Origin of the sequence: Magnetospirillum fulvum (assembly GCF_900108475.1) — a bacterium.
Lineage (GTDB): Bacteria > Pseudomonadota > Alphaproteobacteria > Rhodospirillales > Magnetospirillaceae > Phaeospirillum > Phaeospirillum fulvum_A.
Genome location: NZ_FNWO01000013.1, coordinates 57672 through 109229 on the forward strand (window position 1 = coordinate 57672; position 51558 = coordinate 109229).

Genomic DNA, 51558 nt, shown 5'->3' on the forward strand with positions numbered 1-51558 from the left:
CGGCGAGGTCACCGCCGCCCGCAGCGGCGGGGCGGGCAGATGACAGCCGCCGGTGCTGCGTTCGGCGGCGCGCCAATCGGCCTCGGGTTCGCCCGAACCGTCGCGCAAGGTCGCCGAGGTGATCACCACCCCATGGGCCGGGGCCATCACCGCGCGGGCGAAGGGAAAGGATGGGTCGAGCCAGTGGCGGTGCAGCCCGACGTCAATCTCGCGCCCCTCGATCCGCTCGACCGCCAGCCAATCGACATAGCGGTCGGGATAAACCGGGACGGCCTCCCCGTCTTCTCCCGCTGGCGCGCTGGGCGGGGAGGCGTCGGCTATGGCCGGATCGGTCGCAATCGTCGCCAGCATGTTCTTCCATCCCGTCAGCGGCATCACCACCCGGCGCTGGATACCCCGGCAAATCCCCTCGATCCGCGACCGGGTCGAACTGTCGAGTTCCGCCGCCTCGTCGTCGAGCAGCGCCGCCAGCGCCTTGGCCAGCACCTGCAACGGCTGCTCCAGTCCGACCAGCGCCGTCGCCAGATCAATCGCCGCCGCCGCCAGCCCCTCGACCGGCGGCCGGGTCGGCGTTTCCAGGCTGTAGGGAGAATCGGGAGACTCGGACCGGGCCATCACCTGACGGCGGACCTGGGCGAGGAATCTCTCGGCTGGACCTTGGGGTTCCTCGACCGCCAGCCGCTGCACCCAGCCCGGTCCGGGCAAATGCCGCGCGGCGGCCAGAGCCTGATCGAGCGCCAGCGCCGCCTCTTCCGATCCGCCGACCAGATCCTCGGCGCGGCGGTAAAGACCACGCGCCCGCGACCGGCCGCCATCGCCTTCCGGCCCCAGCAGCCAGCGCCGCATCTCGGCCCCTTCCTGCCCGGTCAAATGCAGCGAGAAAGCCGAATCGGCGACATCGAAAACGTGGTGGCCTTCGTCGAACACCAGCCGGGTCGGCACCGCGCCATCGTCCAGCCCGCCCAGCGCCGCCTGGATCATCACCAGGGCATGGTTGGCGACGACGATGTCGGCCTTGCGGGCACGGCGCACCGCCCGCTCGATGAAGCATTTGCGGTAATGGAAGCAGGCCGAGAACACGCACTCGCCGCGCCGGTCGGTCAACCCCAGCGTCGGGCCGCGCCCCAGCAGATCGACCAGCCAGCCGGGAAAGTCGCCGCCGACCATGTCGCCGTCGCGGGTCGCGCCGACCCAGCGCGCCACCAGCCCGACCGCGATTGCGGCGCGGGCATTGTCGCGCAAGGCGAATTCCTCGTAATTCAGCAGGCAGACGTAATTCTCGCGTCCCTTGCGGATCACCACCTTGCGGGCTTTTTCCGCCGGATCGGGATAGAGCCGGTCCAGTTCGACATCAAGCTGGCGTTGCAAGTTGCGGGTGTGGGTCGAAATCCACACCGGCGCGCCGTTGCGTTCGGCCCACAGGCTGGCCGGAGCGATATAGCCCAGGGTCTTGCCGGTGCCGGTCCCGGCCTCGGCCAGCACCAGATGCGGCTCGCCCGCCTCGTCGCGGGGCAGGAACGCCTGCGACACTGCCGAAGCATAATCGGCCTGCCCCGAGCGCTGCTCTGCCCCCTCGCCCAGCATCGACGCCAGCCGCGCCCGCGCCTCGGCCGGGGCGACCGGCAGACTTCCGGCCGGAGGCTCGGGCGCGGATTCGTTCCATTCCGGCAGTCGCTCCCACACCCGGATTGCGGCAACGCCCCGTCCGCCCTCGCCTTCAACTCCCAGCGCCGCCAGCACCGGAGCGCCCCAGCTCCAGCCGCCCCGCGCCATCATCCAGGCCAGCCCGCGCACTTCGGCGACCCGCCGCACCGAAGCAACCGCCAGACCGGCCGATAAATCTTCCAGCAAGCGACGACAGGCCACCCGCAGCGTCTCGGCCTCGTCCTCGGGGTCAAGCGGGGCGACCAGCCCCAGCGCCTCGGCCACCCCGCGCGGCGTCGGCAGGCAGAACCGCGCCGGACGGACAAAGGCGAACAATTCCAAGATGTCGTAGCGTTCGAACGACTCGATCCGAAGCCGCGCCGCCACCGATGGGCCGTGACAGACCAGCGGCATGTCGCCCCGCGCCCGCTGCGCCGCCTGGGCAGGCGACAGGCGCAGACACTCGCCATCGGGTTCAAGCAGGACGGAGCCGCGCAGCCCGGCGACCAGCACCGGAACCTGGGGCATGAGGATGCGGGGAGAAGGTGTCATCCCCCGACACTACCCGGATGTTCCCGGTTTGTCACCGTGGTTACCGGGGTGACATGCCCCTCAAGCGCCGGGCGCGACCTCCGGTCGCTTGGCTTTCGCTCGCATGGGCTCGCGGGCGCTCAATGCGCCAGTCGCTCCGCTCCGGTCGATTGACTCTCGCGGGGCACGTCCCATATCCGAAGCACGTCCGTCCCGTTTCGAAAGCACCCTCCCCGCCATGACCGAGACTACCCCAGCCGACCAGCCGCTTGTCGTTGCGGAGAAGGTTACTCTCAGCCTCAACGGTGCCGCGGGCCAAGTCGATATTTTACGCGGAATCGACCTTACCGTCGCCGCCGGGGAAAGCCTGGGCATCGTCGGCCCCTCGGGATCGGGCAAATCGACCCTGTTGATGATCCTAGCCGGGCTGGAACGGCCCAGTTCGGGCCGGGTCGCCGTCGCCGGACAGGAGTTCGCCACCCTGGACGAAGACGGGCTGGCCCGGCTGCGCCGCGATCATATCGGCATCGTTTTCCAGGCCTTTCACCTGATCCCGACGATGACCGCGCTGGAAAATGTCGCGGTGCCGCTCGAACTGGCCGGACGCAATGATGCGTTCGATGCCGCCGCCGCCGCGCTCGACCTCGTCGGGCTGGCCACCCGCCAGGGTCACTATCCCGGCCAGATGTCGGGCGGCGAGCAACAGCGAGTGGCGCTGGCCCGCGCCATCGTCGCCCGTCCCCGCCTGTTGCTGGCCGACGAACCGACCGGCAATCTCGACGGCGCGACCGGACGCTCGATCATCGAATTGATGTTCGACCTCAACACCCGTCTCGGCACCACCTTGATTCTGGTCACCCACGATGACGGACTGGCGGCGCGCTGCCATCGCACCGTCCGGGTCGAAGACGGTCGGATCGGCGCATGAGCACGTTGCGCCTCGCCTTGCTGTTTGCCCGGCGCGAAGTGCGCGGCGGCCTGAAAGGCTTTCGCCTGCTGGTCGCCTGTCTGGCCCTGGGGGTTGCCGCAATCGCCGCCGCAGGCAGTCTGCGCGCCGCGTTCGAAACCGCCTTGTCCGAACAATCACGCACCCTGATCGGCGGCGATCTCGCCTTTGCCCAACCGGCCCAGCCGCCGACACCCGAACAGGTCGCGCTGTTGTCCTCGGTCGGCGCGGTGACCGCCGGACTCGAGATGCGGGGCATGGCGACCCTGGATGACAATCGCGACCGTACCCTGGTCGAGGTCAAGGGAGTCGATAAAGCCTATCCCCTGGTCGGTCAGGTCGAACTGTCGCCCGTCCAACCGCTGGCCGAGGCGCTGGCGTTGCGCGACGGCCATTGGGGCGCGGTCGCCGACCCCAATCTGCTGACCCGGCTGGGACTGTCGCCCGGTGACCGCCTTCATCTCGGCGATGCCGAGCTTGAGGTCCGCGCCATCCTGGTGCGCGAGCCCGACCGCATTGCCAATGCGATGGGGTTCGGCCCCCGCCTGATGGTCGCCGACGAAGCCCTGGCCGAAACCGGGCTGGTCCGGCCCGGCAGCCTGATCCGCCATACGCTGCGGGTCGCGCTGTTCCCCGGCACCGATCCCGCCGACCTGCGCCGCCGCTTGGCCGAGCGCTTTCCCGACGCCCCCTGGCAAATTCGCGACACCGCCGAACCCGCCCCCGGTCTGGGTCGTTTTCTCGACACCGTCGCCGCCTTCATGACCCTGGTCGGGCTGACCGCGCTGCTGGTCGGCGGGATCGGCATCGCCAATGCCGTCCGCGCCTATCTCGACAGCCGCACCGACACCATCGCCACCCTGAAATGCCTGGGGGCGCCCGTCCGGCTGATCCTGCTCACCTATCTGCTGCTGGTCGGGCTGATGGCCCTGATCGGCATCGTGATCGGACTGGCCGCCGGAGCCGCGCTGGTGCCGCTGGCGATCGCCTTTGCCGGAGAGTCCCTCCCCCTCCCCGCCACGGCTGGGCTGTTCCCGGTTCCGCTGATCGTCGCCGCCGGTTTTGGCGTGCTGTCGGCGCTGGTGTTCACCCTGGCTCCGCTCGGTCGCGCCCGCCGCGTCCCCGCCGCGCTGCTGTTTCGCCAGCGGATCGAGCCCGACGGCGCAGACACCTCATTGTGGTCCGACCGCCCCACCCTGCTGGGGTTGGGACTGGCCTCGGTCGGGCTGGCGGCGCTGACGGTGCTGTCGTCGGGCAGCAAGCCGCTGGCCGCCGGGTTCGTCGTCGTCGCCATCGCCGTCCTCGCCCTGTTCCGCACCTTGGCCTGGGCACTGTCGCACGTCGCGGCAAAACTGACCCAGCACCATGGCCGTCTGATCGGGCCGGGCTGGCGGATGGCGCTCGCCAACCTGCACCGGCCCGGTTCGACGGTGGTGGGGATGGTACTGTCGCTCGGGCTGGGGCTGTCGGTGCTGGTGACGATTGCCCTGGTCGAAGGCAATCTGGCCGACCAGTTCGGCCGTCGCCTGCCCCGCGTTGCCCCCAGCTATTTCTTTATCGACGTCCAGCCCGATCAGGTCGAACCGCTGCGCCAGACCGTCGCCGCCGCCGATCCCACCGCGACGCTGGAGACCGCGCCGATGGTGCGGGGACGGCTGACCGCGATCAAGGGCATCCCGGTCGAGGCGGCCCATATCGCCCCCGACGTCGCCTGGGCGGCCCGGGGCGACCGTGGCCTGTCCACCGCGATCGTGCCGCCGCCCGGAACCCGGCTGGTCGAAGGAACATGGTGGCCGACCGATTATAATGGCCCGCCGCTGGTCTCGGTCGACCGCGCCGTCGCCAAGGGTTTTGGCCTGTCGGTGGGCGACCGGGTCGGGCTCAACGTGCTGGGGCGCGAGATCGACGCCGAAGTCGCCTCGCTGCGCGACATCGACTGGAGCAGCCTGTCGATGAACTTCGCCTTCCTGGTCTCGCCGGGGGCGCTGACCGGCGCCCCTTATACCGTGATCGCGACCTTGCGCGGCGGTGGCGGCGACGGGTTGGCCGTTGAGAAAGCGGTCACCGACCGGCTGCCCAACATCTCGGCGATCCGGGTCAAGGAAGCGTTGGACACCGCCCGCGGCGTGATTGATCAGGCCGATCTGGCCGTCCGCGCCGCAGCGGCGGTGACGCTGGCGGCCGGAGCGATGGTGCTGGCCGGGGCAGTGATGGCCGGTCATCGCCGCCGGGTATGGGAATCGGTGGTGCTGAAGGTGCTGGGAGCCAGCCGCGCCCAGATCCGCCGCGCCTATCTGATCGAGTTCGGTCTGATCGGGCTGGGAACCGGGCTGGCGGCGGCGTTGGTGGCGCAAGCGGCCTCGTGGGCGCTGCTGACTCAGGTGATGAAAATGGGGTGGGTGTTCCTGCCCAGCCTCACCCTCGTCACCCTCGCCGGATGTCTGGTCGCCGCCCTGATCGCCGGGTATGTTGGAACCTGGCAGGCGCTCCGGGTCAAAGCCGCGCCGCTGCTGCGCGAGGAATAGTGAAGCGGGTGTATGCGTTTACCGTAACTTGATTCGTTTGGAGACTCGCCCATATTGTGGGCAGGATCAACCTCACCCGTCAAAGGAACGACAATGTCCTTCGGAACAGACCGCAGATATATGACCACCGCCCAGGCCCAGGCGGCCCAGATCGATGTGGGCCTGCGGCAATACATGCTCCGGGTCTACAATTACATGGCCTCGGGGCTGGCCCTGACCGGTATCGTCGCCCTTCTGGTGGCCTCGACGCCTGTTTTGACCCAGGCGATTTTTGGCACCCCGCTGAAGTGGGTGGTGATGCTGGCCCCGATCGGCTTCGTGTTCTTCCTCAGCGCGCGGATCGAGCATATTCGCGGCGCCACCGCGTCGGCCCTGTTCTGGGTCTTCGCCGCGCTGATGGGTGCCTCGCTGTCGTCGGTGTTCCTGATCTACACCGGCGCGTCGGTGGCGCGGACCTTCTTCATCACCGCCGCCGCCTTCGCCGCGCTTAGCCTCTATGGCTACACCACCAAGAAGGACCTGTCGGGCTTCGGCAGCTTCCTGTTCATGGGCGTGATCGGCCTGCTGATCGCCGGCATCGTCAACATCTTCCTCCAGAGCTCGATGATGCAGTTCGTGATCTCGGCCGCGGGCGTGCTGATCTTCGCCGGCCTGACCGCGTTCGACACCCAGCGCATCAAGGAAATGTACTGGGAAGGCGCCAATTACGGCGACACCGCCACCAAGACGGCGGTGATGGGTGCCCTGTCGCTGTACATGGACTTCATCAACATGTTCACCTTCCTGCTCCAATTCCTCGGCGACCGCCGCGAGTAGGATCGGGACCGGGCAACCGGACATGACGAAGGCCCCTCCCGGACGGGAGGGGCCTTTTTCTTGTCCCGATCAGATTGCTGATTAATCCACTTCGAAGGCGTCGAACGGCGCCCCGGCGCTGGCCTCGGTAAAGCCGAACAGCTCGAACCCGGTCTTGAAATGGGTGGGAAGCGGGGCGATCACCTCCAGCCGCTTGCCGGTGCGGGGATGGGGCAGCCGTAGGGCGCGGGCGTGGAGGTGCAGCTTGCGCGACAGGCCAAAGCCCTCGATCATCGCGTCCTTGCCGCCATATTTGCCGTCGCCCAGGATCGGCGTGCCGAGCAGCAGGCAATGCGCCCGCAATTGGTGGGTCCGGCCGGTGCGCGGTTCCATCTCCAGCCATGCGGCCCGTTTCAGCGCCGAATCGACGATCCGGTAATAGGTGATGGCGTGGCGGCCGTCTTCCTCATCGACGCCCATCTTCTCGATGCCCTTGCCGCCCAGCTTCGACAGCGGCGCGTCGATCCGACCCTGGCGCAGCTTGGGCACGCCCGCGACCAGCGCCCAATAACATTTCTGAGCCGAGCGGCTTTTGAACAGAGCGGCCAGCTTGGCGGTGGCTCCGGCCGAGCGGCCGAGCAGCAGCACCCCCGACGTATCCTTGTCGAGACGATGGACCAGACGGGGCCGGTCCGGCGCGTCGAAGCGCAGCACGTCCAGCATCGCGTCGAGATGGTTGTCGGCCATGCCGGTGCCGCCCTGGACCGCCAGCCCCGGCGGCTTGTTCAAGACGATCACGTCGTCGTCGAGATACAGCACCGCATCCTGCAAGGCGCGGGCGGTGCGCTCATCGACCGCCGGACGCGGGGCCTGGATTACCGGAGCCGGTCCGGTCGGCAGCGGAGGCACCCGCACCGCCTGACCGGCACTCAGGCGCTGGCTGGCCTTGACCCGGCCGCCATCAACCCGCACCTGCCCGGTGCGCAGCCATTTTTCCAGCAGCCCGTGGCTGACGGTGGGGAAATGGCGTTTGAACCAACGATCGACGCGGATATCCGCGTCGTCGGGTGAAACCGTGAGAATGCTAACGTCGCTCATGGCTGGAGCTATATCAGGCGGCGGCGGCAACGCCAAGGAATCGCCGCCGCCGTTTCCGGGCCAGCCATTGATTTTCCAGCTAACCGGAAACATATGCAGAGCGCACAATAAGGTTTCCGCTTGATCCCCCGTCGAGCAAGCCCCACCCAAAACCCACCCAACGATACGACGGAAGGTTCTTTCCGATGCGCGACAATGGCCCGGTGACGAATCGAGAGATCGAGTTGGACGAGAACGTGCTTCTCGTCTCCAAAACCGATCCCGGCGGTCGGATCACCTTCGTCAACAAGGCCTTCGCCGATATCAGCGGCTTTACCGAAGACGAATTGATCGGCTCGCCCCACAATCTGGTGCGCCACCCCCACATGCCGAAGGAAGCCTTCGCCGACATGTGGACGACGATCAAGGGCGGGCGTCCATGGGAGAGCTTCGTCAAGAACCGGACCAAGAGCGGCGATTTCTATTGGGTCCGCGCCAACGTCACCCCGATCGTCGAAAAGGGTCAGATCGCGGGCTTCATCTCGATCCGTTCGAAGCCGTCGCGTCAGCAGATCGCCCAAGCCGAACGCGCTTACGAACTGTTCCGCCAGGGCCGCGCCGCCGGACTGGCGATCGAGGACGGGCGGGTGGTGTCGCGCCGTCTGGCCGGTCGGATCGACCGTCTGCGCCACAGCATCGCCGGACGCCTGGGCGCAGGGCTGGGATTGCTGGGGCTGCTAATGCTGCTGATCGGGAGCGTCGGCATCCTGGGCATGCGGAGCAACCAATTCGATCTCGGGAAAATCTATCACGGCAGCACCGAATCCGCGATCGACCTGGCCGACGTCTCCAACCAGTTGCAAGACAGCCATGTCCAATTGACCCTGGCGACGATCGAGATGTTGAGCGGCCGCCCCGACGCCCCGGTCGGGGTCCGTCTGGCCCGCATTCAAGCCAATATCGAGAACACCACCCGTCGCCTCAACCACATCGCCGCCAACCCGCTGTCGTCGCCCGAGGAAAAGCGTTTGTTCGCCAAATTCCTCGAGGCGCGCGAGGATCTGCGGCGCGAGGCGGTCACCCCCGCTTTGGATCTGGCCACCAAGGGCGACAGCGCCGCCCTGGCCCAGGTGATGATCTCGAGTCTGGTGCCCCGCTTCAACCACACCCGCGACATCCTGACCGAACTGATTGATCTTCAGAAGAGCAGCGCCGCCACCGCCTATGCCGATTCCGACCAACGCTCGGATCGGCTCGATCTGGCGCTCGTGCTGGCGATGGGTCTTTCGATCATCCTGTCCGTCGTGCTTGGGACTTGGCTGGTCCGCACCGTGCGGCGACCGATGAGCGAAATGGAACGCCATTTCGACGCCATCGCCGGGGGCAATCTTACCCACGATATCCCTCCGGCCAGCGTCGAGGAATTCAACCAGTTAAGCTCGCTGCTGCGGGCGTTGAAAGCGAAGCTGGGCTACAATTTGCTGGAAAAGGCCGAGTTGGATCGCCAATCCGAGGAAAGCCGCCGCGCCGAATTGAACCGCGTCGCCGGATCGCTGGAAGATCGGGTCAAGGGCGTCGTCGATCTGATCGAAATCTCGTCGGGCTCGCTGCTGGGCAACGCGCAGACCCTGTCGCACAATGCCGAACAGACGATGGTCCAATCCGAAACCGTCACCGTGATGACCGGGCAAGTCACCTCGAACGTCCAGGCGGTCTCGGCCGCGACCCACGAATTGTCCAGTTCGGTGGGCGAGATTTCCCGTCAGGTCTCCCACGCCGCCACGATCGCGGGCGACGCCGTCCGTCAGGCGGGCGAGACCGACCGGATGGTGCTGGGTCTGGCCGACGCCGCCCAGAAAATCGGCGAGGTGGTCAAGCTGATCAACGATATTGCGGCCCAGACCAACCTGCTGGCGCTGAACGCCACCATCGAGGCGGCCAGGGCCGGTGACGCTGGCAAGGGCTTTGCCGTCGTTGCCAACGAAGTCAAGCACCTCGCCAACCAAACCGCGCGCGCGACCGAGGATATCGGGCTTCAGGTCACCGCGATCCAGAACGAGACCAACGCGGCGGTGTCGGCGATCCGCTCGATCTCGGGCACGATCGAGACGATCAGCGAACTGACCTCGGCGATTGCCGCCGCTGTCGAGGAACAAGGGGCCGCCACCAGCGAAATCGCCCGCTCGGTCCAGCAGGCCGCCCAGGGCACTGCCGCCGCCGCCGAGAATGTCGAGCATGTCGCCGCCGCCGCCGAGGAAACCAAGCTGATGTCCGATCAGGTGTTCGGAGCCGCCACCGGGCTGCAACAGGCCTCGGACCAGCTTGCCCGCGAGGTCGCCGGTTTCATCTCGGACATCCGTTCGGCCTAACCTGGGGGCAGGCGAGCCAGACTGTCGCGCAGCACGTCAAGCTGGGCTTCGACCGAAGCCGCCTGTTCGCCCAATCCCAGGGCGGACAGGATCGCCGCCAGACTTTCCAGGGTCAGCACCAGCGACGGCACCGCCGCCAGCGGATTGTCCGGCACCAGGGTATGGAGCAGATCGACCGATTCCAGCGCCGAATCCAAACCGTCTCCAGACCGGCCGACACGGTGCAGACACCCGGCAAGAGTGCCGAGCGACTGGGCCAGCAACAGGCGGAAGCCGCCGGGCTCCGTCCGCGACAGCAGGCGGGCCAGTCCCACCGCCTCTTCGGCCAGGACCAGGGCCATCGCCGCCTCGTCGCGGATGGCCGCCGCGTTGGAAGCCTGAACCAGGGTCAGGGCCAGGATCTGCACCGCCGGAGCGGGCGGGGCTTCGCCGAACAAATCGAGGGTCAACCGGCGCATCCGCACCGCCAGATCCCACAATCCGACCTCGGAAAAGGCCAGCGACGCGCGGTGCAGCGCCTCGATCATCGGGCCGAGATAGGGCTGTCCGGCCTCTCCGCCCTGACGGAAGATAGCGGTGGCCTCGGCCAGACCCTCCGCCGCCAGGACCGCGTCGCCCTGACGCAGGCGCCCCCCGGCCCGGTTGATCTGGGCCGACACCAGGACATAGCGGGCGGAGTCGGGCGACAGCTCCATCGCCCGAGCCGCGGCCTCGACCGCTTCGTCGGAGACGCCCAGCGCCTCTTCGACCCGGTCGAGCGCATAAAGCCGCCCGGCCAGATCGTTCAGCACCGAAGCAAGCGCCTTGGGCGCGGCGGTCGGATCGGCGCGGCAGGTGGCGACGGCGTTCCGCAGAAACTCGATATCCGCCTCGGCGGATTCGTCGGGAGAAGAGACCACCGGACAGGCTCCTTGAATTTCGGGCGATGTCAGCAATGCGGGCGCGGTAGCGGCTCGATCGATTCCAGTTGGCCGCGCAGGCTGAAGGTCCGGAAGATCTGTTCGATATCCTGGGCCACCCCGTTGGCGTGATAGGTCAGCGACATTTCGAATTCCGGCAAGGGATCGGTGCTGCCAGCGGGGAAGAACGCCATCCGCATCGGCCAGGCCGGGCTATTCAGCAACGGACTGGACAAGGTTGCCGGTTGGGCCGCAGGCGCGGCCACCACCCGTCCGATCCGGGCGCTGGTTTCAAACGGCCCCTCGTTGCCCTGACCGTCGAACAGCGGCCGGGTCAGCGACATCCCGCCCCGCTCGGCCAAGGCCAGCAGGTTCAACGTATGGGCGGTGGGAAACAAGGTGCCTTTGGGCAGCCGGACGACATGGGGTTCGGGCCGGGTGAAGCGGGCGATTCCGCCCTGGCCACGCCCGTTCAGCTTGGCGGTGCCCTCGATCTCCTCGACGATCTGGCCGTCGCGGACCTGCCGGACTCGGAAGCGATAGCGCAGCCCATCCTTCGACTCCCATCCCAGGAAGTCGGTGGCGGTTTCGACCTGCCCACCCTCGGAATAGGAATAGGTGATCGCCAGCCTGAATTCGGTCAGCCAGCCATCGCAGGTATTGTTGAACTGATAGGTCCAGATCCCCCCGGCATTGGCCATCCCGCTGCCAGAGCGAGCGGTCGACAATCCCATCCGATAGGTGGCGCGGTGCGATTCCAATTCGGCCGGAAACGCCTGCGCCAACGAGGCAAACGGCACCACCCCGGCGACCATACCCGCCAAGACCCATCCACGATACCGTCTCATCCGTCCCTCCGGGGGGAAAACAGACTTCAGTATACACGGCCCACCTCCGGGGGCCAGAAGGTCGCTCCGTCATTGCGCGCAATCCTGCCGAGTGTGGCAGAATTGCGCGATTGCCCGATTAATCCTCTTCGTAATCACCGCGCTCGGCCCGTTTATGGCAGGCCGGGCAGTTGGATTTCGTCTTCACTTCGGCCCGTGCCCACTCCCGCGCCGGGAAATCGTGCTTGCGCAGGAAGGCCGGATTCTCGGTGATCCGCTGCGGCGTTCCGCCCGGCGCAACCCAGCGCAGGAAGCGGTCGGCGACCTTGCCGCCGACGCGGTCGGCAGCGCCCTCTTCCAGCACCCGGCGGATATGGGCGACCTTGTCGGGGGCCATCGCGGCGGATTCGCCGAAATGGTTGTCCAGACTGTCCATCATCCGCGCCCACGACCGGGCGGGGAGAAAATCGGGCTGAAACGCCATATGGCACTCGCCGCACGCTTTCAGGGTCACCGGGTCGGTCAAGGGCGCGACTCGGTCGGCCCAGGCCGGGGCAGTCAGCGACAGCAATAATCCGGCCCCCATCGCAATCGATCTCATCGGAGCAAATCCTTATTTCGAGGACAGAAAGGCGATGAAGTCGCCCCGGTCGCGGGCCGAGCACTCGCGGCCCAGCACCGTCTTGCAATCGCGGTTGAAGCGTTCCTCGACCTTCTCGGCATCGGTAAAGCGCTTCGGATTGGCCGACACCGCCGCCGGAGCGATCTCGCGCCCGGTCTTGGCGTGACGGCCGGGCTGGGTCGGGTCGTCGGTGTGGCAGGTGGCGCAGGAGGGATAATCGGCGTTGACGGTGTTGCGGGCGCGGTAGATCGATTCGCCCCGCGCCGCCGAAAAGCCGCCAAAGCCGGGATCGGCCGCCTTTGCCGCCTTGGCGTATCCGGCCAGGATCGCATCGCGGGCCGGATCGGCCGCCTGGGCCGGGACGGCCAGGACCAATCCCGCCAGCAGCAACATCGGCACGGCCGAGACGCGGGCGGCTCCGATCACCTTGTCGCGCAGCCGCTTGCCCTGGAACACCCAGGCGACCAGCGCGGCATGGGCCGGGATCAGCCACAGGGCGGCATTGGACAGACCTTCGTGCACATCCTCGAACGCGCTTTTGCCATCGGCGATCACGCCGCTCAGCGCGGCAACTCCCACCATCGTCATCAGAACTCCCCCCATCCAGATCATCAGACGCGACCGACCCGGCCGCGTCAGCGCCAGCGGCCCCTGCCGTGTTCCGACCGTCGCCAGTCCCAGCCGCAACGCCACCGCGATCAGCACCCAGTACCCGGCGAAGACATGCATCCGGTAGGTGTCCTCGTCGGCGGTCAGCCAGGCGACCAGAAAGCCCCCGGCCAGCGCGGCGTGCCACAGCCTGAGCGCGGGCAGTTCCCAGCGGCCGGGAACGGCGCGGGCCGCGCCGCTCATCTCCGTCCGTCCCGATCGCCCGAATCACGGCGATCGTGGTGGCGCGAGCGGCGGTCGTCATCGTCATCGTCATCGTGATGCGAGCGACGGGACTTGGTCTGATCAGAGGCCCGGCTGGCGCGGTCGGCCGGAAGATAGCCGTTGTCGGCCGGAGCCGCCGGGCGGACGATCGGGGTAGCGTCGGAGGGCGTGGTCTGGGCCGAAGCGGAATAAACCGTCGCAGCGGTGGCGACAATCGCCGCGGCACCCAATCCCTGAAGAATCATTTTGCCAAGCATTGCGGTTCTCCTTGTCCGCGGAATGAACTGGAGAGACCATAGGCCGCGACGGCTGAACCATCGGTGACGGACCGGTTCATCCCCGGTTCATCGCAAAGAGCTTAAGGGTTGGCCCATGAAAGCAATGCTTGCCCTTTTGCTGACGTTTCTTTTCCTGAGCGCCATTCCGGCCCGCGCCGACGATTACGGTCGCGGCCATGGCCATGACGACGAACACGAATGGGTGCGCCGTTCGGTCCTGGCGGGCGAGATCATGCCGCTGACCAAGATTCTCGACCGCGTCGAGCGCGATTTCGGCGGCGAACTGATCGAGACAGAGTTGGACGAGATGCACGGTCGCCCGGTCTACGAGATCAAGCTGATCGGCCGCGACGGCCGGATGCGCAAGCTGATCTATGACGCCGCCGACGGCACCCTGCTGAAAAACAAGGAGCGGCGATGAGAGTCCTGGTTGTCGAGGACGAACCGCAACTGACGCTGCGGCTGGAACAGGCGCTGGAAGCCGCCGGTCTGGTCGTCGATACCGCCTATGACGGCGAAGAGGGCTGGTTCCTCGGCGATACCGAGCCCTACGACGCCGCCGTGCTCGACCTCGGCCTGCCCAAGCTCGACGGTGTCAGCGTGCTGGGCCGCTGGCGCGCCGCCGGACGGACCCTGCCGGTGCTGGTGCTGACCGCCCGCAACCGCTGGGCCGAAAAGGCGGCGGCCTTCGCCGCCGGGGCCGACGATTACGTCACCAAGCCGTTCGAGATGGAAGAGGTGGTCGCCCGCATCCGCGCCCTGATCCGCCGCGCCGCCGGTCATGCCTCGCCCGAGATCGTCTGCGGGCCGCTCAGGCTCGACACAATGGGCGGACGGGTCAGCCTCGACGGCATGCCGGTTCCCCTCACCGCGCAGGAATTCCGCATCCTGTCCTACCTCGCCCATCACCAGGGAAGGGTGGTCGGGCGCACCGAATTGTCCGAACATGTCTACGACCGCGACGCCGACCCCGAATCCAACGTCCTCGATGTGCTGGTGGCCCGCATCCGGCGCAAATTGGGAATCGGACTGATCCACACCCTGCGCGGCCAGGGCTGGCGGCTGGAGCCCCCCTCCGATGCCGGATAAGACTGGCCCACGGTCGCTCCGCTCACGCCTGATTCTGGGCGCCGCGCTCTGGCTGGTGCTGGCGATGGCGCTGGGCGGCTGGGTGCTGGGCAATGCCTTTCGCACCGCCGTCGAAAACAGCTTCCACGAACGGCTGCGCGCCCATCTGCGCGCCTTGGCGGCGGTGGTCGAAATCGGCCCCACCGGCACCATCGGGGTTGGCCGCCCGGTCGGCGAGCCCCGCTTCGACCAGCCCTATTCCGGCTGGTATTGGCAGGTTTCAGACGGCGAGACGGTGCGGGCGCGCTCGCGCTCGCTGTGGGATTTCGCCCTGCCGGTCTCGTCTTCCGTCGGCGAGGGCGCGGTGCTGTTTCGCCGCGACACCGGCCCGCGCGGCGAGGCGTTGGAAACCGCCGAGCGCGATCTGGTCCTGCCCGACAGCGATCATCTGCTTCACCTTGCCGTCTCGGCCAGTCGTCGCGACATCGACGGCGAGGTCCGCGACTTCAACCTGCTGCTGACCCTGGCTTTGGGCGGTCTCGGTCTCGGACTGATTGCCGCCGTCGCCGTCCAGGTCGGCTATGGCCTGCGACCGCTCGGGCAATTGGCCCTGGCGCTCGACCGCCTCCGCCAGCAGGGCGGGCGGCTGCACGGCGATTACCCGCGCGAAGTCGCCCCGCTGGTCGCGGCGATGAACGAGGTGCTCGACCACGACGAACGGATGATCGCGCGCGCCCGCACCCATGTCGGCAACCTTGCCCACGGGTTAAAGACCCCGCTGGCGGTGATCGAGGCCGAACTGGGCTCGCCTCGGCCCGACCGCGCCGTGCTGTCCGGTCAGATCGCCCGGGCCAACCGGCTGATCGACGTCCATCTGTCGAGGGCCCGCGCCGAGGCCGCCCCGTCGGGCAGTCTCGCCGCTCGCGTCGCCGTGGCCGAGGTCGCAGGCGAGATCAAGGCCGCCCTGGTGCGGATTCACGCCGGACGCACGCTTGTGATCGAGATCGACTGCACCGCCGACGCGCAAGCGCCGCTCGCCCGCGACGATCTCGCCGAAATCCTCGGCAATCTGATGGACAATGCCTGCAAATGGGCCAAGAGCCGGGTCCGGGTCGCCGCCACCGCGACTGTGCTGATCGTCGAGGATGACGGGCGCGGCCTGTCGCCCGAGGAAACCGAGGTCGCGACGCAGCGCGGATCCCGACTTGACGAATCGGCCCCCGGTTCGGGGCTGGGGCTGGCGATTGTCGCCGATCTGGCCGCGCTGTCCGGTCTGGATCTGACGTTCGGCCGGTCGGATTGGGGCGGTCTGAAGGTCACCCTCAGTTGGCAGAACCGCTTGGCCTCCCCCGCCGCGTCGGGGTGATCGCCACCAAGCGATAGGAGACAGGGGTGATGGCCGGGTCAAGCCCGGCCAAGACGGCTAACGATTTCATTGGGCGCGCCGCACTGGCGGCTGGTCATGTGGCTTTGGCCTCATGACCCGGTCCCCTCCGGCACGACCGCCCTTCCCCAGGGCGTCGCGCCGGAACGGAGTCATTCATATTCCCTTGCCGGGCGCGGGCATCCGCCCGCTTGGCCGCCGCCGCAATGGCGGCTGGTCATGTGGCTTTGGCCTCATGACCCGGTCCCCTCCGGCACGACCGCCCTTCCCCAGGGCGTCGCGCCGGAACGGACCTTACGGGACTACTTGCGCTCGGAGCTGTCCTTGGCGACCTTGGCCTGAACATTGGCCAGGGTGCCCTTCAGCGACTCGATCGCGGGCGGCAGGGCGTCAACCGCCTTCTGGCCCAGTTCGACCGCCTTCAACGTGCCCGCGTTCAGAGCCTCTTTGACCGCCGGGGCCTTCTTCGACAGTTCATCCGCCGCTTTCTGACCCAGCGCCTGAAGTTCGCCTGCGGCTTTGATTGCCCGCTCCTTGTACTCCGGATGCTCGGCCAACGCCTGGTTCAGGGTGTCGGACGCCTTCTTTTTGAGATCCGAAAACAGACCCATCTGATTCCCCTCTTGATGAACCCAAATCCCCGATGTGCGGAAAACCCGCACATCTCCAGCGTCACCATAACGCCAGCGCGCGTCGTCAGGCAATGGGTGCCACACATGATCGGCGGGGTTCTGTCAAGACGGCGACCGCAGTAATTATCGGCGCGCCCCCTGCATCTGCATGAGCAGGCAGTCCGCGCCAAAATTCGTTACAAGATCAAAACAATTACGACAAGGCCGTGGTTTTTCATTCCTGGGGCGAAATAAGTCTACCCTTAGCCCCCCGGCGGCGGGGGTGGCGGCGGATTGCCTTCGAACCCAGGCGGGGGCGGGGGCGGATTACCACCGAACCCAGGCGGGGGCGGGGGCGGACGCCAGCGGGCGAGCGCGGCACGGCCTTCGGGCGACATCCGGGTCGCCGCCTCGATCACCAACCCGGCCAGGGCCTCGTCCATCCGCTGATGGGAGGCGGCAAATTCGGCGAAGAGGGGACGCAGCGCGTTGGGGTCGAACTCCTCTTTTCCCAGCTCGGCGCGGACCCGGTCGGGCACCGAGCGCGCGACATGATTGCTGAGATCAATCTCGGGGGCACGGAGGGCGACGATCTCGCGCAAGATCGCGGCATCGGCGGCGGGCAGAGTCTCGGCGATCCGTTCGGCGATCCGGGCGACATCGGGCAGCGGCGGACGGTGGGGGCTATAGACGACCACCAGCACGGTGGCGAGAAAGACATTGAGCGCCAGCGACGCCGTCAGAACCCATTTCGTCGAAATCGTGATCCTCATCATAACCCTGTCATATCAGTCGAGGCGACGGTCAGCATCTCGGCAAAACGAAGCGGCGTCTGCGCGGCAAGAAGATCGTGCCCGACGATGATCCCCAGCACCGCCGCCGCCGCCATCGGCACGGCAAGACGGGTGAACGGGGCCAGTATCGACAGACAGAGGGCGGGAAAAGACCGACGCGGCGGAGCCTGACGCGGCAAACGGGCGAGCACGGCGGCGGCGACGAGATCGGCACGGGCGGCCGAGGCTTGGAACCGCGCGGAATCGGCATACATCAAGCTGTCGATGTCGTGGTCGTTCATGTCACGTCTCCGATCCCGGTAATACCGCGCCGGGCCAAGGCCAACCGCAAGGCCCGCTTGCCCCGAACCAGCAGGGATTCCACCGCAGGCACCGTCAATTCCATGATGAGCGCGGCCTGGGGAGCGCTCATTTCGGCATAGTAATGAAGCGACAGGGCGGCACGCTGACGGCTGGGAATGTCGTCCAATGCCTGGGCGACCAGTCGGTCGCGCTGATGAGCGACGGCAAGGTCAAGCCCACCCGGATTGGCGTCAACCGGATCCCCGGCATCTTCGAGCGGGGCATAGCGCGAACGCCGCCGCACATCGAGGCTGGCGTTCAACACCACCCGATAAAGCCAGGTGGTAAATTTCGCCTCCCGATCGGGTTGCCAGCGCGGCGCCATCTTCCAGACCTTCAGAAACGCGTCCTGTACGATTTCATCGGCTTCGTCCACATTGCGGGTAACGCGGGTGGCCAAGGTCAGCATCGCGCGGGCATGACGCTCCATCAACGCCGCAAACGCCCCCCTGTCCCCCCGGGAAACGGCGCGGAGCAGATCATCGTCGCCGACGGCGTCGATCCCTATCGTCGGGTCCCCGCCGCGATGCTCCAACACATCTCCCTCGACCATACGTTCCACACTGATCTTGTACGGAAGATATAGGGCTTTCCGTGCGGTAAAAATCGCGCGCCCGGCAAAAAAACGCCCACCAGCATCAGCGGTGGGCGTTTTCGGCACACGGACCCAGACAGGATCTGGCGGTCAGACTCCAACAAGCTTGCGGATCGAGGCAAGGTTCCACCCCCGGGCCGCCTCGACCAGTTGCTCGCCCGAGGCGATCCCATCGCCTTCGATCTGCAACAGCACCCGCGTCCCCAGCACCAGAGTGATCTCGCCCGACCGGGTCGTCGCATCCCACCGCAGCAGGGCGTCGTCCTGGCCGAGATGGAGACGGCGGACATTGGTCGGCAGTGCGGCCGCAGGCTGGAACTGGGCGGCGGCGGCGGCAACCGCCGGACTGTCGAGGATCAGCAGGGCGTTGAAGCTGGAATCGTCGCGGGCATAGGCACGGCTGACCGACAGCCCACCCCCGGCACTGAACAGCCCCTGGGTCTCGGGCGGCTCGGCGGTCCAGCCCGACGGAGGCGGCGGCAGACATTCGGCCAGCGCCGCCCCGACCCGGGCGTGAAGATCGACGATCGCCGCTTCCAGTTCGAGGGCGGCGCGGGCCAGATCGCCCCGGGCATGGGCGGCGCGGGCCGCCTCCAGCCGCGTCGGCACGCTATCGCCGACACGCCCGCCATCTCCGGCCAGAGCCGCCACCGAAACCGACACCAGCACCACGAAAAGAAGACCCGGCAAAGCCCGAAACATGGTTCGAACGCCCTTATATGTGAACTCGCTCACAGACCTTAGCGGTCCGGCGGACAGGCGGCAAGGGGAGGGCTTGAGCCCGGTCGGGGGAACCCGTCTATACGCCCCAGTCGCGGCGCAGCCGGTCCTTCTCCAACGCCAGCCATTGCACCGCGACCACCGCCATCGCGTTGTTGATGCGGCCGTCGCGGACCATCGCCAGGGCTTCGTCGGCGGAAACGACATGGGTGCGGATATCCTCGCCCTCGTCCTCCAGCCCGTGCAGACCCGAAATCGTGCTGCTATCGACCCGGGCGCAATAGAGCCGACAGGTCTCGGACGAGCCCCCCGCCGTCATCAGATAATCGCCGACAGGAACCATCGCGCTCGGCTCGCCCCCCGCTTCCTCCAGCGTTTCGCGCCGGGCGACATCGTCGGGATGCTCGCCCTCCTCGATGATTCCGGCAACGCATTCGATCAGCCAGGGATTCCACCCGGCCGCCAGCGCACCCGGCCGGAATTGCTCGATCAGCGCCACGGAATCGCGCTCGGGATCGTACAGCAGCACGACAACGGAGTGGCCGCGCTCGAACACCTCGCGGACCAGCTCGGCCGACCAGCCGCCCCGGAAGGTGCGATGGCGCAGGCGATAGCGATCGACCTGGAAATAGCCCTTGAACACGGTCTCGCGGGCAATGATCTCGACATCGTTGGCGGCGTCCAAAACGACTTCTCCTGTCTGAGGACAATAACGGTCAGGCCAGCCCCAGCCGGGCGGCGATTTCATCGGCCAGGGTCTGCACCTCGCGCGCGGCGACGTGGCGGGGATGGCTTTCCAGCACGCCCTTCCCCTCCATCATCGACCCGGCAAAGGCAACCCGGTTGCCCAGCACCGCATCGGCGACCGGGACGTCGGTTTCGGCGATCTTGCGCCGTACCGCATCGACCAGCTTGCCCTTGGCCGGAGTCCGGTTGAACACGACCAGGGCCGGGGATTTCTCGCGCCGGGCGATCTCCAGCGTCGGCCCGGTCGCCCACAGATCCATCGGCGAGGGCTGCACCGGCACCAGGATCAGATCGGCGGCGCGCACCGCCAGCCTCACCTCGGTTTCGGCGTGGGGCGGGCTGTCGATCAGCACCAGATCGAGATCGCGGCGCAGCCGCTCCAACTCGGTCGCCAGCCGCCAGCCGGCGGCCTGGACAAAGGCGATCGCGCCGCCATCGGTCCCGACCAGGGCGCGGCGGACCTCGAACCACGCCGCCAGCGAGCCTTGCGGGTCGATGTCGAGCAGGCCGACCTTGCGCCCGGCGCGGGCATAGGCAACGGCCAATTGCGCGGCGATGGTGGTCTTTCCGGCGCCCCCCTTCTGTTGGGCGATGGTGAGAATCCGGGCTGGCATGGCGTCCCCTCGCGGCAAACGGGAGGCAAGGCTACCCCCTCGCGCGTATTTTGCAAGCCCCGGACGGCGACTAGAGCCTTTTCCATTCAAATGGAATCGGCTCTAGGATTTTGCCTAAGGCCGCAGCCCCTCCGGGGCTGGCGTGGCTCAAGCGCCGCTCGGGCTTGTCGCGCATTCCACTCTGACTTCGTTTGAGTGGAATGCGCTCTAGCCGCATCAGCCCTCGTCGAGATGATGGAGAAAATGGGCGATGGCGACGAAAGACGCCTCGCCCCAATAGGCACGGGCGGCGGCCGGGTCGGCCTGAAGCCGCCGGGCGAACGCGGAAAACAGCGCCCGCATCAGCACGGAGAAGCCGCTGTGACCCAGCGTCCAATGGGCGTCGGGCGCGGTCGGTGTGACCGGGGCGAGATGCGAATCGATCAGCTCGATCACCCAGGCCCGCCGCCGCTCGAAATCAGCGAAGGTCAGGGCCACCGCCCCCAGCGTGTCGTCAACCAGGGCGATGGTCTCGGGGTCGCTATGCACCGCCTCCCAGTCGCACAGCCCCTCGGTGGAGCTGTGGCGGGCCAGGATGTCGGCGCAGACCCGCTCGCCCCGCTCGCGCCGCATCGGGCCGATCATCTTATCGACCGCCAGGATCAGACCGGGGATCATCCGCCGCGACAAGACTCCGTCGCGCCCCTCGTCGAACAGACGGGGCGGGAACAGGTGGGAAAAGCGCCGCATCAGCACCCGGTCGAACGGACGCTTGCGGGCGTGCTCGAAATCGAGCGCCTCGCGCAGATGGGAACATTCGTCCCAGGCGCGCTGGTAATAGGTGCCAAAGCGGGTCTGCTCGGCCGCGATGAAATGCTGGGCCAGGGCGCGGATTTGCGCCGCGCTCAACGAACCGCCGGACTTGCCCGCCTCGACCTCCAGCCGGGTGACGAAATGACCGATCATCGTCGCCCCCACGTCCCGACAACAAGGAGGATGCGTGTCAGAGGGGGTACGGTCGGTCATCCGCGCTACTCCCAGGCGATAATTGTAACAAGATTACACCGGATCATCGCAAAGCGCCAACGGGGCGACCTCAGGGGACGATCGAGTCGATCCGCTCCTTGGTCCGCTCCGCCTTGCGGCGCATCTCCTCTTCCATCCGCTTGATGCGGCGGTCGAGATCCTCGATCCCAGCCAGCCGTTCGCCACGCTTGCGCGAAGCATGGGCTGCGCCCCACCGACCCAGCCCCCAATCGGCGGCGACGAACAGCAACGCCGCTCCGGCGACCAGCGTCACAATCGCCGCCACGCCCCCATAGGCGCGGTCGATTGCGACCATCGCCCCCCAAAAGCCGATGGTGACCAGCGCGGCGGCGGTGGTCAGCACCAGCCGGTTGATGCTGCGCTCGTGGTTGCGGTGCCGCTTCTCGACCGCCAGAATCGCGTTCAGGATTTCCTCGCGGGCAATCGCCTGCCAGGTGCGAAACGACATCCCCGACACCGTCCGGTTCTCCCGGATGGTCTGTTCCAGCTTGCGGACCAGATACTCGGCCTGTTGTTCCGGGGTCGGTCCTTCGGCGGCCACGCCCTGCCCTCCCGTGATATGTCGAGCGCGAGCTTATCATACCGGCAAGCCAATGAATTGACTTGCCGTATTGTCCCTCGCCGGTGTCATTCCGAACCGGAGCGGCGAAACGGGCCATCGGCACGCTGCTCGGCGATATGGCGCTCGACCATCCCGCGTTCGTGATCAAGAAAGCGGCCGACCGCTTGGCCCAAATCCGGCGCGGCGATCCAATGGGCCGAGCGGGTCGGCACCGGCAAATAGCCCCGGGCGATCTTGTGCTCGCCCTGGGCTCCCGCCTCGACCCGGCCCAGCCGATGCGAGATCGCGAAATCAATGGCGCGGTAATAGCAGGCTTCGAAATGGAGGAACGGCACCTCGACCGCGCCCCCACCCCAATTGCGGCCGAACAGGCAGTCTTCACCCACCATGTTGAACGCCCCGGCCACCGTCTCGCCGTCCTGATCGGCCAGGATCAGCACCGCCTGCTCTCCCACCGCCGAGCCCGACAAGCACTCGAAGAAGGCGCGGTTAAGGTAGGCCTCGCCCCATTTGCGGTCGCAGGTCGCCTGATAGAGACGGAAGAAAGAGTCCCAGTGATGCGGCTTGATATCGTCGCCGACCAGGGTGGAGAGAGCGATTCCGCTGGCGGTGACCGCGTCCCGCTCCTTGCGGATCGCCTTGCGCCGCCGCGACGACAGCGCCGCCAGGAAACCGTCAAAAGTTTCGTACCCGTCATTGCTCCAGTGATATTGCCAGCCCAGCCGCCGCAGGAACCCGACCGCGGCGAGTGCCGCCACATCCTCCTCTTCGGCAAAGGTGACATGGACCGAACTGGCCTCGACCTGCCGACACAAGGCGATCATCGCCTGGGCCAGAGCCCGCCGCGCCACCTCTGGCGCAATCGCGGGACCGACCAACAGGCGCGGGCCGGGAACCGGGGTGAACGGGACCGCCCCTTGCAGCTTGGGGTAATAGCGTCGTCCGGCGCGGTGGCTGGCCTCGGCCCAGGCATGGTCGAAAACGTACTCCCCCATCGAATGGGTCTTCAGATAGAGCGGCGCGACCGCCAGGACCACGCCGCCGCCATCGCGCAGGGCAAGGTGACAGGGCTGCCACCCGGTCGCCGCCCCCACTGTCCCCGCTTGTTCGAGCGCGGCAAGGAAAGCGTGGCTGACGAACGGGTTGGCCGTCCCGGCGCAAGCGTCCCACGCGGCGGGGGCAAGCTCGGCAATCGCGGTGTGGACGGTGACGGATGGCGGGGGGCTGAGCTCTGTCATTTCCAGAAGATGGCGTTGCGGACCTAAATTGTTCAAGAGGGCGACGGTTGGTGCTATGGTCCGCCGCTTCCCCCCACGACAATGCGGCCCGTTTCGCCATGACCACGGCTTCCCTAGACTTTTCCGCCTTGCCCGAGGCCGAGCTCACCGACGACAGCGGCCGTCGCCTCAAGGCCCGGCTGTGCGTCACCGCCGACATCACCCACACCATCGCCGAAGCGGTGCGGCAGAACTGGGCGGTGATGCCCACCGGCGGGTTGACCAGCGCGATCGGTTCTTACGACTATTCCGCCCCATCGGTCGATGATTTTGCCGGAGTAGTGGCGATCCGTCCCCGTGCCGCCGCGATGCCGGACATCGTCGCCGCCGACACGCCGCTGGAGCGTCTCGCCTCGCACCAGATCGCGATCGACAAGGAGTCCGGACTGATTTCGGCCGGAGCCGGGCTGACCTTCGCCCAGGTCAATGCCGCCCTGGCCGAGATCGGGCCGAACCTGCGGGTGCTGATCGACCTGACCAGCGTCGCCTCGGCCTTTGTCGGCGGCGTGATCGCCACCGGGGGCATGGGACCGCTGCGGTTGTTGCCGTCGAAGATCGTCGATGCGGTCGCCCTGGCCGATGGCGGCGACACTCCCCGCCTGATCGAAGGCGACGATCTCGACCGGGTCGAAGGGATGCAGGGCTGGACCGGGATGGTCACCGCCGTCCGCCTGCGCTTTTTCGAAGTGCCGTCCAGTGAGTTCGGGCTGGTGCTGCCGGTCCAAGGCTCGGACACCGATACGATGGCCGGGCTGTTGGTTTATCTGCGCCGCTGGACCCAGATCGCCCTGCCCGCACCGGGGGGACGGATCGCGGGCGAAGCCGACGAGACGGTGCTGAACGGAATCGAACTGGTCAGCCGGGATTCGCTGTCGGCCTTCATCGCTCATGCCGAGGAACCGGCGCGGTCGAAGGCCGAAGGGCTGCTGCAATCGTGCGATTACGCCGGTGCCGACATGCTGGCCTGCCTGACCGGCTGGTCCGAGCAATCAATCGACGACGTGCTGATGAGCCTGCTCGACCCCGAGACCGAAACGATCGGCGGCGTGATGATTGATTTCGGCGTCGGCTTCTCGTCGGGAGCGGAAATGGAAACCTTCCGCGCCATCCGCGAAGGCGCGCCCGATCTGGCCCGCACCCGCGCCCGCGTCGCCCGCCCCGGCAAGTTGAAGCCGTGGAGCAGTTCGACCGACGTCAACATTGCCTTTCCCGCCGACAGTTCCGCCGCCGCCGCGATTCTCGAATCCTATGCCGATTACCGCCAGGCAATCCGCGCCTTGTCGCGCGAACTGGATGGCGCGGTCGAGGTCGAGCTGTCGGCCTATGGCCATCTGTCGCCGGTCGGGATCGACCCGCACCACCGCGTCACCCTGGTCGCCCCCGAAGGGTCACAAGCGGCACTGGCCGCTGCCCGTCTGGCCGTCGCCGCCAACAAGCGGACCCTGATCCACGATCTGTTGTTCGCCGCCCAACGCCACGGCGCCACCATCACCGGTGGCGAGAAGGGCGTTCCCTCGCTGGTCGAAATCGCCCGCGCCGCTGGCGGCGAAGGCCGCCTGCCCAACGATCTCAAGGCGCGGTTGGAACGGGCAAGGCAGGCGGTGATGGCTGCCCCGGTCCAGTTCTCGTTCCGCGCCCCGGCGGAATTGCGGGCGGAACCGGCTTAAGAAAAAACCCATTCGGGGGCCTTGGCCCCCGATCCCCCCATCGGGAGGCTGTGGCCTCCCGAACCCTCCATCTCATTTGGGCGGTGGGCTTTCTATCGGGTTCACTCGCTTTTATCGTCACCCCCGGACTTGATCCGGGGGGCGATTGATTGCCGGGTCAAGCCCGGCAAAGACGAAGGAAATTGACTGGCTCGACTGAACGACCCTGCGCCCTAATCTATTGAAATAAAAAGAAAATGGTGGTTTGGAGGCTGGCCTCCACATGGGTCCGGGCGAGAACCCGGCCGCGCTAACGGAGGTTCCCCCCCTCTCTCCCCGATCAGCCCTGGGACTCGCCCTTCTTGCGGCGATAGGTCACCAGTTCGTGGACAACACCGTGCAGAGTCTGGATTTCCTGCCCGGTCAGGTTGGCACGCTGGAAGATATTGCGGATGTTGCGGATCATTCCCGGACGCTTGTCCGCCACCCGCAGAAAGCCGCATTCGTCCAACTCGCGTTCGAGATGGCCGAAAAAGGTCAGCAGCTTTTCCTTCGCGGCGGGGCCGCAATCGTCGGCCCCCTTGGTCATCGCCGGAAGGGTGGTGGGCGCGGCGCACTGATACCATTCATAGGAAATCAGCAGCACCGCCTGAGCGAGATTGAGCGAGCAATAATCCGGGTTCAACGGCACCGTCATCACCGTGTCGGCAATGGTGACGTCGTCGTTTTCCAGCCCGGTGCGCTCGGGACCGAACAGCACCCCGCAGGCCCCGCCCTCGGCGATCACGCTCCGCATCGCCACCGCCGCCTCGCGCGGGGTATCGACCGGCTTGACCATGTAGCGGTCGCGGCCGGTGGTGGCCCACACCCGATTGAGATCGGCCACCGCCGACGCGGTGTCGTCGAAGACACGGGCCGCCATCAGCACCCGGTCCGCCCCCGACGCGGCGGCGACGGCGCGGTCGGACAGCCATTCCTCACGCGGGCCGACCAGACGCAGATCGGTCAGCCCGCAATTCAGCATCGCGCGGGCCGTGGTGCCGATATTCTCGGACAATTGCGGCCGCACCAGGATGATCGCCGGACCCTGGCTCACGATTGCGTCCCCAGACGGAACAGCATGAAGGTGATGCTGTCCTGCAACGCCTCCAGCGAGGCTTCGAGCACGTTGCTGTGGACGCCGACCGTGGTCCAGCGATTGCCGCGCCCATCCTCGCTTTCGATGGTGACGCGGGTCTTCGCCGAGGTGCCGACCGTCGATTCGGTGATCCGCACCCGGTAATCCTTCAGCTCCAGCGCGGTCAGTTCGGGATAGACCCCGACCAGCACCTTGCGCAGCGCGACGTCGAAGGCATGGACCGGGCCGGTGCCCTCGCCGACTTCCATATAATCGTTGCCATCGACCTCGACCTTGACGGTCGCTTCGGACAGGGTGATCCAGTCGCCACGCGCGTTGCGGCGACGCTCGTCGATGACGCGGTAGCGCTCCAGGGTGAAATAGTCCGGCACCTCGCCCAGCGCCCGACGCACCAGCAATTCAAAGCTGGCGGCGGCCTGATCGTAGGTATAGCCCTCGCCTTCCAGCTTCTTGACCAGATCGACCAGATCGGTGACCGAATGCGGGTCGAAGCCGACCTGCATCTGCCCGACCACGCGGACCAGCGCCTCGCGCTTGACCGCGTCGAGATCGACCCCGATCTCGTTCATCCGCGCCACGATGTTCGAGCGTCCGGCCTGATCGGACACGACGAAATGGCGGACATTGCCGACCAGAGCCGGGTCGATATGTTCGTAACAGCGCGGATCGCGCGCCACCGCCGAAACGTGCAGCCCGCCTTTGTGGGCGAAGGCCGATGCGCCGACATAGGGCTGGCCGCGCTGCGGCACCCGGTCGAGCACGTCGTCGAGCGCCCGCGACACCGTCTTCAACGACGCCAGATCCTCCAGCGAAACGCCGGTGGTAAAGCCCATCTTCAGCATCAGCGCCGGGATCACCGACACCAGATTGGCGTTGCCGCAGCGTTCGCCCAGGCCGTTCAGGGTGCCCTGGACCTGACGCGCTCCGGCGGCGACGGCGGCCAGACTGTTGGCCACCGCCGTCTCGGAATCGTTATGACAGTGGATGCCGATATGGCTGCCGGGGATCCCGGCGGCGATCACCTCGCCGACGATGCGGCTGACCTCGTGCGGCAGGGTGCCGCCGTTGGTGTCGCACAGCACCACCCAGCGCGCCCCCGCCTGATAGGCGGCGCGAACCGCCGACAGGGCATAGTCGGGATTGGCCTTGTAGCCGTCGAAGAAATGCTCGGCATCGAACAGGGCCTCATCGACTTTTGCTGCGGCATGGGCGATCGAATCCGCGATCATCCGCAGATTCTCGTCCAGTTCGATCCCAAGCGCGACCGTGACCTGGAAGTCCCAGCTTTTGCCGACCAGGGTCACCACGCGGGCCGGGGTGACCAGCAGCGCGCCCAAGCCCGGATCGTTGTCGGCCGAGCGCCCGGCCCGCCGCGTCATCCCAAAGGCGGCCAGACGCGACCGGTTTAGCTCGGGCGGATTGGCGAAAAAGGCATCGTCGGTCGCATTGGCCTTGGGCCAGCCGCCTTCAATATAATCAATGCCGATTCGGTCAAGCTCACGAGCAATCCGCGCCTTGTCGGTGGCGGAGAAGTCAACGCCCTGGGTCTGCGCGCCGTCGCGCAGGGTGGTGTCGTAGACATATACTCTTGAGCTATTTTCCATTGTCTTTCATCTCGCTAGACGCACCAACGCGCACTGGCACGGATTGTTCACAGACGTTTCCCGCCGAAATCGACCGCCTTGCCCCACTCTGTACGAATCGGACGCGGTCACCCCAAAGCGGAACAGTAACATATAGATCGGCCCGCCCCCCGCCAACAGAAACGCTTATGCCGACGCGGTCGAAAGGGAGAGGCCGGAGTGGCGGCGGGCCAAGGCTTGCCCGCCCGCAACGCCAGGATAGAGGCCCGCGCCGCCGCCCGGCACAATCTCCGACTGCACAAAGATTCTCTCTGTGCACGAGTGTCGTAAATATGTGACTCCGTTACCGGGTGAATCCTTGCTATGATATGCACCATTAAGAATTTCTTACTTTAGAGAAATATCCGTTAAGCTGTGTTCCGTAAGATTTGAATTAGTTTCAACGCTAATTTTCCGGAAGGCTGATCTTGACACCTCTGCTGCGCACCGCCGGTCTGGCTTTCCTGGACGGACTGATCCGCCCCTCCCTCCTGGCCGTTTCGATCGCGGCCGTGTTGTGCCTGGGCACCATCGGGCTGGCCGCCCTGCTGATCGACGCCACCGCGATGTCGGGCAAAGATTCGGCGCTGTTCGCGCTCGATCCGCTCGACGATTACGCCTTTGCCACCAGCGACGCGCTGCGTCTGCTCCACGTCCCGCCCCAGGGCCGCCATGTCGCCCTGATCGGCACCGCCGCGATGCGCGAGGCGCTGACCGTTGGCGACGACATCGCGGTACGGCTGTCCCATCGGCTCGACCAGACGGTCCCGGTGATCGATTTCATGAGCGGCGGCCAGTCGGGAATCGAGATGGCGGCGCTGGCCGACAGTCTGGGCGACGATTTCGAAGGCGTGCTGGTGCTGGGGATCAGCTTCAGCCGGTTGGCCGCCGACAATGCGGAACTGGCGTCCCTGGTGCGCGAACCCCGTCTTGCCTTTGCCTCCGCAGCGGGCGATGCCGAGATCCGCGCCGCCGGGTTCACCCCGCCGCCCCGTAGCGGGTTGTACCTGCTCGACCATTACAAATTCTTCGTCGCCCGCTATCGCGCCATCGTCTGGCACCTGCTGACCGGCACCCGGCCGGTCCATCAGGGCCGGACCTATCTCGGCCGCGCTCCGGCCAGCCCGGCGCAATGGGCGGCCGATGCCGCGATCCTCTCCGCCCGGCTATCCCATTACCAGGACCGGGCCGACAGCAATCTGGGCGCGCTCGACCGGCTGATTCGCCGCTTTCCAGACCGCGCCAAGGTGCGGATCGTCCTGCTTGAAATCCCACTCAATCCGCTGGCGCGAGACACGGTGATCGGCCCCGCTTTCGTCGAAGCGCACCGGGCGCGGATGGAAGATTTCGCCCGGCGCAACGGCGTCTTTTACTGGGATCTCAACCAGACCGCCGGTCTTGTGCCCGAGGATTTTCAGGATTGGGCGCATGTCAACAGCATCGGCGGCCGCGACCGCTGGACCGCCGATCTGATCGACCGCCTGGGCCTGCTGCTCTCCCCCCCGTCGAGGATGCCGTGATGGAACGAACGCTGCGACGCGCCGGACAGATCGTCCAGGGTCTTGGGCTTGGTGTTCTGCTGTTTTCCGCCATCGTGACGATGGTGCAGATCGAAAGCGGAGCCAGGGTCTTCCGTTACCAGGGATTCTGACATGGTCCAGTCCGCCGTCTATTGGGTGATTCTGTTCGTCGCCGTGGCCGGGCATTGGGCGTTGCCCCCCGCCCGCCGCCCGATCTGGCTGACGCTGGTATCGGTGGCCTATCTGACCTCGCTCGACGCGGCGGGGGTGGCTCCTCTGCTGGGTTGGGTCGGGGCGATCTGGCTGTTGCGGCCCCGGATCGCCGCCAGCGGCGCCTTCGGCCGCTGGCTGGTCGTCGCCCTCATCGTCTCGGTGATCGCGCAACTGGCCTATTTCAAATATCTGCCGCCGCTATGGTCGCTGTTCGAGGACGGCCCCGCCCGCGCCGTGATCGTGCCGCTGGGGATCAGCTTCATCACCTTCCGCCTGATCCATTACGTGCTGGAGGTGCGGCGCGGCACCCTGCCCGACCATGGAATGTGGGATTATCTGTGCTGGGCCAGCCTGTTCACGATCTGGACGGCGGGACCGATCGAGCGGCTCGACCACTTCCTCGCCAACCGAGAAGAGAAACCCAGCCGCGCGATGGTCGCCGAGGGGCTGACCCGGATCATCCTCGGCCTTGCCAAGAAGTTCGTGCTGGGGATGCAGGTGGTGCCGCTGCTGTTTGGCGACGTCTCGAGCGGCGCAGGCTTCCTGGCCGGTCTGACCGACCTATCGACCCTTGAAGCCTGGCGCTTCCTGATCTTGTCCTTCTTCCTGTTCTACCTTGATTTCAGTGCCTATTCCGACATCGCGATCGGGTCGAGCCGCCTGTTCGGGCTGCGGATCATGGAGAATTTCGACTGGCCGATCCTCGCCTCCAATCCGGCGGTCTATTGGAAGCGCTGGCACATGACCCTGTCGGGCTGGTGCCAGTCCTATGTCTACATGCCGGTGATCAGCCTGACCCGTAATCCGTATCTGGCGATCTTCGCGTCCTTCACCTGCATCGGATTGTGGCATTCCGGCAGTTGGACCTGGCTGGCCTGGGGGCTATACCACGCGGCAATCGTCACCTTCTATCAGGTCTGGGTGCGCTACCGGCGCAAGCGGCGCTGGACCGTGTTCGAAGCGGCGTGGTTGCGCTATCCCGGCATCGCGCTGACCCTTTGCTACACCTCGGCGGCACAGGGCTTCACCCTGATCCAGGGATTGGGGCAGCCGTTCGACGGGCTGCGCATCCTGGCCAAACTGGTCTTCATCACGATCTAGCAGGGAGTGCGGCGGATGATCCTTTTCACGGTGCCCGATCTGCTCGACCACGCCCGCCACCACTGGCCGGAGCGTCCGTTCATCCTCTCCAACGACGACACCGTCACCTTTGGCGCGCTGGCCGAGCGGGTCGAGAGCTTTGCCGGTTGGCTGTACCGCCAGGGCATCCGTCCGGGCGACCGCGTCGGGGTGCATCTGCAAAAATCGCCCGAAGAAATCGTCGCGATGCTGGCGGCGGCCCGCATCGGGGCGGTGTGGGTCAATCTCAGCGTCCATTGGAGCCCGCATCAGGTGCGCGATCAGGCCCGCGATTGCGGGATGCGGCTGCTGGTGACCGGGCCGCGCCGGGCGGGCGAATTATTGCGCGAGGAATGGCCCGAGACGCTGGAGCGGCTGGTGGTGTTTGGCGACGACACCGTCGTCGAGGGCGACGATTCTCGCTGGATTGGCTGGGACGAGGCGATCGACACCCTGCCGCCCCAGGCGCGGGCACCGATCGAAACCGATCTGGCCGCGATCTGCTACACCTCGGGCTCGACCGGACGGCCGAAGGGGGTGATGCTCAGTCACCGCAATTTCGTCGCCGCCACCGAGATCGTCGCCGAATATCTCGGCAACAGCGCCGACGACCGCCTGCTATCGGTGCTGCCGTGCTGCTTCAATTACGGGCTGCTGCAAGTGTTGAGCATGCTGCTGGTCGGCGGCTCGATCGTGTTGCAGCGGGTGACGATGGCGGCCGAACTGGCCGGGGCGCTCCACCGTCACCAGATCACCGGCGTCGCGGCGGTTCCCTCGATCTGGACACCGCTGGTCGCCTACCTCGCCGAAACCGGCGGCAGCTTCCCCCATCTGCGCTATCTGACCAATGCCGGGGGCAAGTGCCCCGACGCCGTGCTGGCCCGCCTGCCCGAGGTCTTTCCCACCACCCGGATCTATCTGATGTACGGGATGACCGAGACGATCCGCGCCACCTATCTCCCCCCCGACCTGTTCCAGACCAAGCGGGGCGCGATGGGCAGCCCCACCCGCAACACCGAAATCTTCATCGTCGATGCCGAGGGACGGCCCTGCCCCCCAGGGGTGGCGGGCGAACTGGTTCAGCGCGGACCGACGGTGGCGCTGGGCTATTGGGGACGGCCCGAGGCGACCTTGGAGAAATTCCGCCCCTGCCCCGGCCTGGGCCCGGTCGGCAACGACCGCTTCTGCTGGAGCGGCGACATCGTCCGCGAGGACGAGGACGGCATCTTGTGGTTCGTCGGGCGCCAGGATTTCATGATCAAATCGAACGGAGTCCGCATCAGCCCGACCGAGATCGAGGAAGCGATCCACCATTTCCCCGGCGTGGTCCATGCCGTCGCCTTCGGCGCGCCCGATCTTCACGCCGGACAGGCGATCGAGGTCGCGGTCCAGGCGGGCGAGGACGGGATCGATCTCGGGGCCTTGCGCCGGTTTTGCCGCACCGCTCTTCCCGGCTACCTGCTGCCGCGCCGTCTCCATCTGTGGCTGGGACGGATGCCGACCACCGGCAACGGCAAGATCGACACCCGCGCCGTGATCGACACCCTGCTACGGGCCGCCGAAGAGGAACGCCGCACCCTCCCCCCCACCGAAACAGGAGACCTCTCATGAGCACCGACCGCGACGCGATCGCCACCTTCCTCGAAAGCGAACTGGCTCTGGCCCCCGGATCCTATCGCGACGACGACCTGCTGTTCTCGACCGGACGGCTGGATTCCTTCGGCCTCGTCACCCTGCTCGCCTTTGTCGAGGAAAGGCTGGGGCGGCGGCTCCGCACCGCCGAAACCACGCTCGGCAATTTCGACAGCATCGAGCGCCTGTCGGCCTTCATCGCCGCCAACCGCTAGAGCGCATTCCACTCAAACGAAGTCAGAGTGGAATGCGCGACAAGCCCGAGCGGCGCTTGAGCCACGCCAGCCCCGGAGGGGCTGCGGCCTTAGGCAAAATCCTAGAGCCGATTCCATTTGAATGGAATCGGCTCTAGGCGGGCGAGGAAAAATGGCCTACCGCGCCAAAGCGAGCAGTGCATCGAGGTCGAGATTGGCCTCGCAATGATCGGCCAGCGCATCAAGGGCGGCTTCGATCCGGGCCTCGAAATCCAGACCGGCCGCCTGGGCGCCGACCCGGCCCAGCCAATGACCGCGGAAGGGATCCGAGCCGAACAGCCCATGGACATACGAGCCCATCACCCGCCCGTCGGCCGATACCGCGCCTTCGGGGCGGGGACCGTCGCCGTGATCGAGGCGAAGCCAGGGACGATCGAGACCGGCCCCGCTGGTGACACCCATATGCATTTCATAGCCGGTGACGCGACAGCCGCTGACCGCGTCGGTGGCGTCGAGATCGACCAGACGCTTCGACCCGCCGATCACCGTCTCGATATCGAGCAGGCCCAGACCGGGCGTCTCGCCCGGCGCGCCTTCGATGCCCTCGGGATCGCGCACCATCGTTCCCAGCATCTGGAACCCGGCGCACAGACCGACGACGCGGCCGCCATGACGGACATGGGCCAGGATGTCGATGTCCCAGCCATTGCGGCGCAGCACGGCGAGATCGGTCCGGGTTGCCTTTGACCCCGGCAGTACCACCACGTCGGTATCGGCGGGAATCGGGTGGCCGGGATGGACCCAGACCACGCTGACGCCGGGTTCGGCGGCCAGCGGATCGAGATCGTCGAAATTGGCGATCCGCGACAGATGCGGCACCGCGATCTTCAGCCCCTTGCCCCCGGCCTCGGCCGGACGCTCCAGCGCCAGGGAATCCTCGGCGGGCAGACGGTCGGCCTTGTCGAACCAGCGCAGCACGCCCAGCATCGGCCAGCCGGTGCGCTCGGTCATGATCTTGCAGGCCGGTTCGAACAGCGAGAAATCGCCGCGGAATTTGTTGATGAGATAGCCAACGACGCGGGCGCGGTCCCCCTCGTTCAACAGATCATAGGAGCCGACGATCGCCGCCATCAGCCCGCCCCGGTCGATGTCGCTGAGGATCACCACCGGCAGATCGGCGGCTTCGGCAAAGCGCATGTTGGTGATGTCGGAGTCGCGCAGATAGATTTCGGCCCCGCTCCCCGCCCCTTCGACCAGGACCAGATCGGCCTCGGCGGCCAAGCGGTTGAAGCTGTCGAGTACCGCCGGAATCAGTTGATGGCGCATCTTGTGATAGAACCGCGCCGGACAATTGCCCAGCACCCGGCCGCGCAACACCACCTGCGAGCCGATATCGGTCTGCGGCTTCAACAGCACCGGGTTCATGTGGATCGAGGGAGCCGCCTTGCAGGCGCGGGCCTGCACCGCCTGGGCGCGGCCGATTTCCCCCTTGGGCGCGGTTCCATCGGGACCGGGCGGAAAATCGCTGTCGCTGGCGACGGCGGCATTGTTGCTCATGTTCTGCGCCTTGAACGGGCGCACCACCAGACCGCGACGGGTAAAGGCCCGGCATAATCCGGCCACCACCATGCTTTTGCCGACGTCGGACGCGGTTCCCTGGATCATCAGGGCGCGGGCGCGGCGCGGCAGGTCCGGCGGCGCGGCGGTATATTCGACGGGGGCAAGAATCGGATCGGGGGACTCGGTCACGGTCGGGGTCTCCGCTGGCGGTCTCGTGAATATGGGGACGAAGGGCGGAAAAGCGAAACCCCGCCGCCCCCCGGAATGACCGGAGTTCGGCGGGGTCTCTTTTCCTTAAACCACCCAGTTAGATCTTGGCGACCTGGGTAGCGTCTTCCATCTGCTGCTTGCCGCCGCCACAGGCCATCATCGCCGCAGCTTCGGGCGAGTCGACATCGACGTGGCCAACCGGACGGTTGAACTCGTCATGCTCGTCCATCTGCTCGGTGCTGCCGCCGCAGGCCCGGGCCGCCAAAGCGGCGTCGAACAGATCCTGCTTGTTCTTCGGCATGCTCTTCCACTCGGCCGACGCTTCCATCGCGTCCTCGCCGCGCTTGCGCGAGGCGTCGAAGTGGAAATCGACGTTCTTCTTCGATTGCGGGCCCCAATAGCCCGCCTTGCCGAGATCGTAGAACTTACGCTCGAACGCGCTCTTCAAGAACGCCTTGAGGCAGCCCCACAGGTAACGGCGGCGGACGGGATCGCCCTTGGCGAAGGGATAGCTGAAGAACGACTTGTACATGTAGAAGCGACGATAATTCGCCATCACGCGGTCAAGCAACTCGGCGCGGGTCATCGCGGCGGGCTTCATGATCGGGGTGACGAAATTGTACTTCTCGAAGTCGAACACTTCGACCTGATCGCCCATTTCGCGATAGAGGTCCGAGAACGGCCACGGCGTGAACATCGACCAGTTGGCCATGTCCGGCTGCCAGTCCATCGCCATGCGATAGGTCTCTTCCAGCGTCTCGGGGGTCTCGTTGTCGAGGCCGACGATGAACTGGGCCTCGGCGACGATGCCGTTTTCACGCAGAAGCTGGATCGCGCGCTTGTTCTCGGCGACCGTGGTTTCCTTGTTGAACAGATCGAGGTTGAGCTGGGCCGCCGCCTCGGTGCCGAGCGAGATGTGGATCAGACCGGCCTTGCGATACATCGGCAGCAGGTCTTCGTCGCGCAAGATGTCGGTGACGCGGGTATTGATACCCCACAACACCGGCAGGTTGCGGGCGATCATTTCCTCACAGAACTCGACGAACTTCTTCTTGTTGATGGTCGGCTCTTCGTCGGCGAGGATGAAGAAGCCCACCTTGTGCTCGCGCACCAGCACTTCGATCTCGTCGACGACCTTCTTCGGATCGCGGACGCGGTAATCGCGCCAGAACTTCCACTGCGAGCAGAACGAACAGGTGAACGGGCAGCCACGCGCCATGTTCGGGCTGGCGACGCGAGTGCCGAGCGGGATGTAATTGTACTTGTCCCAGTCGAGAATGCTCCAATCGGCGACGATCGAATCGACGTCCTTGATCGGCGGCTCGGCCGGGGTGGCAATGACCTTGGTGTCTTGAATGAAGGCGATGCCGTTGATCTGGCCGCGCGAATCCGGCCAACGGCCCTGATCGATGGCGCGCACCAGATTGAGGAACACCGCCTCGCCTTCGCCGCGGATGATCGCGTCGATCCAGGGCGCCTCGAACAGGATCTGCTGGTACATGAAGGTGCTGTGAATACCACCCAGAACGGTGACGACGTTCGGGTTGATTTCCTTGGCGACTTCCAGAACCCGCTCGGCCTTGTAGATCGAGGGCGTGATCGCGGTGCAGCCGACGACGTCGGGCTTCAAAGCGGTCAACTGGGCACGGAGCTGCTTCTCGCTCAGATCGTCGGTCATCGCGTCGATGAAGCGGATGTCGCTGTACCCGTTGGCCTTCAGATAGCCAGCCAGGTAGGCGACCCAAGCCGGCGACCACTTGCCGGCGATTTCGGCTCCACCAGAATGGTAGTTGGGATGGACCAGTACGATCCGCATTGACAACCTCCGTGGGACAGTGCCGTCGCCCCCCTCGGCGAGGGCTGCTTACAAGGCGGGAGACAATCCCACCTTGGGTGGTGCGTACTGTGTCAGGACGTCTTCTGTCAATATCAAACTACCCCGGACGCTGGCGGGACGCGCTCGCGGCAAACCCGCAGAAAATGGAGGGAAACCGCACAGTTTGGGCTGGACTTTTTCGACTTCCTCGTTCCAGAGTTCGCCGACCATGAGCGATCTGATCTTTCTCACCGGCCCGGTCCGCAGCGGCAAGAGCGCCCGCGCCGTCGATATCGCCCGACGCTGGGGCGGGTCCGTCGCCTTTATCGCCTGCTACGCGAGCGATCCCGGCGATTCCGAAATGGCGGCCCGTGTCGCCCGTCACCGCGCCGAACGCCCGGCCGGATGGCTGACCCTGGAAGCCCCCACCGACGTTCCGGCGGCGCTGGCGGCTTTGCCGTCTCCGCCGGCCGGCGTGCTGCTCGACAGCGTGGTGACCTGGGCCGCCGCCCGCTTCGACCGCGACGACGAGGCGAATTTGGCCGAGTGGGACCGCCTGCTCGATGCCGCCCGAGCCGCGCCGTGGCCGACCCTGATCGTCGCCGACGAGATCGGCTGGAGCCCCGTGCCGATGGATGCCGACCTGCGCCGCTTTCGCGATCTGTGCGGCTGGCTGGGCCAACGCACCGGAGCCGCCGCCACCGAGGCCTGGCTGATGGTCGCCGGTCTGCCGCTCAGATTGAAATGAGCGCCGCCCTCGCCCGCGAAGGGCGCGCCCTGCTCGCCGCCCTGCTCTACTTCACCCGCCTCCCCCTGCCGTCCCGCACCCCGCTCGATGCCGACGATTGGCGGCGCGCCACCGGCTGGTGGCCGTTGATCGGGGCGGGATTGGGCGCGATCGTCGGAGGCGTGCTGATCCTGGCCGGATCGGTCCTGTCTCCCGCCATCGCCGCCGGTCTGGCCTTGGGGCTGGGCTTGCTGCTGACCGGTGCGCAGCACGAGGACGGGTTCGCCGATTCCTGCGACGGCTTCGGCGGCGGCGGTCCCGACCGGGCGCGGGTGCTCGACATCATGAAGGATTCCCGCGTCGGCGCCTTCGCCGTGGTCGGGCTGATCGTGCTGATCGGCCTCAAATGGTTGGCCCTGGCCGACCTGCCCCCCGCCTGGCTGCTGATCGCCCCGATTGTCGCCGCCGCTTTGTCGCGCGCCGCCGCCGCCGCGCTGATGGCGGTACTGCCTTATGCCCGCACCGAGCCCAGCCGCGCCGCCCCGGTCACCAGCCGCCTGCGCGGCGGACGGCTGGCCCTGCCGCTGCTGCTGGGCGTCCTCCCCCTGCTGGCCCTGCCCGCTCTCCACGCCCTCGCCTGCCTTGCCGTCGCCGCCTTGGTGTGGGGACTTGCCGCGGCATGGCTGTCGCGCCGTCTGGGCGGCTATACCGGCGATTGCCTGGGGGCCACCCAGCAGATCGCCGAAATCGCCGTGCTGCTGATCCTGCTGGGGCTGCGATGATTCTGGTCCGCCACACCACCCCGGCCGGAGCCGATGGAATCTGCTATGGGCGGCTTGACCTTGCCCTCGCCGACAGTTTCGAGACCGAGGCGGCCGCCGTCCGCGCCGCCCTGCCGCCCGGCCCGTGGCGGCTGATCTCCAGCCCGGCGACCCGCTGCCGCCTGCTGGCCGAGCGGCTGGGCCAGCCGGTGACGCTGGACCCGCGACTGGCCGAGATGGATTTTGGCGCGTGGGAGGGACTGCGCTGGGACGATATCCCGCGCGGCATTCTCGACCCCTGGTGCGCCGATTTCGTCACCGCCCGCCCGCCCGGTGGCGAGACCTTCACCGAACTGGCCGCCCGCGCCCGCGCCGTCGCCGCCGAGATCGCCGTCCGCCCCGACGCGGCCCAAACGGTGGCGGTGACCCATTCCGGCGTTATCCGCGCCCTGGTAACCGCAGCCCGGGGGCTGCCGCTGGCCGACGCCTTCACCTTGTCGGTTCCGTTCGGCAGCGTCCACATCCTATAAGCCCTTGGCTTTCGCTCGCATGGGCTCGTGGGTGCGGGGCGCTCCGGTCCATTTCGCCCCGCCCTCTTGCGAAATCGGGAGGGCGTCACCACCCTGTTGAGGGCGACATGGCGTTGTTTCGCCGGACGGTCCCTGCTATACCAAGCCTCGATTGATCGACGGAGAGGTTGACCGATCCCTTCCCCGTCGCCACGCGCCAAGGGCGCACCTACACCCGGATACCTTTCATGGCCAGACGCAGACAGATTTACGAGGGCAAGGCCAAGGTCCTGTTCGAAGGACCCGAGCCTGGAACCCTGGTTCAGTACTTCAAGGACGATGCCACCGCTTTCAATAACCAGAAGCGGGGAACCATCACCGGCAAGGGCGTTCTGAACAACCGCATTTCCGAGTATCTGATGCTGCGCCTGGGCGAGATCGGGGTTCCCACCCACTTCGTCCGCCGCCTCAACATGCGCGAGCAATTGGTCCGCGAAGTCGAGATTATCCCGCTTGAAGTGGTGATCCGCAACGTCGCCGCCGGGTCGCTGGCGACCCGCTTCGGCCTGACCGAAGGCACGCCGCTGCCGCGCTCGATCGTCGAGTATTATTTCAAGTCCGACGCGCTGGGCGACCCGATGGTGTCGGAAGAGCACATCACCGCGTTCGGCTGGGCCAACACCCAGGATCTCGACGAAATCATGTCGCTGGCGCTGCGGATCAACGACTTCCTGTCGGGTCTGCTGCTGGGCGTCGGCATCCGGCTGGTCGATTTCAAGATCGAGTTCGGCCGCCTCTATAACGGCGACGACATGCAGATCGTCCTGGCCGACGAGATCAGCCCGGATTCCTGCCGCCTGTGGGACATCCACACCGGCGACAAGATGGACAAGGACCGCTTCCGCCGCGATCTCGGCGGAGTCGAGGAAGCCTATCAGGAAGTGGCCCGCCGTCTTGGCATCCTGCCCGAAGGCGGCCCCCGCGACCTCAAAGGCCCCCAGACCATGCAGTGACCGGAGCCGAGCGGGGCGCGTCGAGACCTTTGAGTCCCGGCGCCCCGCCCTCCTTCCCTCCCTGTTCCTTGCAAGCGGATGATCCCGACGTGAAAGCCAAAGTCCTCGTTACCCTCAAGACCGGCGTCCTCGATCCCCAGGGCAAGGCGGTGCAGCATGCCCTGTCCTCGCTCGGCTTTGCCGGCGTCGATGACGTCCGCCAGGGCAAGCTGATCGAACTCGACCTGGCCGAAACCGACCCGGCCAAAGCCCGCGATTCGGTCGAGGCGATGTGCCGCGCCCTGCTCGCCAACACCGTCATCGAGAATTATTCCATCGATCTGGTGGACTAAGCCTTATGGCGCAGAAAGCGCTTTCGCTGCTGTGCCTGCTGCTGCTCCCCACCGCCGCCTTGGCGGCGGAGCAGCGTCCGGCACCGCCGCCCTCCAACGTCGAGAAACTGGTTGACGATGTCGTCGATGGCGTCGGCGATTTTCTCGACGTGCTGGGCGGGCCGCCGCTTTCCAGCCCAGACTCCTTTCTCAATCTGCCGCCACCGCCGCCGCCGGAACCGCCGCAGCGGCCGGTCGATGCGCCCTCTGAACCGCCGCCCCCGCCGCCGGTAGCTCCGCCGCCCGAGTCCGCTCCGGTCCAGGCCCAGCCCCCCGCCGCCCCGGTCCAGACCGCACCGGCTCCGGTAAGTCCCCCGCCTGCGGCCAACCCGCGACCGGCTCAGACCCCGCCGCCGATACCGGTGGCACGGCCGACTCCGCCCCCGCTCCCTGCGCCGCCGCTTCCGCCGCCGCCCGCGCCCGGTCGCACGCAGCCCCAGCCGCTTGTCCCCGTCCCCACTCCACCCGCTCTGATACAGCCCATTCCGGCTCCAGTGCCGCCGCCGCACCAAATGCCGCCCGACAGCCCGGCCCCTTCGGTCGCGCCACCGCCGGTCGCGCCGCCGCCGGTCGTGGCTCCGCCGTCGCCGCCGGTTGCCGCTTCACCCGCCGCGCCGACGCCCGGATGCACCGGCCGCGCCGCCGCGACCGCGACGATCGAGCAGATGCACCGCCTATCGCGCTGCCGATAGCGGCTTCAATCTTTATCCGGAAATGATGGGGGGCATCCCCCGGTCGTCGGTGTGGGGCGATGCCCCACACCTGCCGTGATCGGCTAAGACGACATCTCGCCGATATAGATGCCGAGACCGCGCGCGGTCTGGGCCAAAGTGCCGAACGGATCGACCGCGCGGGTGATGTTGGCGACATCGGTAATCGGCACATCGACCACCTGTCCATGCTGCCACGCCACCACCCGTCCCAGCCGCCCCGCCGAGATCAGATCGACGGCATGAACCCCGAACGCCGAGGCGATGACGCGGTCGCGCATCGACGGCACGCCGCCCCGCTGGACATGGCCCAGCACGGTGACGCGGGTTTCGGCATCGACCAGATCGGTCAAGCGCGCCGCCAGATATTGACCGATGCCGCCATAGCGGGCCTCGCCGCCGCTTTGGATCGTGGTGATCGAACTGCCGGTCTCGGTTCGGCAGCCCTCGGCCACCACCATCAAAGCATGGTTGCGCCCCTCGGCCCGAACGTCGGCGATCTTGTTGGCGATCCCCTCCAGCGTATAGGGCAGCTCGGGGATCAGGATCACGTCCGCCCCCCCGGCGACACCGGCATTGATGGCGATATGGCCGACATCGCGTCCCATCACTTCCAGGATCATCACCCGGTGATGGCTGGCGGCGGTGGGAGCCAGACGGTCGATCGCCTCGCCCGCGACATCAAGCGCGGTGGAAAAGCCGATCGCGTAATCGGTCTGGGCGACGTCGTTGTCGATCGTCTTGGGAATGCCCACCATCGGGATGCCGCCCTGGCGGCACAATTGATTGAGGATACGCATCGAACCGTCGCCGCCGATCACCACCAGCGCCTCGATCCCCAGTTCGCGATAGCCTTCGACGAACTCCGACGAGCGGTCGCGGAAGGTTCCGTCGGGCATCGGATAGTGAAACGGGTCGCCCTTGTTGATCGTCCCCAGGATCGTCCCCCCCAGTCGCAGCATATCGCCGGTGACCAAGGACAGATCGAACTCGACGAAGTCCAGCGGGCGCTCCATCAGGCCCATGCTGCCGTCGCGGATGCCAAAGACCCGCCAGCCGTAATTCCGGATCGCACGATGAACCACTGCCCGCAACGCCGCGTTGAGGCCCGCGCAATCACCTCCGCTGGTCAGGATGCCAATTCGTTTGGTCGCCATTCCGCTCGCTCCCTAAAGGCTTGACCTTACCCATACCGTTTCCAACCAAGTTCTGCTACCGTCTAGGCTGGTTTTAACGGTGTCATCCTGTCATGAACGACGACATTCTCGAAGACGTGCGGCGACGGCTTGCCGAATTAAAATCCGAACACCGACGTTTCGACGATCTTATCGCCCAGGCGGTCGAAGAATCGCCCTTCGATCAGTTACGTCTCCAGCGTCTGAAGAAACGCAAACTGGCGTTGAAGGATGAGATCGCCGGACTGGAAAATGCCCTGATCCCGGACATCATTGCCTGACATGAGCCACCGCACCGTCCATCTTGGCCTCGGAACCAATCTGGGGGACCGGGTCGCCAATCTTCAGTCCGCGCTGACGGCGCTGGCCGATCTCATTACGATCGGCGACCGATCCTCGGTGTGGGAAACCGCGCCGATCCATGTGCTGGACCAGCCAGCCTTTCTCAACATGGCGGTGGCGGGCACGAGTTCGGCCGAACCGCTTGAGCTGCTGGCCGGGATCAAGGCGCTTGAGACCCGACTGGGGCGGGTCGCCTCGGTCCGCTTCGGGCCGCGTCTGATCGACATCGACATCCTGACTTTGGGCGACGAAACCCTCGACAGCGACATCCTCACCCTTCCCCACCCCCGCCTGGGGGAGCGCCGCTTCGTGCTCGCCCCGCTGGCCGAGATCGCCCCCGAGTTGATCATCTCCGGCCACAGCGTCGCGGCACTGCTGGCTCGCCTGCCCGCCGGAGGAGACGACGCGGTTCGGCGGGTGGGAACGCTGGATTCGCTTGCGCCGAACTTGGCCGCCGCGTTATGACCTCGCGTCCCGGCCATCCCGGCCGCGGAGAGGACCGGCCTAACGTGACCTTCCAGTGCAGCCCTGTTGAGTCCCATCCCGCCACCAGCCCGGCGCGATGCCTGTACCGTATTCTGGTGCGCGATCTGATGCTGAAATGTTCGATCGGCATCTATGAGCACGAGCGACTGGCCCCCCAGCGCGTGCGGATCAATGTCGATATGAGCGTGCTGGAACAGGCCGCCGGACCGGCCAACGACGACATCGCCAACGTCTTGTCCTACGAGGACGTGATCGAAGGCATCCGCCGTCTGCTGGCCGAGGGGCATATCAATCTGGTCGAGACGCTGGCGGAGAAGATCGCCAGCCTGTGCCTTGAGGACGAGCGGGTCGAGATGGCCCGCGTCCGGGTCGAGAAACCCGACGTCTATGCCGAGGCGGCCTCGGTCGGGATCGAGATCGAACGCCACCGCGTTCGCTGATCGTTCCACCCGCCCCGCCTCTCTTCTGGACAGAGGGGTGGCGGGCCACGTACCCTCGTAACCGACACCCTGTTGGCGACGAAGGGATACGTCCGCGATGAGCCTGCCTGTTTCCGAACGCGAGCCCCGCCGCTGGAGCCGGCAATCCTGCGGCTCCGCAGGACTCATGATCTCGGCGGCGGGCGAGGTTCCGGTGACGATGCTCGACGCCTCGCGGGGCGGCTTCAAGCTGCGCTTCGAGCCCAGCCCCCTCGCCCTTGAGATGCTGTCACCGCTGCCGCGAGACGTCCAAGTCATTACCGCAATCCAGCGGGTTTATCCCGCGAGCGGACTGTGGATCAAGGACGGACTGGCGGGCTTTCGCTTTTACCAGCACCAATCACTCGACGACATCGCGATCTTGATGACCGCGCCGTTCCGGCTGCAACCACTCGACATGCCTGTCTGACGTTCGCCGGTTCCATCTGAGTGGAACCGGGTACTCTAACGGACCATGAGCGACAGCCGCCCCTCTCCGGACGGGCGGCCCTTGTCCCTCCCTGTCTGGGGAGGTGTGACGCCGCATTTGCAGTTTCATCCGTATCGATCACGATCCAATTTATAGATTTTCTTTATATAATTCATTGATCTAGCCATTCAGTTTTGAATGCTTGTAATGAGCATAAAGGCCGTCTATACTCCCTCTCGTCAAACAGGAGTGGCCCGGCGGGTTTACCCGCCAGAGGTCGCCAAGAGCTGGGGGGCTCCATTCCCCGTCTCGCTGCACCACACCGGTCTCCCCCGCCCTGAGGGGAGAGAAGCCAAGAGGAAGTCCAATGTCTCTGATCAATACGGAAATAAAGCCTTTCCACGCCAAGGCGCTCAAGAACGGCCAGTTCGTCGATGTCAGCGACGCCGACCTGCGCAACAAATGGTCGGTTGTGTTCTTCTATCCGGCCGATTTCACTTTCGTCTGCCCAACCGAGCTTGAAGACCTTGCCGAAAATTATGCCGAGTTCCAGTCGCTTGGCGTCGAGATCTACAGCGTCTCGACCGACACTCATTTTTGCCACAAGGCGTGGCACGACAGCTCGCCCGCCATCAAGAAGATCCAGTACACGATGGTCGGCGACCCGACCGGAACCATCAGCCGCAATTTCGATGTGATGATCGAGGAAGCGGGCCTTGCCGATCGCGGAACCTTCGTCGTCGATCCCCAGGGCAAGATCCAGATCGTCGAGATCACCGCCGGTGGTGTCGGGCGCGACGCCAAGGAACTGCTGCGTAAGGTGAAGGCGGCCCAGTACGTCGCGTCCCACCCCGGCGAGGTTTGCCCGGCCAAGTGGAAAGACGGGGACAAGACCCTGGCTCCCTCGCTCGATCTGGTCGGCAAGATCTGAGCCTGTCATGGGCAGAACCCGGCACTGGCCGGGTTCTGCCACCGGTTGATTCTGAAACCGGACCATCAACAGCGTGGGGGACGTTTCGATGTTAGACGACGGTATCCGGCAGCAGCTTAAATTGTATTTCGACAAGATCGTTCATCCCGTCGCCCTGGTGGCGTCGCTGGGGGACGACCCCGCCTCGCAGGAGATGCGCGCGTTTCTTGACGAAATTGCCGCGCTGACGGACAAGATCACCCTGGTCCATGGCGACGACCGCCGCACCCCCTCCTTCGCGATCGCACGCCACGGCTCGGAACCGCGCGTCCGTTTCGCCGGGGTGCCCACGGGACACGAATTCAACTCGCTGATCCTGGCCCTGCTCCATGTCGGGGGCCATCCCCCCCGCGAGACCCCCGAGGTGATCGAGCAGATCATGGCCCTGGATGGCCCCCTGGTCTTCGAGACCTATTATTCCCTGTCCTGCCAGAATTGCCCGGACGTGGTTCAGGCGCTGACTCTGATGGCGGCGTTGAACCCGCGCATCACCCATGTCGCCATCGACGGCGCCGGGTTCCAAAGCGAGGTCGAGGCACGCCAGGTGATGGCGGTTCCGGCGGTGTTCCTGAACGGCGAGCCGTTTGCCCAGGGTCGCCTCGGGCTGGAGCAGATTCTGGCCAAGCTCGACACCGGGGCCGAGGCCCGCGCCGCCCAGGCGATCGCCGACAAGGCACCGTTCGATGTGCTGGTGGTCGGCGGCGGCCCGGCGGGCTCGGCATCCGCCATCTATGCCGCCCGCAAGGGCATCCGCACCGGTATCGTCGCCGAACGGTTCGGCGGCCAAGTGCTGGACACCCTGGCGATCGAGAATTTCATCTCGGTCTCCCACACCGAAGGGCCGAAGCTGGCCGCCGCGCTGGAATCGCACGTCGATGGCTATGGCGTCGATGTGATGAAGGCGCAACGGGTCGAAGCGTTGGTGCCCGCCGCCGAGCCCGGCGGACTGATCGAATTGCGGCTGGCGGGCGGGGCCTCGCTGCTGGCCCGTTCGGTGATCTTATCGACGGGGGCGCGCTGGCGGACCATGTCCGTCCCCGGCGAGGATGCCTATCGCAACAAGGGGGTCGCTTTTTGCCCGCATTGCGACGGGCCGCTGTTCAAGGGCAAGCGGGTCGCGGTGATCGGCGGCGGGAATTCCGGCGTCGAAGCGGCGATCGACCTGGCCGGGATCGTCGCCCATGTCACCTTGTTCGAGTTCGACCCCAAGCTGCGCGCCGACGGCGTGTTGCAGGCCAAGCTGCAAAGCCTGCCCAACGTCGATGTCGTTGTTTCGGCCCAGACCACCGAAGTCCACGGCGACGGCAGCCGGGTGACCGGCTTGTCCTATCTGGATCGCACGACGGGGCAGACCCGCCGCGTCGAGCTTGACGGAATCTTCGTCCAGATCGGCCTCGTTCCCAACACGGAATGGCTGAAGGGAACGCTGGCGCTGTCGCCGCGCGGCGAGATCGAGGTGGATGCCAAGGGGCAGACCTCGCTCCCCGGCGTGTTCGCCGCAGGCGACGCCACCACGGTTCCCTACAAACAGATCATCATCGCGATGGGCGAAGGGGCCAAGGCGGCGCTGTCCGCCTTCGACTACCTGATCCGTGTTCCCGCCGCCCAGGACGTGGCGGCATGACGGCAGATAATCGCACCGACGGCAAAAGCCGGTTCGGCGCGAAAAAAGGCGGGCGCTTCACCTGAAGAGATAAAGGAGATGACGATGAGCGGAGGAAAATGCCCGGTCATGCACGGTTCGATCACCAAGGTTGGATCGTCGAACCTGGATTGGTGGCCGAACGCCTTAAATCTCGACATCCTTCATCAGCACGACAGCAAGACCAACCCGATGGACCCGGGGTTCGATTACCGTCAGGAGGTCCGCAGCCTCGACGTCGCGGCGCTGAAGGCCGACCTGCGCGCCTTGATGACCGACAGCCAGAGCTGGTGGCCGGCCGATTGGGGCCATTATGGCGGCCTGATGATCCGCATGGCGTGGCATGCCGCCGGATCGTACCGAACCGCGGACGGGCGCGGCGGGGCCGGGACCGGCAACCAGCGGTTCGCGCCGTTGAATTCCTGGCCCGATAACGTCAACCTCGACAAAGCGCGCCGTCTGCTGTGGCCGGTCAAAAGGAAGTACGGCAACAAGATCAGTTGGGCCGACCTGATCGTGTTGGCCGGGACCATGGCCTACGAATCAATGGGCCTCACATCCTATGGATTCTCGTTTGGCCGCGAGGACATCTGGCACCCGGAAAAAGACGTCTATTGGGGCTCGGAAAAGGAATGGCTGGGGGCCGGCCGCTATGAGGGCGAAGCGCGCGAGGCGCTGGAAAACCCCCTGGCCGCCGTGCAGATGGGGCTGATCTACGTCAATCCCGAAGGAGTGGGCGGCGTGCCCGACCCGCTTCGGACCGCGCAGGACATCCGCGTCACCTTCGCCCGAATGGGAATGAACGACGAGGAAACCGTGGCGCTGACCGCGGGCGGCCATACCGTCGGCAAGTGTCATGGCAACGGCGACGCCAGCCTGCTTGGCCCCGCCCCGGAAGGCGCTCCCGTCGAGGATCAGGGACTCGGCTGGCTTAACAAGACCGGGCGCGGCATCGGCCGCGACGCCGTGACCAGCGGGATCGAGGGAGCCTGGACCACCTACCCGACCCGGTGGGACAACGGCTATTTCCACATGCTGTTCAGCTACGATTGGGAGCTGAAAAAAAGCCCGGCCGGGGCCTGGCAGTGGGAACCGATCGGCATCCGCGAAGAAGACAAGCCGGTCGATGTCGAGAACCCCTCGCTCCGCACCACCCCGATCATGACCGATGCCGACATGGCGATGGCCAAAGACCCGGCCTATCGCGCCATCGCCGAGAGATACCACCACGACCCCGCCACGTTCTCGGCAGTGTTCGCCCGCGCCTGGTTCAAGCTGACCCACCGCGACATGGGGCCGAAGAGCCGCTATATCGGCCCCGACGTGCCGACGGAAGACCTGATCTGGCAGGACCCGGTGCCGCCCGGCCGCACCGACTATGACGTCGCCGCGGTAAAGGCCCGGATCGCCGCTTCGGGCCTGACGGTGGCCGAGATGGTCGCCACCGCCTGGGACAGCGCCCGCACCTACCGCGACTCGGACAAAAGGGGCGGTGCCAACGGCGCGCGCATCCGCCTTGCGCCGCAGAACGGGTGGGTCGGCAACGAACCGGCGCGCTTGGCCCGGGTTCTGTCGGTGCTGGAGCCGATCGCCGCCGAGACCGGGGCCAGCGTTGCCGACGTGATCGTCCTGGCCGGTAACGTGGCGATCGAGCAGGCGGCGAAGGCTGCCGGACAGGATGTCTCCGTGCCCTTCCTGCCCGGTCGCGGCGACGCCACCGTCGCGATGACCGACCCGGCCTCGTTCGCCGTGCTTGAACCGATCCATGACGGTTTCCGCAACTGGGCCAAGACGGATTATGCCGTCCAGGCAGAGGAACTTCTCCTCGACCGCGCCCAATTGATGGGCCTGACCGCGCCCGAGATGACGGTGCTGGTCGGCGGCCTGCGCGGGCTGGGCGCGAACCATGGCGATAGCGGGCATGGCGTGTTCACCGACCGGCTGGGCGCGCTCAGTACCGACTTCTTCGTCGTTCTGACCGACATGGCCTACCAATGGGTGCCGGTGGGCGGACATTACGAACTCCGCGACCGCACCACCGGAGCGGCGCGCTGGACGGCGACCCGCGTCGATCTCGTGTTCGGCTCGAACGCGATTCTGCGCGCCTACGCCGAACTCTATGCCCAGGACGACAACAGGGAGAAGTTCGTCCGCGACTTCGTCGCCGCCTGGACCAAGGTGATGAACGCCGACCGTTTCGACCGGGCCTGACCGGCCGGGGATCGTCCAGGCTGCCCCTCGGGGCGGTCTGGACCGTCTGCGTCCGCCTGTCATAAATGTTCTATTTCCGGACTTTCAGGCGATAGCCGATGCCGAGCTCGGCGACCAGAAATAGGCAGGACCGGCGACTTGCAACGCTAGACGTGCCCGGCCGAAACAATCATCACCACCAGGATCGACAAAGCGGGACGAAGGTCTTTCAACATGGAACGCTCCGATCAGGCCCGGCCAAGGGCGACGATGATCGGCACGTTGAAAATGATCTCCAACAATATCACGCCTTACGGGTTGGTCAGCTTCATTGCGTTGATCGAGCGGAGATCATGCGGGGACGCAGCGTAGGCGTCACGGAAGAGTCATTCATTTCATCTGGTCACTTGGGGCATCATAATTCGCCCTAAGGATTTAGCATTCCTGAATGGGTGATGTTTGACGACTGCTTTTGTTGATCTTCATGCTGAAAACGAGATCACGGGGTGAGATACGATGCGGTTCGCCTCGGACATGTCCTGTGCGCGGTCATGCTTCTGGCCATCGGCGGGTGGGCGACGGCAGTGAATGCGGGACAGGACGGGGAGGCTGTCGGAACGATTTATTTCGATATTCCCGAGCAGCCCCTGGCCTCTGCGCTCGACGCCTATAGTGGCGCGACAGGTTTGGATATTTTGTACGATAGCTCATTAACAAGCAATGGACGGTCCACGACTGTGAAGGGGGGCTATGTGGCAAATGAGGCGCTTTCCATCCTGCTCAAAGGGTCTGGCTTGATGGTGCGTTCAATTTCAGCAGGGGCTATCACCCTTGTTCCGCGACCGGGCAAACAGCGGGCAAAAGGGGCCGACCCTCACCCGGGACTGGACCGTCATCGGGCATATTTCACGATGATTCAAGCAAGTTTCGAGGCGGCGTTCTGCGAGAGAAGCGGCATGGATTTGGGACGCGTCATCTTGAGATTCAGAATCGGAACGACCGGCGCCATCGAGCATCCGGAAGTTCTGGGGTCTCACGAAGACCACCGCCGAAACCGGATGATCGCCGAGGCCCTCCAGCATGTGACCCTGGCGGAACCGCCTCCCCTCGACATGCCCCAGCCGATAACGATGCTCATCCGTCCTTCACGTGACGGGAGCGCGGGCAATTGTTCGATGTAGTCATGAAAGACCTGTGCCCGTTCGTGGACCCGGAGAGTGCGACGATGTCATGACCGAGATCACTTGGGATATGCTTCGCGCTCTGCTTGTCACCAAGTACGACGACTTTCGCAAACGATTGGCCCGACGCCTGGGATCGGACGATCTTGCCCGGGAATTGCTGCACGAGACTTATCTCAGCCTTGGGCGTACGGACAAGCCGGCATCTGTCCAGCAGCCAGAGCCCTATCTTTTCCGCATAGCGCTCAACATTGCGGCAGACCGGCACCGGGCAGAAAGCCGCAAGGCCACGGCGCAGGAAATCGAGGCGGCGCTGGAGCTTGTCGACGAAACGGTCCGGATCGAGGAAGTTGTCGAGGCCCGCCGCGATCTGGCCGCTCTCGAAGACGCGATCCAGGCGTTGCCGCCACGCCGCCGCACCATCTTTCTGGCGGCGAGGGTGCATGAGCAGCCGATCCAGGGCATTGCGGACTCGCTTGGGATATCACGGCGGTTGGTGGAACTGGAATTGAAAAGAGCGCTGGTATATTGCGCGGAACGGCTCGACCGGCCGTTGATTCAACGATTCGGTCCAATGGCATCTAAAACGTCTTATACAATAAGGGGCGGCGGTAAGGTCGAGGAGACACGTCATGATGCCGGTAAGAAGACGGTGCGATGATCTTTAGAAGCAAGACGCGGCAACGCCGGGACGAGGCGTCCCTGTGGGTAGTCCGCCTGATGCCGGGAAACGCGACCGTCGACGATCTGGAAGAATTCAAGCGGTGGTCTGCCCGCAGCCCATATCACGCGCAGGCGTTCCGCGAGGCGCGCCGTCTCTGGGAGGCGGCAAAAGTCGCCGGGCGTGAGGTCGAAGAACGGACGGCGACGCGGCTCTCATTCCCGCGCCCGGCCAACCGTGACCCGCGCGTGGGCCGACGTGCCTTTCTGGGGGGGATGGCAACGGCTGCCGCAGCGGCAGGCTATGGCTTGGTCCAGCCGCCGCTTGGCCTTTGGCCTTCCCTTTCGGACATGCTGGACGCGGATTATCGCACGAGCACGGGTGAACGGCGGCGTATCGATCTGGCAGGGAATGTTTCGATTGAAATGAATACCCAGACCAGTATCGCCATGCGTCCGGGTGACAGCGGCGCAGACCGGATCGAGCTGATGTCCGGAGAGGGGGTGGTCACGACGCAGGCGAAAGCCCTCGAGGTTATTTCCGGGGCAGGCAGGGTATGGGGCCGCGATGCGGCATTCAATGTCCGCCAGGATATGGGGATGAGCAAGATCACCTGTCTTCAGGGAACCATCCGGGTGGTGTGCGGCACAGTCGAAGCCTCGCTGGGGGCGCGGCAGCAGGTTTCCTATACAGCCCGGGGCATGGGGGCGGTCGTGTCCGTCGATCCGGCGGCACTGACGGCGTGGCGAACCGGCTTTTTGGTCTTTCACGACACCCCTCTGCGGGACGTTGTCGCCGAAACCAATCGTTATCGGCGCGGCAGGATCGTCCTTGCGAATGCGGAGCTCGGCGATCGTGTCGTCAATGCTCGCTTCCACCTCGACCGGATTGATGACGTCATCGAGAAGATGGCGAACGCCTTCGGGGCGACGGCGACGTCGCTGCCGGGGGGAGTCGTTATCCTGAGCTGATTTCGCCGCACGCGCTGGTCCGAACGAGCCGGTGCGTGCAGGCCTGCCTCCGGGCCAATCGCTTTCGTGAGCCACAGATTCTCGTGCCAAGGCGGTTCATTCGCGCCTTTGCGGTCCGATTTTGTCGGTCCGCAAGCCGGTGCGCATCCTGACGAATAAATTTCTCAATAATCTTTGCGGTCTCGCCGCACCAATGACGACTAACCAGATAAGGCAACCGTGTCGGAGCCGATTATCGAGTGGATGATCTGCGGCGCCGACCATGTTTCCGCTCGGTTAAGTTGTGGCGAGATTTCAAATATGGATTCACGGCTTCAGTGCTTTGGCGATCGAGACATGGACGAGCTTCGTCGGCATGTGAAACTGCGGCTGTGCGACTGCCTGCCTCTCCTTGATTCGGCGCGATGAGAGCCGCGCAGTCCCGGTAGTCAATCACCCCCAACCCGCATGTCATGGAATTCACTTCCGACTGCATGAATATTCATGCGGCGCGCACGTGATATTCATAACAATAGATCGTTATACAACATATCTTGTAATAGAAATGTATCTGTATCTGCCCGATACGATGATGCATTTTGTCGGCGTTGATTCGAGATAGGCACCACTAAACCTATTTTTGATTGCGACACACGCCATATTCCTGGGTTAGGTGTGCTGGGAAACAGGCGTGCAATGCAGGAATGTTGGGGGGATACGGTGAAGGTATTATCTGCAAACGGGCTGTCGTCGGCTGCCCTTGCTCTCATGGCGATCATGCCGGTGGCTTGGGCGGAAGAGAGGGTTCCCGCGGCGCAGCCGCAGGTGTCGGAATCCCCACCCTCTGCTCAGCGCGTCGAGATTCTGGAATACCGGATCGAGGGGGCGAATCTGCTCAGCCAGTCCGAGGTCGAGGCGGCGGTCTATCCGTTCCTTGGGCCGGACAAGAACCTGAAGGATGTCGAGGACGCCCGCGCGGCGCTGGAAAAGGCTTACACCGCCAAAGGCTTTCAGACCGTCGGGGTCGAGATTCCGCCGCAGCAGGTCAAGGGCGGAATCGTCACGCTGAAAGTGGTCGAGGGCAAGATCGGGCGATTGCGGGTCAAGGGCTCGCGCTATTTCGATTTGGACGAGATCAAGGACGCGGCCCCGTCGTTGAAGGAAGGAACGGTTCCGAATTTCGACG

The 51558-nt window shown here is 65.8% G+C and carries 52 protein-coding genes (1 of these 52 cut by a window edge); 30 read left to right on the forward strand and 22 right to left on the reverse strand.

The features are described from left to right. A protein-coding gene (locus BLW40_RS14385; RefSeq protein WP_074769772.1) for an ATP-dependent DNA helicase crosses the window boundary here: on the reverse strand, positions 1 to 2196 show its 5' portion. It extends 615 nt beyond the left edge of the window; only the first 2196 of its 2811 coding nucleotides appear in the window; it begins with the start codon at positions 2194 to 2196; the stop codon falls past the left edge of the window. Positions 2197 to 2413: 217 nt separating this feature from the next. Between BLW40_RS14385 and BLW40_RS14390 the strand changes: the two genes are divergently transcribed. From BLW40_RS14390 to BLW40_RS14400, 3 genes are all read left to right on the forward strand, one after another. Further along, entirely contained in the window at positions 2414 to 3103 is a 690-nt protein-coding gene (locus BLW40_RS14390; RefSeq protein ID WP_074769774.1) for an ABC transporter ATP-binding protein, read from the forward strand. Continuing rightward, positions 3100 to 5646 (forward strand): ABC transporter permease, encoded by a 2547-nt coding sequence (locus tag BLW40_RS14395; protein WP_074769776.1) that lies wholly within the window; start codon positions 3100 to 3102, stop codon positions 5644 to 5646. The genes BLW40_RS14390 and BLW40_RS14395 overlap by 4 nt, the downstream gene beginning before the upstream one ends. Before the next feature lie 93 nt (positions 5647 to 5739). After that, on the forward strand, positions 5740 to 6462 hold the full coding sequence (locus BLW40_RS14400) for a Bax inhibitor-1/YccA family protein (RefSeq protein ID WP_074769778.1): 723 nt from the start codon (positions 5740 to 5742) through the stop codon (positions 6460 to 6462). A gap of 81 nt (positions 6463 to 6543) precedes the next feature. Here BLW40_RS14400 and BLW40_RS14405 read toward each other — a convergent pair whose 3' ends face one another. Next, positions 6544 to 7539 carry an RluA family pseudouridine synthase gene (locus BLW40_RS14405; RefSeq protein ID WP_074769780.1) on the reverse strand — a complete coding sequence of 332 codons (996 nt, stop codon included), beginning with the start codon at positions 7537 to 7539 and terminating at the stop codon, positions 6544 to 6546. A 185-nt stretch (positions 7540 to 7724) separates the two neighbouring features. On the opposite strand from BLW40_RS14405, the gene BLW40_RS14410 reads away from it, so the two are divergent. Continuing rightward, entirely contained in the window at positions 7725 to 9887 is a 2163-nt protein-coding gene (locus BLW40_RS14410; protein WP_074769782.1) for a methyl-accepting chemotaxis protein, read from the forward strand. Here BLW40_RS14410 and BLW40_RS14415 read toward each other — a convergent pair. From BLW40_RS14415 to BLW40_RS14435, 5 genes are all read right to left on the reverse strand, one after another. Then, positions 9884 to 10786, reverse strand: a complete 903-nt coding sequence (locus tag BLW40_RS14415) for a hypothetical protein (protein WP_139305611.1) — start codon at positions 10784 to 10786, stop codon at positions 9884 to 9886. The genes BLW40_RS14410 and BLW40_RS14415 overlap by 4 nt on opposite strands. Positions 10787 to 10815: 29 nt before the next feature. Further along, positions 10816 to 11634 carry a cell envelope integrity EipB family protein gene (locus tag BLW40_RS14420; RefSeq protein WP_074769786.1) on the reverse strand — a complete coding sequence of 273 codons (819 nt, stop codon included), beginning with the start codon at positions 11632 to 11634 and terminating at the stop codon, positions 10816 to 10818. A gap of 118 nt (positions 11635 to 11752) precedes the next feature. Next, positions 11753 to 12214 carry a diheme cytochrome c gene (locus BLW40_RS14425; protein WP_074769788.1) on the reverse strand — a complete coding sequence of 154 codons (462 nt, stop codon included), beginning with the start codon at positions 12212 to 12214 and terminating at the stop codon, positions 11753 to 11755. A 12-nt stretch (positions 12215 to 12226) separates the two neighbouring features. Beyond that, the gene (locus BLW40_RS17220; RefSeq protein ID WP_083386802.1) at positions 12227 to 13087 is read right to left on the reverse strand and encodes a DUF1924 domain-containing protein; all 861 of its coding nucleotides are present in this window, start codon (positions 13085 to 13087) and stop codon (positions 12227 to 12229) included. After that, complete coding sequence (locus tag BLW40_RS14435; protein ID WP_074769790.1) at positions 13084 to 13365, reverse strand: hypothetical protein; 282 nt, start codon at positions 13363 to 13365, stop codon at positions 13084 to 13086. The genes BLW40_RS17220 and BLW40_RS14435 overlap by 4 nt, the downstream gene beginning before the upstream one ends. A gap of 115 nt (positions 13366 to 13480) precedes the next feature. Between BLW40_RS14435 and BLW40_RS14440 the strand changes: the two genes are divergently transcribed. The 3 genes from BLW40_RS14440 to BLW40_RS14450 are packed head-to-tail and all read left to right on the forward strand — an operon-like array spanning position 13481 to position 15820. Beyond that, complete coding sequence (locus tag BLW40_RS14440; protein ID WP_074769792.1) at positions 13481 to 13807, forward strand: PepSY domain-containing protein; 327 nt, start codon at positions 13481 to 13483, stop codon at positions 13805 to 13807. Beyond that, positions 13804 to 14475, forward strand: a complete 672-nt coding sequence (locus tag BLW40_RS14445; RefSeq protein ID WP_074769794.1) for a response regulator transcription factor — start codon at positions 13804 to 13806, stop codon at positions 14473 to 14475. The genes BLW40_RS14440 and BLW40_RS14445 overlap by 4 nt, the downstream gene beginning before the upstream one ends. Beyond that, complete coding sequence (locus tag BLW40_RS14450) at positions 14465 to 15820, forward strand: ATP-binding protein (protein WP_074769796.1); 1356 nt, start codon at positions 14465 to 14467, stop codon at positions 15818 to 15820. Before BLW40_RS14445 ends, BLW40_RS14450 begins: the two co-directional genes overlap by 11 nt. Positions 15821 to 16140: 320 nt before the next feature. On the opposite strand, the gene BLW40_RS14455 is transcribed toward BLW40_RS14450, so the two are convergent. The 10 genes from BLW40_RS14455 to BLW40_RS14500 all read right to left on the reverse strand — a co-directional run bounded on the left by BLW40_RS14455 (position 16141) and on the right by BLW40_RS14500 (position 23087). Then, complete coding sequence (locus BLW40_RS14455; RefSeq protein WP_074769798.1) at positions 16141 to 16449, reverse strand: hypothetical protein; 309 nt, start codon at positions 16447 to 16449, stop codon at positions 16141 to 16143. A gap of 263 nt (positions 16450 to 16712) precedes the next feature. Further along, a complete protein-coding gene (locus tag BLW40_RS14460; protein WP_074769800.1) occupies positions 16713 to 17222 on the reverse strand; it encodes a periplasmic heavy metal sensor in 510 nt (169 codons plus the stop codon). Next, entirely contained in the window at positions 17222 to 17524 is a 303-nt protein-coding gene (locus tag BLW40_RS14465) for a hypothetical protein (RefSeq protein WP_074769802.1), read from the reverse strand. The genes BLW40_RS14460 and BLW40_RS14465 overlap by 1 nt, the downstream gene beginning before the upstream one ends. Then, positions 17521 to 18138 carry an RNA polymerase sigma factor gene (locus BLW40_RS14470; RefSeq protein ID WP_074769804.1) on the reverse strand — a complete coding sequence of 206 codons (618 nt, stop codon included), beginning with the start codon at positions 18136 to 18138 and terminating at the stop codon, positions 17521 to 17523. Before BLW40_RS14470 ends, BLW40_RS14465 begins: the two co-directional genes overlap by 4 nt. 132 nt (positions 18139 to 18270) lie before the next feature. Beyond that, a complete protein-coding gene (locus BLW40_RS14475; RefSeq protein ID WP_074769806.1) occupies positions 18271 to 18882 on the reverse strand; it encodes a hypothetical protein in 612 nt (203 codons plus the stop codon). Positions 18883 to 18979: 97 nt separating this feature from the next. After that, positions 18980 to 19585: an NUDIX domain-containing protein gene (locus tag BLW40_RS14480; protein ID WP_244511207.1), complete on the reverse strand. Its 606-nt coding sequence runs from the start codon at positions 19583 to 19585 to the stop codon at positions 18980 to 18982. 31 nt (positions 19586 to 19616) lie between these two features. Beyond that, entirely contained in the window at positions 19617 to 20261 is a 645-nt protein-coding gene (parA, locus tag BLW40_RS14485; protein WP_074769810.1) for a ParA family partition ATPase, read from the reverse strand. Positions 20262 to 20477: 216 nt separating this feature from the next. Further along, complete coding sequence (locus BLW40_RS14490; RefSeq protein ID WP_074769812.1) at positions 20478 to 21266, reverse strand: hypothetical protein; 789 nt, start codon at positions 21264 to 21266, stop codon at positions 20478 to 20480. 70 nt (positions 21267 to 21336) lie between these two features. Further along, positions 21337 to 21828, reverse strand: coding sequence for a hypothetical protein (locus BLW40_RS14495; RefSeq protein WP_074769814.1), 492 nt, complete (start codon positions 21826 to 21828; stop codon positions 21337 to 21339). Positions 21829 to 21914: 86 nt separating this feature from the next. Further along, positions 21915 to 23087 (reverse strand): GNAT family N-acetyltransferase, encoded by a 1173-nt coding sequence (locus BLW40_RS14500; protein ID WP_074769816.1) that lies wholly within the window; start codon positions 23085 to 23087, stop codon positions 21915 to 21917. A 98-nt stretch (positions 23088 to 23185) separates the two neighbouring features. Here BLW40_RS14500 and BLW40_RS14505 point away from each other — a divergent pair, with 98 nt between their 5' ends. Beyond that, positions 23186 to 24793: an FAD-binding oxidoreductase gene (locus tag BLW40_RS14505; RefSeq protein WP_074769818.1), complete on the forward strand. Its 1608-nt coding sequence runs from the start codon at positions 23186 to 23188 to the stop codon at positions 24791 to 24793. A gap of 319 nt (positions 24794 to 25112) precedes the next feature. Here the strand turns inward: BLW40_RS14505 and BLW40_RS14510 are convergent, their stop codons facing one another. Next, positions 25113 to 25868: an RNA methyltransferase gene (locus BLW40_RS14510; protein WP_074769820.1), complete on the reverse strand. Its 756-nt coding sequence runs from the start codon at positions 25866 to 25868 to the stop codon at positions 25113 to 25115. Further along, positions 25865 to 27514, reverse strand: coding sequence for a citramalate synthase (gene cimA, locus BLW40_RS14515; RefSeq protein WP_074769822.1), 1650 nt, complete (start codon positions 27512 to 27514; stop codon positions 25865 to 25867). Before cimA ends, BLW40_RS14510 begins: the two co-directional genes overlap by 4 nt. 446 nt (positions 27515 to 27960) lie before the next feature. Here cimA and BLW40_RS14520 point away from each other — a divergent pair, with 446 nt between their 5' ends. From BLW40_RS14520 to BLW40_RS14535, 5 genes are read left to right on the forward strand one after another with little or no spacing between them, the layout of a single operon-like run. Next, positions 27961 to 29052, forward strand: a complete 1092-nt coding sequence (locus BLW40_RS14520; protein WP_074769824.1) for a hypothetical protein — start codon at positions 27961 to 27963, stop codon at positions 29050 to 29052. Further along, complete coding sequence (locus BLW40_RS18085) at positions 29052 to 29183, forward strand: hypothetical protein (RefSeq protein WP_280139922.1); 132 nt, start codon at positions 29052 to 29054, stop codon at positions 29181 to 29183. The genes BLW40_RS14520 and BLW40_RS18085 overlap by 1 nt, the downstream gene beginning before the upstream one ends. Position 29184: 1 nt before the next feature. Then, on the forward strand, positions 29185 to 30366 hold the full coding sequence (locus BLW40_RS14525) for an MBOAT family O-acyltransferase (RefSeq protein WP_074769826.1): 1182 nt from the start codon (positions 29185 to 29187) through the stop codon (positions 30364 to 30366). Between the two features lie 15 nt (positions 30367 to 30381). Continuing rightward, positions 30382 to 31995 carry an AMP-binding protein gene (locus tag BLW40_RS14530; protein WP_074769828.1) on the forward strand — a complete coding sequence of 538 codons (1614 nt, stop codon included), beginning with the start codon at positions 30382 to 30384 and terminating at the stop codon, positions 31993 to 31995. Continuing rightward, the gene (locus tag BLW40_RS14535; protein WP_074769830.1) at positions 31992 to 32231 is read left to right on the forward strand and encodes an acyl carrier protein; all 240 of its coding nucleotides are present in this window, start codon (positions 31992 to 31994) and stop codon (positions 32229 to 32231) included. Before BLW40_RS14530 ends, BLW40_RS14535 begins: the two co-directional genes overlap by 4 nt. A gap of 156 nt (positions 32232 to 32387) precedes the next feature. Here the strand turns inward: BLW40_RS14535 and BLW40_RS14540 are convergent, their stop codons facing one another. Together BLW40_RS14540 and bchE are read right to left on the reverse strand one after the other, a co-directional pair. Continuing rightward, positions 32388 to 33959, reverse strand: coding sequence for a cobyric acid synthase (locus BLW40_RS14540; protein ID WP_074769832.1), 1572 nt, complete (start codon positions 33957 to 33959; stop codon positions 32388 to 32390). Positions 33960 to 34077: 118 nt separating this feature from the next. Beyond that, a complete protein-coding gene (gene bchE, locus BLW40_RS14545; protein ID WP_074769834.1) occupies positions 34078 to 35796 on the reverse strand; it encodes a magnesium-protoporphyrin IX monomethyl ester anaerobic oxidative cyclase in 1719 nt (572 codons plus the stop codon). A gap of 229 nt (positions 35797 to 36025) precedes the next feature. Between bchE and BLW40_RS14550 the strand changes: the two genes are divergently transcribed. The 6 genes from BLW40_RS14550 (at position 36026) to BLW40_RS17465 (ending at position 39869) form a co-directional block, all read left to right on the forward strand. Next, positions 36026 to 36544 (forward strand): bifunctional adenosylcobinamide kinase/adenosylcobinamide-phosphate guanylyltransferase, encoded by a 519-nt coding sequence (locus tag BLW40_RS14550; RefSeq protein WP_074769836.1) that lies wholly within the window; start codon positions 36026 to 36028, stop codon positions 36542 to 36544. After that, the gene (gene cobS, locus BLW40_RS14555) at positions 36541 to 37305 is read left to right on the forward strand and encodes an adenosylcobinamide-GDP ribazoletransferase (RefSeq protein ID WP_074769838.1); all 765 of its coding nucleotides are present in this window, start codon (positions 36541 to 36543) and stop codon (positions 37303 to 37305) included. The genes BLW40_RS14550 and cobS overlap by 4 nt, the downstream gene beginning before the upstream one ends. Further along, a complete protein-coding gene (cobC, locus tag BLW40_RS14560; protein ID WP_074769840.1) occupies positions 37302 to 37814 on the forward strand; it encodes an alpha-ribazole phosphatase family protein in 513 nt (170 codons plus the stop codon). Before cobS ends, cobC begins: the two co-directional genes overlap by 4 nt. Positions 37815 to 38041: 227 nt before the next feature. Next, positions 38042 to 38806: a phosphoribosylaminoimidazolesuccinocarboxamide synthase gene (purC, locus tag BLW40_RS14565; RefSeq protein ID WP_074769842.1), complete on the forward strand. Its 765-nt coding sequence runs from the start codon at positions 38042 to 38044 to the stop codon at positions 38804 to 38806. An 89-nt stretch (positions 38807 to 38895) separates the two neighbouring features. Further along, on the forward strand, positions 38896 to 39138 hold the full coding sequence (gene purS / locus BLW40_RS14570; protein WP_074769882.1) for a phosphoribosylformylglycinamidine synthase subunit PurS: 243 nt from the start codon (positions 38896 to 38898) through the stop codon (positions 39136 to 39138). Positions 39139 to 39143: 5 nt separating this feature from the next. Beyond that, a complete protein-coding gene (locus tag BLW40_RS17465) occupies positions 39144 to 39869 on the forward strand; it encodes a hypothetical protein (protein ID WP_139305613.1) in 726 nt (241 codons plus the stop codon). A gap of 83 nt (positions 39870 to 39952) precedes the next feature. On the opposite strand, the gene BLW40_RS14585 is transcribed toward BLW40_RS17465, so the two are convergent. Next, the gene (locus tag BLW40_RS14585) at positions 39953 to 41044 is read right to left on the reverse strand and encodes an ATP-dependent 6-phosphofructokinase (protein WP_074769848.1); all 1092 of its coding nucleotides are present in this window, start codon (positions 41042 to 41044) and stop codon (positions 39953 to 39955) included. Between the two features lie 92 nt (positions 41045 to 41136). Between BLW40_RS14585 and BLW40_RS14590 the strand changes: the two genes are divergently transcribed. The 11 genes from BLW40_RS14590 to BLW40_RS14640 all read left to right on the forward strand — a co-directional run. Further along, the gene (locus BLW40_RS14590) at positions 41137 to 41343 is read left to right on the forward strand and encodes a YdcH family protein (RefSeq protein WP_074769850.1); all 207 of its coding nucleotides are present in this window, start codon (positions 41137 to 41139) and stop codon (positions 41341 to 41343) included. A 1-nt stretch (position 41344) separates the two neighbouring features. Continuing rightward, a complete protein-coding gene (folK, locus tag BLW40_RS14595) occupies positions 41345 to 41869 on the forward strand; it encodes a 2-amino-4-hydroxy-6-hydroxymethyldihydropteridine diphosphokinase (protein WP_074769852.1) in 525 nt (174 codons plus the stop codon). Next, positions 41866 to 42330, forward strand: coding sequence for a dihydroneopterin aldolase (gene folB / locus BLW40_RS14600; protein WP_074769854.1), 465 nt, complete (start codon positions 41866 to 41868; stop codon positions 42328 to 42330). Before folK ends, folB begins: the two co-directional genes overlap by 4 nt. A gap of 97 nt (positions 42331 to 42427) precedes the next feature. Next, entirely contained in the window at positions 42428 to 42778 is a 351-nt protein-coding gene (locus tag BLW40_RS14605) for a hypothetical protein (protein WP_074769856.1), read from the forward strand. A gap of 367 nt (positions 42779 to 43145) precedes the next feature. Beyond that, on the forward strand, positions 43146 to 43709 hold the full coding sequence (gene ahpC, locus BLW40_RS14610; protein WP_074769858.1) for an alkyl hydroperoxide reductase subunit C: 564 nt from the start codon (positions 43146 to 43148) through the stop codon (positions 43707 to 43709). A gap of 88 nt (positions 43710 to 43797) precedes the next feature. Beyond that, the gene (gene ahpF / locus BLW40_RS14615) at positions 43798 to 45372 is read left to right on the forward strand and encodes an alkyl hydroperoxide reductase subunit F (protein ID WP_074769860.1); all 1575 of its coding nucleotides are present in this window, start codon (positions 43798 to 43800) and stop codon (positions 45370 to 45372) included. Between the two features lie 84 nt (positions 45373 to 45456). Next, complete coding sequence (gene katG / locus BLW40_RS14620) at positions 45457 to 47601, forward strand: catalase/peroxidase HPI (protein WP_074769884.1); 2145 nt, start codon at positions 45457 to 45459, stop codon at positions 47599 to 47601. A gap of 530 nt (positions 47602 to 48131) precedes the next feature. Then, positions 48132 to 48761 carry an STN domain-containing protein gene (locus tag BLW40_RS14625; RefSeq protein ID WP_074769862.1) on the forward strand — a complete coding sequence of 210 codons (630 nt, stop codon included), beginning with the start codon at positions 48132 to 48134 and terminating at the stop codon, positions 48759 to 48761. Between the two features lie 49 nt (positions 48762 to 48810). After that, on the forward strand, positions 48811 to 49422 hold the full coding sequence (locus tag BLW40_RS14630) for an RNA polymerase sigma factor (RefSeq protein WP_074769864.1): 612 nt from the start codon (positions 48811 to 48813) through the stop codon (positions 49420 to 49422). Then, the gene (locus tag BLW40_RS14635) at positions 49419 to 50393 is read left to right on the forward strand and encodes a FecR family protein (RefSeq protein WP_074769866.1); all 975 of its coding nucleotides are present in this window, start codon (positions 49419 to 49421) and stop codon (positions 50391 to 50393) included. Before BLW40_RS14630 ends, BLW40_RS14635 begins: the two co-directional genes overlap by 4 nt. 699 nt (positions 50394 to 51092) lie before the next feature. Then, on the forward strand, positions 51093 to 51558 hold a 466-nt coding region (locus BLW40_RS14640; protein ID WP_211656773.1), incomplete at its 3' end, for a ShlB/FhaC/HecB family hemolysin secretion/activation protein.

Coding starts and splice junctions, on each gene's coding strand:
- BLW40_RS14390 (WP_074769774.1), top strand. CDS start 2,414: ATGACCGAGACTACCCCAGCCGACCAGCCGCTTGTCGTTGCGGAGAAG.
- BLW40_RS14395 (WP_074769776.1), top strand. CDS start 3,100: ATGAGCACGTTGCGCCTCGCCTTGCTGTTTGCCCGGCGCGAAGTGCGC.
- BLW40_RS14400 (WP_074769778.1), top strand. CDS start 5,740: ATGTCCTTCGGAACAGACCGCAGATATATGACCACCGCCCAGGCCCAG.
- BLW40_RS14405 (WP_074769780.1), bottom strand. CDS start 7,539: ATGAGCGACGTTAGCATTCTCACGGTTTCACCCGACGACGCGGATATC.
- BLW40_RS14410 (WP_074769782.1), top strand. CDS start 7,725: ATGCGCGACAATGGCCCGGTGACGAATCGAGAGATCGAGTTGGACGAG.
- BLW40_RS14420 (WP_074769786.1), bottom strand. CDS start 11,634: ATGAGACGGTATCGTGGATGGGTCTTGGCGGGTATGGTCGCCGGGGTG.
- BLW40_RS14425 (WP_074769788.1), bottom strand. CDS start 12,214: ATGAGATCGATTGCGATGGGGGCCGGATTATTGCTGTCGCTGACTGCC.
- BLW40_RS17220 (WP_083386802.1), bottom strand. CDS start 13,087: ATGAGCGGCGCGGCCCGCGCCGTTCCCGGCCGCTGGGAACTGCCCGCG.
- BLW40_RS14435 (WP_074769790.1), bottom strand. CDS start 13,365: ATGCTTGGCAAAATGATTCTTCAGGGATTGGGTGCCGCGGCGATTGTC.
- BLW40_RS14440 (WP_074769792.1), top strand. CDS start 13,481: ATGAAAGCAATGCTTGCCCTTTTGCTGACGTTTCTTTTCCTGAGCGCC.
- BLW40_RS14445 (WP_074769794.1), top strand. CDS start 13,804: ATGAGAGTCCTGGTTGTCGAGGACGAACCGCAACTGACGCTGCGGCTG.
- BLW40_RS14450 (WP_074769796.1), top strand. CDS start 14,465: ATGCCGGATAAGACTGGCCCACGGTCGCTCCGCTCACGCCTGATTCTG.
- BLW40_RS14455 (WP_074769798.1), bottom strand. CDS start 16,449: ATGGGTCTGTTTTCGGATCTCAAAAAGAAGGCGTCCGACACCCTGAAC.
- BLW40_RS14460 (WP_074769800.1), bottom strand. CDS start 17,222: ATGAGGATCACGATTTCGACGAAATGGGTTCTGACGGCGTCGCTGGCG.
- BLW40_RS14465 (WP_074769802.1), bottom strand. CDS start 17,524: ATGAACGACCACGACATCGACAGCTTGATGTATGCCGATTCCGCGCGG.
- BLW40_RS14470 (WP_074769804.1), bottom strand. CDS start 18,138: ATGGTCGAGGGAGATGTGTTGGAGCATCGCGGCGGGGACCCGACGATA.
- BLW40_RS14475 (WP_074769806.1), bottom strand. CDS start 18,882: ATGTTTCGGGCTTTGCCGGGTCTTCTTTTCGTGGTGCTGGTGTCGGTT.
- parA (WP_074769810.1), bottom strand. CDS start 20,261: ATGCCAGCCCGGATTCTCACCATCGCCCAACAGAAGGGGGGCGCCGGA.
- BLW40_RS14490 (WP_074769812.1), bottom strand. CDS start 21,266: ATGACCGACCGTACCCCCTCTGACACGCATCCTCCTTGTTGTCGGGAC.
- BLW40_RS14500 (WP_074769816.1), bottom strand. CDS start 23,087: ATGACAGAGCTCAGCCCCCCGCCATCCGTCACCGTCCACACCGCGATT.
- BLW40_RS14505 (WP_074769818.1), top strand. CDS start 23,186: ATGACCACGGCTTCCCTAGACTTTTCCGCCTTGCCCGAGGCCGAGCTC.
- cimA (WP_074769822.1), bottom strand. CDS start 27,514: ATGGAAAATAGCTCAAGAGTATATGTCTACGACACCACCCTGCGCGAC.
- BLW40_RS18085 (WP_280139922.1), top strand. CDS start 29,052: ATGGAACGAACGCTGCGACGCGCCGGACAGATCGTCCAGGGTCTTGGG.
- BLW40_RS14525 (WP_074769826.1), top strand. CDS start 29,185: ATGGTCCAGTCCGCCGTCTATTGGGTGATTCTGTTCGTCGCCGTGGCC.
- BLW40_RS14530 (WP_074769828.1), top strand. CDS start 30,382: ATGATCCTTTTCACGGTGCCCGATCTGCTCGACCACGCCCGCCACCAC.
- BLW40_RS14535 (WP_074769830.1), top strand. CDS start 31,992: ATGAGCACCGACCGCGACGCGATCGCCACCTTCCTCGAAAGCGAACTG.
- bchE (WP_074769834.1), bottom strand. CDS start 35,796: ATGCGGATCGTACTGGTCCATCCCAACTACCATTCTGGTGGAGCCGAA.
- BLW40_RS14550 (WP_074769836.1), top strand. CDS start 36,026: ATGAGCGATCTGATCTTTCTCACCGGCCCGGTCCGCAGCGGCAAGAGC.
- cobS (WP_074769838.1), top strand. CDS start 36,541: ATGAGCGCCGCCCTCGCCCGCGAAGGGCGCGCCCTGCTCGCCGCCCTG.
- cobC (WP_074769840.1), top strand. CDS start 37,302: ATGATTCTGGTCCGCCACACCACCCCGGCCGGAGCCGATGGAATCTGC.
- purC (WP_074769842.1), top strand. CDS start 38,042: ATGGCCAGACGCAGACAGATTTACGAGGGCAAGGCCAAGGTCCTGTTC.
- BLW40_RS17465 (WP_139305613.1), top strand. CDS start 39,144: ATGGCGCAGAAAGCGCTTTCGCTGCTGTGCCTGCTGCTGCTCCCCACC.
- BLW40_RS14585 (WP_074769848.1), bottom strand. CDS start 41,044: ATGGCGACCAAACGAATTGGCATCCTGACCAGCGGAGGTGATTGCGCG.
- BLW40_RS14590 (WP_074769850.1), top strand. CDS start 41,137: ATGAACGACGACATTCTCGAAGACGTGCGGCGACGGCTTGCCGAATTA.
- folK (WP_074769852.1), top strand. CDS start 41,345: ATGAGCCACCGCACCGTCCATCTTGGCCTCGGAACCAATCTGGGGGAC.
- folB (WP_074769854.1), top strand. CDS start 41,866: ATGACCTCGCGTCCCGGCCATCCCGGCCGCGGAGAGGACCGGCCTAAC.
- BLW40_RS14605 (WP_074769856.1), top strand. CDS start 42,428: ATGAGCCTGCCTGTTTCCGAACGCGAGCCCCGCCGCTGGAGCCGGCAA.
- ahpC (WP_074769858.1), top strand. CDS start 43,146: ATGTCTCTGATCAATACGGAAATAAAGCCTTTCCACGCCAAGGCGCTC.
- ahpF (WP_074769860.1), top strand. CDS start 43,798: ATGTTAGACGACGGTATCCGGCAGCAGCTTAAATTGTATTTCGACAAG.
- katG (WP_074769884.1), top strand. CDS start 45,457: ATGAGCGGAGGAAAATGCCCGGTCATGCACGGTTCGATCACCAAGGTT.
- BLW40_RS14625 (WP_074769862.1), top strand. CDS start 48,132: ATGCTTCTGGCCATCGGCGGGTGGGCGACGGCAGTGAATGCGGGACAG.
- BLW40_RS14630 (WP_074769864.1), top strand. CDS start 48,811: ATGACCGAGATCACTTGGGATATGCTTCGCGCTCTGCTTGTCACCAAG.
- BLW40_RS14635 (WP_074769866.1), top strand. CDS start 49,419: ATGATCTTTAGAAGCAAGACGCGGCAACGCCGGGACGAGGCGTCCCTG.